Raw genomic sequence first — 41,875 nt, 5'->3', positions numbered from 1 at the left:
GGTTGTGGGGGGGGGGGGGGGGGGGAGGGGAGGGGAGGGGGGGGGGGGGGGGGGGGGGGGGGGGGGGCGGCCCCCCCCCCCCCCCCACGTCGTTGTCATCCGCCCGCCGGGCCGGGTAAGGTAAGGGTTACCTTATTGATCAACCCGGTAGGGCGGTGACCCGCGTGTACGTCTGCTCTTGCTTCGGCATCACCGAGCAGCAGGTGCGTGAGCACGCGGACAAGGGGGCGTGCACGCCCCGCCAGATAGCCTCCGCGAGCAAGGCCGGCACCGACTGCGGCAGCTGTGTCCGCCGCATCCAGTCCCTGCTCGGCCGGGGCGCGTGCCCGCGCCGCGAGCTGACCGACCAGGGGGAGCGCGACGTGCTGGGCGCCGAGGCGCCCCGGATATCACAGGTGCTGCCCCGCGTGACGGCCGAGGCCCGGGCGGCCTGACCGGGTCAGCCCCGGGTCACTCCGCCCCACCGTTCGACTGCTCGATGAACTGGGCGAGGTAGAGCGGCTCCCCGAGCTTCTCGATCAGGTCCAGCTGGGTGTCGAGGTAGTCGATGTGCTCCTCCTCGTCGGCGAGGATCGACTCGAAGATATTGGCCGAGGTGATGTCGCCCTTGGCCCGCATGACCTCCACGCCCCGCTTGAGCCGGTCGATCGCCTCGACCTCGACCTGCCGGTCGGCCTGGAACATCTCGACGATCGACTGCCCGATCCGCACATGGAAGAGCCGCTGGTAGTTGGGCAGCCCCTCCAGGAAGAGGATGCGGTCGGTCAGCACCTCCGCGTGGCGCATCTCGTCGAACGACTCGGCGCGGGTGTGCGCGGCGATCTTCGTCCAGCCGAGGTGCTCCTGCATTTTCGCGTGCAGGAAGTACTGATTGATGGCGGTCAGCTCGGCAGTCAGCTGTTCATTGAGAAATTCGATGACCTCGGGGTCGCCCTGCATTGCAGAGGCTCCTTCCAAGAGGGTGACTGGCAGGTTGCGCGCATCCTCGCACCGCCCCTCGGAAGCGTCCAGTAAGTGCACACTTAGTGGGAGTTGCCCCGGTAGTGGAACCCATGGTCATCAGCACTGTCCAGGGTCTGACACCATGGAGGCATGGGTCAGTCGGAAAGCCGCAAAGGGGCGCAACTCGAGTTGCCTCCGGGGCAGCGCCTCCAGCGCGGATGGCCGGTGACGCACTACGGTCCGGTCCCGAAGTTCAGGCCGGAGCGCTGGGAGTTCCGTGTCTTCGGGTCGACCGCCGACGGCGACAAGCACTGCTGGACGCACGAGGAGTTCTCCGCCCTGCCGTATTCGACGGTGGTGGCGGATCTGCACTGTGTCACGAAATACAGCATGCTGGACGCCGAATGGGGTGGTGTCCCCGCACGGACGATCCTCGGACTCGCCCCGCCCGCCCCCGAGGTCACGCATGTGATGGTGTGGGCGGAATACGGCTTCTGCTCAAATCTCCGGCTGGCCGATTTCGCGGCCGAGCAGAGCATCTTCGCGACCCATAAGGACGGCGAGCTCCTCACCGCCGAGCACGGTTTTCCCGTACGCCTGGTGGTCCCGCACCTCTATGCGTGGAAGGGGCCCAAATGGGTGCGCGGCGTGGAGTACATGACGGCCGACCGCCGGGGTTTCTGGGAAGAGCGCGGATACCACAACGTGGGTGACCCCTGGCAGGAGCAGCGCTATTCCTACCAGGAGAAACCGGGCGACGGGCCGGAGGTCTGAGCGCCTGGGCGAAAAGCCCGTCAGACCGCGAGGCCGTCCCGCAGCCCCTTCAGCCGCGCCACATCGGCCGCGTGTCCCTCCGGCCCGCCGGGGGTCTCGATGACCAGCGGCACACCCGCTGTCGCGGGATGGCCGAAAAGCTCCGCGAAGGGCTCGGCCCCGATATGGCCGGAACCGATGTTCTCGTGCCGGTCCCGGTGCGCGCCGACGCCCTCCTTGGAGTCGTTCGCGTGGATCAGCCGGAGCCGTCCCTCGCCCACCACGTCCACCAGCTCGTCGAGCGTCCGCTTCATCCCGCCCGGCTCGGCGAGGTCGTGGCCCGCCGCGAACACATGGCAGGTGTCCAGGCACACGCCGAGCTTCGGGTGGCGCTCCAGCGCGTCGAAGTACGGGCCGAGATCCTCGACCAGCGAGCAGAGCGACGCGCCCTGCCCGGCCGTCGGCTCCAGCAGCAGCCACGGGTCGTCGTCGTGGGTCAGCTCGTCCAGCAGCGGCAGCAGCCGCTCGTGGACCTGGGCCAGCGCCTCCGGCCGCGGGCGGCCACCGGTGGCCGAGCCCGTGTGGACGACGACACCGAGGGCGCCGATCGCCCGCCCCCGGCGCAGCGAGTGCCGCAGGGACTCCCCGGACAGCTCGACCGTCGCCCCGGTGTGGGAGCCGAAGTTGATCAGATAGGGGGCGTGCACCCAGACCGGGAGCGACTCCCGCTCACAGGCCGCCCGGAACTCCTCGTCCTGCCGCCGGTCACCGGTGGGCGTCGCCCAGCCGCGCGGGTTGGCGACGAAGACCTGCACCGTCTCGGCGCCCATCGTCCGCGCGTACGGCAGGCCGGTCTTCGCGAGGCCCCCGGCGACGGGGATGTGCCCGCCGACGGGGTTGCGGACGCGCGGGGCCGGGAGAAGGCCGGAGGGCCCGGAAAGCTCAGCCATCCCTACAGCCCGCCCTTCATCCGGATGGTGATGGTGTCGCCCTTGGCCGCCTGGTCGCCGCCCTTGACGGACTGGCTGTCGACCGAGTCGCGCGGGAAGAAGAACGGCTTGTCCACGCTGACCTTGAAGCCCGCGGCGGTGAGGGCCTGCCTGGCCTCGGCCTCGCTCTTGCCGGTGACGTCCGGGACCGTCACCATCTCCTTGCCCTTGGAGACGGTGAGCGTGACCGTGTCGCCCTTGGCCAGTTGCTCCCCGTCGCCGGGCGACTGCGCCGCCACCGAGCCCTTGGGGGCGTCGGAGTAGACCTGGGTGTCCGAGACCTCGGCCTTCAGCCCCTTGTCCGCCAGCGCCGAGGTGGCCGCCGCGACGGTCATGCCCTGCACCTTCGGCACGCTCAGGGCCGCGCCCTTGCTCACGGTCAGCGCGACGGGGGTGTCGGGCCTGCGCTCCGCCCCCGGCTTGGGGTCGGTGGCCAGCACCGAGCCCTGCGGGGTCTCGCCGCTGAACTGCTTGCCGACCTCGCCGACCGTCAGGCCCGCGCCCTCGATCTTCCGCTTCGCCTCGTCGAGGGTCATGCCGACGACATTGGGCACCTCGGCCCGCGCCGGGCCCTTCGACAGGGTGACCGTCACCTTGCCGGTGTTGCGCACGCGGCCGCCGGGGCCGGGGTCCGTCGAGATGACGTGCCCCCGCTCGACGGTGTCGCTGAAGTCCTGCTTCGTCCTCATCCCGAGCCCGGCCTTGTGGAGCGACTGCTCGGCCTTGTCCTGGGTCATGTCCAGGACGGCCGGGACGGTCGTGAACTGGCCGGAGTTGATGTACCAGACGCCCGTGCCCACCACCGCCAGCAGGACCGCCGCGAGCACCGCGAGCAGGGTGCGGCTCGGCCTGCGCCGGGGCCGGCCGGTCCGTGCCGCCGGGGCGGCCGGCGGGGCCGGGGGAGCGGGCGGCTGCTCCAGCCGCGTCGTGCGGTTGAGCCGCTCGTCCGCAGCGAGCGGCAGGGGCCGGGCCGCGACGGGCCGCGGGATCACGCTCGTACGGTCCTCCGAGCCGCTCGCCGCCCCCTGCTCCGGCGTCCGCGCGAGCGGAGGCATGGCGTCCAGCTGCTCGTCGGACAGCGCCTCGCGGGTGGCGCGGACCAGGGCCAGCAGGCCCACCGCGTCCGCCGGGCGTTGCTGCGGGTCGCGCGCGGTGGCCTGGGCCACCAGTTCGTCCAGCCGCGGGGCCAGCCCCGGTACGGCCGCCGACGGCGGCGGCACGTCCTCGTGAAGGTGCTGGTAGAGGACCTGCGCCGGGGTGCTGCCGGTGTGCGGCTTGGCGCCGGTGAGCATTTCGTAGAGGACGACACCGCAGGCGTAGACGTCCACCCGGGTGTCGGCCGTGCCGTGTTCCATCTGCTCGGGGGCCAGATACGACACCGTGCCGAGGACCGAGCCGGTGGACGCCGTGGAGTTGGTGTCCACGGCCCGGACGAGCCCGAAGTCGGCGACCTTCACCCGGCCGTCGTCCCCGATCAGCACGTTCTCCGGCTTCATGTCCCGGTGGACGAGACCCGCGAGGTGGGCCGCGCCGAGCGCCGCGAGCACCGGCTCGGCGATGTCGAGCGCGGCGCGCGGCTGGAGGGCCCCGCGCTCGCGCAGCACGTCACGCAGGGTGCATCCGGCCACGTACTCCATCGCGAGATAGACGTACGTGCCGTCCGTGCCCTGGTCGAAGACGCCCACCACGTTCGGGTGATCGAGCCGGGCCACGGACTTGGCCTCGCGGATGAAGCGTTCCACGAAGACCTCGTCGGCGGCGAGCCCCGGGTGCATCACCTTCAGGGCGAGCACCCGGTCGAGCCGCGTGTCGAGGGCGCGGTAGACCGTGGCCATGCCGCCGACGGCGATCCGGGCCTCGACCCGGTAGCGGCCGTCGAGCACGTGCCCGACAAGCGGGTCTCCTAGCGTCGTATCCACGCTAGGAGTCTATGAGCCGTTTAGGGGTGGCCCCTAGCGGCCTTCTTTCCGGGGGGTCCCGGGCCCTGGAGGGGTGCCCCCCGGCGGGTTGGTTTCGCGGATCCGTGATCTTGTCCCTGCGGGGCCATTGCCGCCTGCGGCGGGTGACGCCCTGCGGGCGTGTCCTCAATCTCCCCCAGCTACCGCTGGGAGGTGCCCCCAACGGGCTGGATTCGCGAACCGTAGGCTTCGAGCCCGCGGGCCGCACTGTTCAAGACCCGCTCCGGGCAACTACTCAGCCTGTCCGGCGTTTGAGGACGCGCCCGCAGGGCGCTCTCCGCCGCAGGCGGCGAACGAACCCGCAGGGTTGAGACCACGGATCCGTACAACTAGCCCGTTGGGGGCACCTCCCAGCGGTAGCTGGGGGCGTTTGAGGACACCGCCGCGCAGCGGTGGTGCGGACACAACCCCCCGCAGCCGACCCGCGAGATCAACCCGAGCTACCCGCCGTCGCCGAAAGCAGGCCGTTCCGGGTCGAAGTTCGCCCGGCCCTCCGTGGGGGAGGACGCCTGCGCGAAGTGGCGGCGCGGGATGCGGCCCGCTCGAAAGGCGAGGCGGCCGCCCTCGACCGCGTGGCGCATCGCCTCCGCCATCAGCGCCGGGTCCTGCGCGCGGGTGACCGCCGAGGCGAGCATCACCGCCGAGCAGCCGAGCTCCATCGCGATCGCCGCGTCCGACGCCGTGCCCGCGCCCGCGTCCAGGATCACCGGGACCCCGGCCCGCTCGGTGATCAGCTGGAAGTTGTGCGGGTTGCGGATGCCCAGGCCGGAGCCGATGGGCGAGCCCAGCGGCATGATCGCCGCGCATCCGGCGTCCTCCAGGCGGCGGGCGAGGACCGGGTCGTCGTTGGTGTACGGCAGCACCGTGAAGCCGTCGTCCACCAGGATCTCCGCCGCTTCCAGCAGCTCGACCGGGTCGGGCAGCAGCGTGCGCTCGTCGGCGATCACTTCCAGCTTGACCCAGTCCGTGCCGAGCGCCTCCCGGGCCAGCCGCGCGGTGAGCACGGCCTCGCCGGCGGTGTAGCAGCCCGCCGTGTTCGGCAGGACCCGGATGTCGTGCCGGGCCAGCAGCGACAGCACCGAGCCCCGTACGTTCGTGGCCAGCCGCCGCATCGCGACGGTGGTCAGCTCGGTGCCGGAGGCCAGCAGCGCGCGCTCCAGGACGTCCAGGCTGGGCGCGCCGCCCGTGCCCATGATCAGGCGGGACGTGAAGGTGGTGCCGGCGATGGTGAGCAGATCGTCTGCCATCTGGGCTGATCAGCCTCCCTGCACTGCGGTGAGGACCTCGACGCGGTCACCCTCGCCGAGCGTGGTGCCGGGCCACTGGCCGCGCGGTACGACGGCTTCGTTGAGGGCGGCAGCGACCCCGCTGTGGGCGGTGGTCAAGGAGGCCACCAGGCCGTCGAGGGTCAGGCCCCGGGGCACCGAGCGGCTCTCGCCGTTGACGCTGATGCCGACGTGGGCCTCGGGGCTGTCGGTGGGGTCCATGGGGTTCATACGGGCAGCTCCTGGAGCGCGTTCGAGAAGCGGAGAGGAGAGAACGGGCGGGCCTCGTCCGGCAGCCGTCCGGTGGTCAGCGCCTCGGCCATCACCTCGCCGGTCAGGGGGGCGAGGAGCACGCCGTTGCGGTAGTGGCCGGTGGCGGCGAGCAGGCCGGGCAGGGCGGTGGGGCCCAGCAGCGGGGCGTTGTCGGGCGAGCCGGGGCGCAGCCCGGCGCGGGTCTCCACCAGGGGCAGCTCGGTGATGCCGGGGACCAGCTCATGGGCGTCGCGCAGCAGTTCGTAGACGCCGCCCGCGGTGACGGTGGTGTCCCAGCCGAGCTCCTCGGTGGTCGCGCCGACGACCAGCTCGCCGTTCTCGCGCGGCACCAGATAGACGTGGCCGCCGCGCACGACCGCCCGCACGGTCCGGGACAGGAAGGGCGCGTACGCGCCGGGCACGCGCAGCCGCAGGATCTGGCCCTTGACGGGGCGCACCGGCGGCAGGACGTGCGGGGGGACGTCCGCGAGGGCGCCGCTGCGGCTGCCCGCCGCGAGCACGGTCCGGCCGGCCCGCACGCGGGTGCCGTCGGCGAGCTCGGCGCCGGTGGCCCGGTCGCCGGAGAGCAGCAGCCGTACGGCCTCCGTGCGGTGGAAGGCGACCCCCGCCCGCCCGCAGGCCGTCAGCAGGGCACCGGCGAGCCGCCGGGGGTCGGTCTGGTGGTCGCCGTCCACGCGCACGCCGCCGCGCACGCCCGGCGCGAGCATCGGCTCCAGCCGGCGGCACTCACGCCCCGACAGCCATTGGGCGTCCAGCCCGCACCGCTGCTGAAGGGCGTGCAGCTCCCGCAGATGGGCCCGGTCGTCGGCGTCGAGGGCGACGGCGAGGGTCCCGCAGGCGCGGTAGCCGGTGTCCTGGCCGCTCGCCTCCTCCAGCTCCGCCGTGAAATCCGGATAGCGCCGGGCGGACGCCAGATTGAGCGCGAGCAGTTCCTGCTCGCCGTAGTGCAGCTCGGTCACCGCGGCCAGCATCCCGGCCGCCACCTGGGCCGCGCCGCCGCCCGGCGCGGGATCCGCGACGGCGGTGCGCAGGCCCCGCTGCGCGGCCCGCCACGCCGTGACCAGACCGATGACACCGCCGCCGATCACGAGGACGTCGTACGTCCCCGGTGACGCTGTTGAAGACGCGTGCATGGGCGTCCAGCCCCTCCCTTCGCCGGCATGACCCGGATCAGGTTCGTACGGTCGGAGGCCGGCCAGCCTCCCTCTCAGCCCGGTCCGTCCGGGCTCCCGCGAGTGCTTGTACAGCGGCCACCCTAGTACGGGCCGCGAACCGTCCGGAAGGCCGGACGGGGGCGCCGGAGGGGGCATGCGCGGCAGTGGGGCGCGTCAAACATCGTGACGTTGTGTCAGAGGTCTCGCTACGCGGTGCTCCGGTCGGGACCGGCCGCCGCCCTAGAGTTGATCGGGTGAGCGAGCACCGGATGGAACCGCAGACCACGAGTGACCGGCGCGCTGTCATCGTCGGCGCCGGAATGGCCGGGGTGCAGACCGCCGTCGCCCTGCGCGAGCAGGGCTGGACCGGCACGATCACCCTGCTGGGCGCCGAGCCCCACCAGCCGTACGACAGGCCGCCGCTCTCCAAGGCGGTGCTGCTGGGCAAGGCCGAGGGGTCCGCCTTCGAGGTGGACTTCGCCTCCCTCGGCATAGACCTCGAACTCGGCCGGGAGGTCACCCGGCTGCGCGCCGGCGAGTACCTGCTGGAGACCTCCGCGGGCCCCGTGCCGTACGACGTGCTGGTCATCGCGACCGGCGCGCGGCCCGTCGAGCTGCCCGGCAGCGCGGGTATGCCGGGCGTGCACCTGCTGCGCACCCTGGACGACGCGGAGCGGCTGCGCCCGGTGCTCGCCGGGCAGCGCGACGTGGTGGCGGTCGGCGCCGGGTGGATCGGCGCCGAGTTCGCCACCGCCGCGCGCGAGGCGGGCTGCCGGGTGACGGTCGTCGAGGCCGCGGACCGGCCGCTGGCCGGCGCCCTGCCCGCCGAGGTCGCCGCCCACATGGTCGCCTGGTACGCCGACAGCGGCGCCCGCCTGCTCACCGGCGCGCGCGTGGCCGCCGTGGAGCCCGGCGCCGTGGTGCTGGCCGACGGCACCCGGCTGCCCGCGGACGCGGTGCTCGTGGGCATCGGCGCCCGCCCGGCGACGGAGTGGCTGGAGGGGTCGGGCGTCGAGCTGGCCGCCGACCGCTCGGTGCTCACCGACGACCGGCTGCGCACCTCCGTGCCCGATGTCTACGCGGTCGGCGACTGCGCGTCCTTCCCGTCCGCCCGCTACGGCGAGCGGCTGCTGGTCCACCACTGGGACAACGCCCTCCAGGGCCCGCGCACGGTCGCCGGGAACATCGTGCACGGCACGGCCGAGGGGCCGGTCTACGACCCGGTGCCGTATTTCTGGTCCGAGCAGTTCGGGAGGTTCGTGCAGTACGCGGGCCACCACGTCGAGGGTGACGAGCTCATCTGGCGCGGCGATCCGACGGGCGCGGCCTGGACGGTGTGCTGGGTGCGCGGTGAGGTCCTCGTCGCCCTGCTGGCCGTCGGCCGCCCGCGCGACCTGGCCCAGGGCCGCAAGCTCATCGAGCGCGGCGCGGTCCTCGACCGGGCGCGGGCGGCGGACGCCTCGGTCCAGCTGAAGGCCGCGGAGGTGTGAGGACCCCCTGACGGCGCGGGCCCGGGAGGGCCCGCCCGGGGGTCCGCACGACGCGCCGCCGACAAGGTCGGGTCAACCTGGCTACCGACTGTCAGTCCCAGATGGCAGGCTTGTCCCGTGACCGAGATTGACGCAAAGATCGATGCTCTCGTCCCCGCCTGGCTCAACCTCCCCGACATCGCGGAAATGCTCGATGTCGAGGTGACGCGCGTCCGGCAGCTGGTCAAGGAGGGCCAGCTGATCGCGGTGCGCCGTGGCGAGAACCGAGTGCTCCAGGTGCCCGCCGAGTTCATCGGCGAGGGCAAGGTGATCAAGGGCCTCGCAGGCACCTTGACGCTGCTGAAGGACGACGGCTTCAGCGACGAGGAAATGCTGGAGTGGCTCTTCACTCCGGACCCGACCCTGCCCGGCACCCCGGCGCAGGCCCTGCGCGAGAATCGTGGCACGGAGGTGAAGCGCCGCGCCCAGGCGCTCGCCGTCTGACCCGTCCGCAGGCGCTGTAGACGCCGAGAGAGAACCGTCCGGTGTGGGGGGGGGGGGGGGGGGTGCTCCCCCCCCCCCCCCCCCCCCCCCCCCCCCCCCCCCCACCGCCGACCCCGGGGGGATCCACCCGATGTCCGTCACCGCGCGCGAGCGGCTCGCCGACGCCCGGCTGTATCTGTGCACCGACGCCCGCAGGCGCCAGGGCGACCTGCCGGAATTCCTGGACGCGGTCCTCGCCGCCGGGGTGGATGTCGTGCAGCTGCGCGACAAGGGCATGGAGGCGGGGGAGGAGCTGGAGCACCTCGCCGTGTTCGCCGACGCCGCCCGCCGCCACGGCAAGCTCCTCGCGGTCAACGACCGCGCGGATGTCGCCCACGCCATCGGCTCCCAGGTGCTGCACCTGGGCCAGGGCGACCTCCCCGTGCCCGCCGCCCGCGCCATCCTCGGCGACGAGGTGCTGATCGGGCGCTCGACCCACGCCGAGGCGGAGGTGGACGCCGCCGTCGCCGAGCCCGGCGTGGACTACTTCTGCACCGGCCCCTGCTGGCCCACCCCGACCAAGCCGGGCCGGCACGCCCCGGGCCTGTCCCTGGTGCGCTACGCCGCCGCGCTGAAGCCCGCGCGGCCGTGGTTCGCCATCGGCGGCATCGACGCGGCCAATCTGGACGAGGTGCTGGAGGCGGGCGCCCGCCGGGTGGTCGTCGTCCGCGCGATCACCGAGGCCGACGACCCCGCCGAGGCCACCGCCCGGCTCGCGCAGCGCGTCCGCGCGTACGGAGCGTGATGCCCGGCGGTGCGACGCCGCCGGCGCGTCCCTCACGCGCGTTCCTCACGGACCGGTCAGGGAACGGTCAGCCCTATGTCAACGGGACATGAACGGACTGTCCAGAAAGTGGACGAGAGACCGGCTAATCGGTCATATCGCAAATGAGGGTTGGGGCTGCGCGGAACCGCTGGTTAACTTGCCGGTATGGCCCTTGGCACAGCCTCCACCAGGACAGACCACGCCCGTACGGTGCGTGAGCTGCTCGCCTCCGGTGAGCAGTCCTATTCGTTCGAGTTCGCCGCCCCGAAGTCCGAGAAGGGCGAGCGGACCCTGTGGAACGCCATCCGGCGGATCGAAGCCGTCGGACCCACCTTCGTCTCCGTGACCTACGGCGCGGGAGGCTCCTCCCGTGAGGGCACCGTGCGGGCGACCGAGCGGATCGCCACGGACACCACGCTGACGCCCGTCGCCCACCTGACCGCCGTCAACCACTCGCTGGCGGAACTGCGCAACATCATCGGCCAGTACGCCGACGCCGGCATCCGCAACATGCTGGCCGTGCGCGGCGACCCGCCCGGCGACCCCATGGGCGAGTGGGTGCGCCACCCCGAGGGCATCGGCTACGCCGCCGAACTCGTCCGGCTCATCAAGGAGTCCGGCGACTTCTGCGTCGGCGTCGCCGCGTTCCCCGAGATGCACCCGCGCTCCACCGACTGGGAAACCGACATCGGTCACTTCGTGGACAAATGCCGGGCGGGCGCGGACTTCGCGATCACCCAGATGTTCTTCTACCCCGAGGACTATCTGCGGCTGCGCGACCGGGTCGCGGCGGCGGGCTGCGAGACCCCGATCATCCCCGAGATCATGCCGGTCACCAACGTCCGGCAGATCGAGCGGTTCGCCCAGCTCAGCAACGCCGCCTTCCCGCCGGAGCTGGCCGGGCGGATCCTCGCGGTGAAGGACGATCCGGCCGCTGTACGCTCGATCGGGATCGAGTACGCCACCGAGCTGTGCTCACGGCTGATGGCCGAGGGGATCCCGGGTCTGCACTTCATTACCCTGAACCACTCCACGGCGACGCTGGAAATCTACGAGAATCTGGGACTGCACCAGCGGTCCTGACGGCTGTTCCCCTGGCGACAGCCGCACGAGAGGGGCGTAAATGGGCTGGACGGTCCTCTACATCGCGTTCGGCATCGTCGCGCTCTGGCTGCTGGGCGAGGTGCTGCTGCAGTACAAGGCGCGACTGCGCTGGCGGCTGCTCGCCTTCGTCGGCTTCCTCGGCGTCGTCGTGGGCGTGGTCCTCTCGTCCGTGCCGGTCATCGCGGTGGGCGCGATCGCCTTCGCGGTCGGCCAGACCTATGTGACGCTCTCCTTCCGGCGCGGGTTCTCCGAGGGCTGGGCGATCCGCCGCGACAAGGACGCCGAGCCCGGCGGGCGGCCCGCCGCCGAGGAGAAGGCCCGCGCCGGGCGGCGGCGCAAGGGCGACCGGAAGCCCCAGGCCGCGCCGCTCCCCGATCCCGCCGCCGAGACGGCCGCGATGCCGCGGATCCCGGAGTCCGACGACATCCCGGACCTGCTCCCCAGCGCGCCCCACCAGCCCGCCCCGCCGTACGACGGCTACGAGCAGACGGCATACCTCCCGCCCGTGCCCCAGGGGCTGGAGGCGGGCCAGGAGACGGGTCAGGAGGCGGGCGGTTTCACGCCGTACGACCACGCCTACGGCACCCAGGGCGCGCCGTCCGGCAATGGCCAGGGCGACGGTCAATTCGACTACGGGCAGGGGCAGTACGCCGCCTATTCCGACCCCTACATCGGCAGCCGCCCGGCGGCGCAGGAGCAGTACGACGCGTTCGGGCAGCCGCAGTACGAGCCCTATCCGCAAGCGCAGTACGGCACGGGCGCGTACTCCGCGGAGGCGTACGCACCGGCGCAGTACGACATGGACACCCCGCCGGGCGGCGTCTGGGTGCCTCAGCAGCGGGACACCGACGCACCGCCGCAGCCGCCCCTGCCGGGGCACGGGCAGGGCCACGACGGGCAGCAGTACCGCTACTGACGTCTCACGCGTGGGGCGGGCCGGTTCCTTCCGGTCCGCCCCCGCGCGCGTGAGGGCGGCGCTACTCCGAGCCGCGCCAGTCCGCCCCCGAGACGATCAGCCCGGCGACCATCGCGCCCGACATCCCCGCGTGGGCCAGCCCTCCGCCGGGGTGGGCGAAGCCGCCGGCGAGATACAGACCGGGCACCCGCGTGGCGTTCGCGGGCCGCAGGAACGCGCCGTCCGCACCCGCCAGTACGGGCGCGGGGACGCCGCCCCCCTCCGCTCCGGTCGCCGCCTCGACGTCGGCCGGAGTGCGGACCTCCCGCCACAGCACCCGCTCCCGCAGCCCCGGCAGCACCGCTTCCGCGGCGTCGGTCATCCGGTCCGCGAAGCTCGCGGCCGTCTCCTCGTCGCTCCAGTCGACCCGCCCGTGCGGGGCCACCGTGGCGGTCAGGGTGACCGCTTCGTGCCCTTCGCCGGGGCGGGTGGCCGGGTCGTCCGGCCGCAGCACGGTCACCGTGGGGCGGTAGCGCCACGGGCCGGGCTCGCGGACGCCGCCGCCCGCCGGGAAGACCTCCGCCAACTCCGCGCCGCGGTCGGGCGCGTGGACCACCGTGCGGTGGGCCGCCGCCGCGGGCCTGGCGCCCCGCAGCGCGAGGCAGACGGTGAACCTGCCGGGCGGCACCGGCCGTCCGGGGCCGTCGTCCCGCTCGGCCGCGTCCGGCACGATCGAGGCGAGCCGCATGGGGGACACCCCGGCGACCACCATGTCCGCCTCGGCCACCGCGCCACCGGTCAGCTCCACACCGGCGGCGCGACCGTCCTTCTCGAAGAGGCCCACGACCTCCTCGCCGAAGCGGAACTCGACCTTGCGGGCCAGGCACCGCTCGTACAGCGCGTCGGCGAGCGCCCGCAGGCCCCCGCGCACATACCAACTGCCGAAGGTCTGCTCCATATACGGCAGCACCGTCGCGCTCGCGGGCGCCTGCCGGGGATCCAGGCCGTACGCCAGGGCGTGGCTCTCCAGGAGCGCGGCCAGCCGGGGGTCCTTCAACTCCCGCTCCGCGACGGAGGCGAGCGTGACCGGGGCGCTCCGCCGGAACAACCCGCGCTTGCGGACGGCCGGATAGGGATCGCGCCCCAGCGGCTCGCGCGCCGCCGGGTCCGCGTGCAGCGGCTCCTCCAGCAGCGGCCGCCGCGTGGCGTCCCACACCTCGCGCGCCCGGTTGATCAGATCGCTCCAGCGCTCGCCCGCGCCCGCGCCGACCGCCTCGTCCAGCGCCTGGACGACACCGGCGCGCGAGGCGTTGGGCAGCGCGAGGACCGTGCCGTCGGCGAAGACGTGGCTGCTCGCCGGGTCGACCTGCACGAGGTCGACGCACCGCTCCAGCGGCTCCTTGCCCGTCTTCACGAACAAGTCGCGGTAGACGGCGGGCAGATGCAGCAGTCCCGGCCCCGTGTCGAAGGCGAAGCCGTCCCTCGTGAGCCGCCCGACGCCGCCGCCGTACGTCGCCGCGCGCTCGTACACCACCACCCGGTGGCCCGCGACGGCCAGCCGGGCAGCAGCCGCCATCGCGCCCATCCCGGCGCCGATCACCGCAATCCGTGCCATGGGAGCGACTTTATCCGGCGGCACTGACAGCCCAGGCCGACGGCTCGGACAGGCAGCCCAGGCCGACGGTTCAGGCTGACGGCTCAGGTGGTCCAGGCAACCGGCTCAGGCCGACGGCTCCCGGGCCCCGGCCGGCCAGGCCGCGCGCTTCTCGGCGCGCTTCCGCCGCCTGCGCTGCCAGAAGCGGCGGACCCGCCTCCAGAAGAACACCACCAGCGCGATGCCCAGCCCCAACAGCACCGCCGCGATGATCGCGGCGGCCAGCGGGTGGAACAGCGCGAAGACGACGATCCCGGCGACGCCCAGATCCTCGGCGGTGCTCAGGACGATATTGCTCGCGGGCTCCGGCGAGGTGTTGACCACCGCCCTGGTGCCCGCCTTGACCAGGTGGCTCACCAGCGCGGTCGCGCCGCCCACCGCGCCCGCGGCGAGGTCGGACAGCGAGCCGCTCTGCCCGGCCAGCAGCGCCCCGACGACGCCGCCGGCGATCGGCCGGATCACCGTGTGCGCGGCGTCCCAGGCCGAGTCCACGTACGGGATCTTGTCGGCGACGGCCTCGCAGAGGAAGAGCACGGCCGCCGCGATCAGGACGTCGGGGCGCTGCAGCGCGTCCGGCACCTGATCGCTGACACCGGTCGCGCCCAGCACGCCGAGCAGCAGGACCACGGCGTAGGCGTTGATACCGCTCGCCCAGCCACTCGTGAACACCAGAGGAAGCACCGACACGCCAGTGATCGTATCCGGGGCCCGCGACCAGGTCTGAACGCTCACGGGTGAGTACACGTACTCAGAGGAGGAGATGAGTAGCCGCACGGATGGGGCATGCCCCGGCGGAAAGGAAGAGTGGTGTCCACGGAAGGGGCGTCCGCGCCGCACCGCCGGCACGGGGCGGCGGAACGGTGCGGCGACCCTGACGTGACCGGGGGGTCTGGGGGCTCCCGGACGGAAGTACGGGGGCTCGGGGGAAGTACGGGGGAACACTGCTCCGGTGCGGGCCGAGGGGGATCGGCCGGCGCCGGAGCAGCGCCGTGCCACGGCCCGCGCGCTCAGCCGCCGCCCTGCGGCTGGCGGACGCCGCCGCCCACCCGCCCCCGCAACAGCTGGGAGAGTGCCGCGTGCACCTCCTCGACCGACCGCTCGGGCTGGAACGACTGCCAGTCCAGCGCGGTCACCAGCACCATCCCGAACAACGCGGCCGCGGTCAGCGGGACATCGAGCTCCGAGCTCAGCTCGCCCGCCTCCACCGCCTCCCTGAGGACCCCCTCGATCACCGCGAGTGCCTGCTCGCGCACCCGCGCCAGCGTCGGCTGCCAGGCCCGGTTGGTGCGCCACAGCTCGGCCGCGTACAGCTGGGCCAGCGCCGGATAGCGGGAGATGAAGTCCAGGCCCGCGCGGACCATCGCGTCCAGCGCCTCGACCCTGCCGCCCCCGCGCGCGGCGGTCGCGTCGGCGGCTCGTCTCAGGGCCTCGCTCAGCAGCTCCATGCCGTGCCGCAGCAGCTCTTCGAAGAAGGCGGTCTTGCTCGCGAAGTTGTAGTAGACCGTGCCCTTCGCGACTCCGGCACGTTCGGCGATCTCGTCCACGGTGGTGGAGGAGAAGCCCTGTTCGGCGATGAGGGTGACCGCGGCTTCGAAGAGCTTTCGCCGGGTGTTCTGACGGCGCGTACTACTGCTGTCGCTGCTGTCCATGCGCAGATTCTCCCTGCCCCCGCCCGGCCGCCGGAGAGCGCCGTCGGTCTTCCGCCCGCCCGTGTGCCCCGGGGACGGCCGGAACTGACGGGGCGGAGCGCCGTGTTCGCCCGGAGCCGTCGCTTCCGGGGCGCCGGGGCCCGTCCGGACGGCGAGGGTCGTGGCGGAGGGAACTCCTGGACAGGCCCTAGGCTGGAGGCACCCAGCACCACTGGGGCCTTCTTGTCCCGTCCTGTTCGTTCCGTTCTTCCTGTTCGTCGTCACCGCCGAGGAGCCACCCGCCGTGTCAGACCCGCTGCGCCCCCGGGCGTCCCTCCGTACCGCCGTGGTCTGGGAGGTCCTGCGGGACGCCCTCGACCGCCGGGTCAAGGCCGCCGGGCGGGAGGGCGCGGGCGTCCTGGAGGTCCTCGACACCGGTGGCGGCTCCGGCAACTTCGCCGTGCCCGTCGCCCGCCTGGGCCACCGGGTCACCGTCGTCGACCCCAGCCCCAACGCCCTGTTCGCGCTGGAGCGCCGGGCCGCCGAGGCCGGGGTCGCCGACCGGGTGCGCGGTGTCCAGGGTGACACCCACGGCCTGTTCGACGTGGTCGAGCGCGGGGCCTACGACGCTGTCCTGTGCCACGGCGTGCTGGAGTACGTCGAGGAGCCCGCGGAAGGCGTCCGCAACGTCGTCGAGGCGCTGCGCCCCTCCGGCACCCTCAGCCTGCTGGCCGCGGGCCTCGGCGGTGCCGTGCTGGGCCGGGCCCTCGCCGGCCACTTCGCCGAGGCCCGCCAGGTGCTCGCCGACCCCGCGGGGCAGTGGGGCGCCGGTGACCCGGTCCGCCGCCGGTTCACCGCCGAGCAGCTCTCCGAGCTGGTCACCGCGGCCGGCCTGGAGGTCGGGTCGGTGCACGGCGTGCGCGTTTTCGCCGACCTGGTGCCCGGCGTGCTGCTGGACGCCGAGCCCGGCGCCATGGACGCGCTGCTCCGGCTGGAGGCGGCCGCGGCCGAGCTCCCCGCCTTCCACTCGGTGGCCACTCAGCTGCATGTCCTGGCCGAGCGTGGCTGACCGCAAGCGGTAGGTGACCGGCCACCCGATCAGCCGCTTCGCCCCGTATGATCGGGGGACACCGTCCGGCATGGCGTATCGGCGGAGAGGGAATGTACGTCCCGACACCACCGATCGCCACACTGACATCGGTGGGCGAATTGGCGCAGAGGGGCGGGTTTCATGGGGGCGATTCCCTGCCTATCCTGAAAGGGTCGCACCCCGGTCGCCCCCCGCGACCGACGAGTAGGAGGACTCCGTGCCGCTCTCGGAGCACGAGCAGCGCATGCTCGAGCAGATGGAGCGAGCGCTGTACGCCGAAGATCCCAAGTTCGCGACAGCGCTCGAGGGCAGCGGCCTGCGCACGTACACCCGGCGACGGGTATACCAGGCGGTGGCCGGGTTTCTGGTGGGCATCGCGCTCCTGATGGCCGGCGTGATGATTCCGGGACAGTACTGGATCAGCGTGGTGGGTTTCCTCGTCATGCTGGGCTGCGCGGCACTGGCCGTCACCGGCTGGCGCAAGGCGCCCCGGCCCGGTGCGCAGCCTGGTGGTGTCGGCCCGGCGGGGGGTATGGGCGGCCGGGGTCAGGCCCGGCAGCGTCGCACCGTGATGGACCGCATCGAGCAGCGGTGGCAGCGCCGCCGCGATGAGCAGGGCCACTGAGAGACTCTTTCCGCCGGACGGCGTGATGTGGGGCCAGGACAAACGTCCTGGCCCTTTGTCGTCGCCCGGCCGCGAGCCGCCTCCTCGCTTGTCGTCGGCCTGGTCGCGGGCTGCGCCTTGTTGCTCGTCGCCCGGCTGTGAGTCGCCTCGTTCGTCGGCGGCCTGGCCGCGGGCCGTGCCTCGTTGCTCGTCGCCCAGTCGTGAGTCGCCTCGTTTGTCGGCGGCCCGGCCGCGGGCCGTGCCTCGTTGCTCGTCGCCTTGCCGCGAGCCGCCTCGCTTGTCGGTGCCTTGGCACGAGCCGCCTTGCTCGCCGCCGTCCGGCCACGAGCCGCCTCGTTCGCCGTCGTTCGGCCAAGAGCCGGCCTCGCTCGCCGTCGTCCGGCCACGGGCCGCGTCGCGGAGGGGCCTTGGGCGGATTCCGGGGGCGGCGGCTCCCTACGGGCCGCCGCCCCCGCATTTCTGACGCCTCGTCAAGTCCGGCCGAGGGTCGTACGGAGCGCTCCGCCCGCGCGACGCCAGGCCGTGCCCAGCCGTCCCGACCGCAACCGCTCCACAACCGCCGTGCGGCGCCGGGCGAGGCCCCACGCCAGGCGGGCCGCGGAACGCGGCGCGAGCACGGCCCGCAGCCGGGCGGGCCACCGCGCCGAGGAGCGCAGCCCCGCCCGTACGCGCTCGGCATCCTCCGCCAGGCCCGCGGTCGGCCGCGGCCGCGGCGCGTACAGCACCTGCTCCACCGCCGTGGCCACCCGGTGTGCCGACTCCTCGGCCGCGCCGGTCAGCCCGCCGAGCCGCACGATGCGCGCCGCCGCGCCGCGGGGCGTCCGCGACTCGTCGGGCAGGATGCCGAAATCCCAGGCGGAGTCGGTCAGTTCGGCCCAGACGGCGAGGGTGTGCTCCGCGGCCGGACTGGGTCCGGGCGCGCCCGGCGTGTGCCGTCCGGGGTCCGCGAGGCGCCGGGCCCGCAGCCTTCGCCGCCACAGCAGCGGCAGCGCGGGCAGCGCCAGCACGGCCACGATGCCTGCCGCGATGCCCGCCACCGCCCCCGGCGACAGCCCACCGCCGTGGCCGCCGCCCGCTGCGGCCTGCGGGGCGGCCGGCGGGCACTCGCCCAGCCGCCTCAACTGCGGGGTGCAGTCGTGCGCGGAGGGCGGCCGCGCCGACGGGGCGGTGCTCCGGTCGGGTAGCGGCGCGGGCGCCCCCGGGTCGGCGGCGGACGGCTCCTGCGCGGCGGTGTAGTCGGGAGCCGTGCCCCGGCTCGGAGTCGGCTCGAAGCGGGTCCAGCCGACTCCCTCGAAATACAGCTCCGGCCAGGCGTGCGCGTCCTTGGAGCCGACCGACATCGAGCCGTCCGGCAGCGGGGTGCCCGGGGTGAAGCCGACCGCCACCCGGGCCGGGATGCCCAGGGTCCGCGCCATGGCCGCCATGGAGAAGGAGAAATGGATGCAGAAGCCCCGCTTGGCCTCCAGGAACCTCGCGATGGCGTCGCTGCCGCCACCCGACGCGACCTCCGTGTCATAGCTGAAGCCGCCGTCGGCCGCGAACCAGTCCTGGAGCTTGACGGCCTGCTCGTACGCGTTCGCCGACCCGGCGGTCACCTTCCTGGCCGTCGCCCCCACGACCTCCGGCAGCGACCCCGGCACCTTGGTGTACTGCCGCAGCACCTCCTCGCGCGGCGCCGGCGCTCCCGCGAGCTGCGCGGCCGTGGGCTGCACCAGAAGGCTCGACACCTGATAGCGGACGCCCCGGGTGGTCTGCCCGCGCTCCCCGGCGACGGTGCGGCCCTCCGGCTCGTACCGCCAGCGGCCGTCCACGCGGACGCGCTCGGCGGGATAGGGGAGCGGCAGGTAGTTCTGCGCGTACGAACCGGCGGCGGCCACCGAGGTGTTCACCGCGTCCGTGCGCACCCCGGGGGCGAGCCCCGCGGGGGTGGGCAGCACCTCCGGGAGGTCCGTGACGCGGCGCTCGGACGGCTGCCACGACGCGCCGTCGAACCGGTCGAGCGCGACGATCCGCAGATACATCTCCCGGGTGCTCTCCGTGGACGTGCGGTAGCGCATCATCTCGCGGTTCTCCGGCTGGTTCAGGCTGTCCCGCAGCGTGACCAGGGGGCGGACGGCGTCGAAGCCCGGGCTGTCGTCCCGGTCGGGGCCGGCCGCCTGGCCGCGCGGCTCCAGCAGCCCGCCCTCCATCGCCGGCAGCACGGCGGGCACCGCCAGCGCGATGCCGAGCGCGAGCGCGCCGATCCTGCGGCCGGTGCGCACCGGCGCGAGCGCGGGGCCGGAGCCCGACGCCAGGAACCCGCGGGAGGGCGGCCGGGCGCCGCCGCCGAAGACCCGGCCCCACCGGGCGAGCCGGTCGCGGCCCTCGGCCAGGAGCAGCAGCAGATAGCCGGCCGCCGCCACCAGGAACCACAGCCAGTCCTGGCCGCTCCGGGCCAGCCCGGCCGCGACGGAGTAGAGCGCGAGGAGCGGCAGCCCGGCGGGCGCGGCGCTGCGCCAGGTCACCGCGACCGCGTCCACCGCCAGGCCGACCACCAGCAGGCCGCCGACCAGCATCAGCCGGATGCCGGTCGTCGCCGGGGCCGGGATGGCGTATTTCCCGACGTCGTCGGCGCCCTCCTGGAGCAGCTGCCCGAACTCCCGGAAGACGTCCGGCCCCGGCAGCAGCCCGCCGAGCGCCTGCGAGCGGGCGAAGACCAGGGTGAGCAGCACGAGCGTGACCAGCGCCTGCACGGTCACCGTCAGGGGCCTGGCGAGCGGCACCCGGCGGGCGAGCGCGCCCACCGCGCTCTGGACGGTGAGCAGGATCGCGGCCTGGACCATCCAGGTGGCGGTGTCGATCAGCGGCAGCAGCGCGCACGCGGACGCCAGCGTCGCCACCACCGCGCACATGGCGAGCCGCGCGCTGCCGCTCATGCGCGCTCTCCCGCCGACGGCGGCCCGGAGGGCCAGGGCGGCGCCGCGGGCACCGGCGGCACGGTCGGCCCGGAGTCCCCGGCGGCCGCCGGGACGCCGCCGCCCGGCTGCATGGTCATACCTCCGTGAGGCTGTCCGGCCGTACCGCCGCCCGGCTGCCCCGCCGCAGCGCCGTGAGACATGCGGGGCGCGCCGTGCGGGGTGTCCGCCGGGGCGCTCCCGGACCCGTGCCCGCCCGCCACGCGCCACAGCTCCGGCAGTGACGCGCCGGGGGCCACCGCCAGCGCCGTCCAGCCCGCCTCGCGCAGTGTGCGCAGCCGCTGCTCGGCGCTGTGCGCGGGCCGCGGGGAGTGGGCGTCCTGCGGCCAGGCGGAGCGGTCCAGCACGAAGGCGACCGCCGTGCCGCCGCCGCGGCGCATCTGCCCGGCCAGCGCCGCCTGACGCTCGTCCAGGTCGCCGAAGAACGCCACGAGCAGCCCTGCGCCGTCGCCCCGCAGCGCCTCATGCGCCGGGGCGAGGCTCTCGCCGTCGGAGTGATCCACCACGGCCAGGGTGTCGAGCAGCAGGCCCACCGCCTCCGCCGAGTCGTGGGAGGAGCCGGAGCGGCCGCCCATGCCGTCCGCCAGCGCGCTCCCGGCATCGGTGAGCAGCCGCACCGAGAACCCGCGCTCCATCAGGTGCACCGAGGCGGAGGCCGCCCCGGACACGGCCCACTCGAAGGGCGAGTCGGGCCCCGCGCCGTCGTAGGCGACGCCCCGGGTGTCCAGCAGCACCGTGCAGTGGGCCCGCTGGGGCTGCTCCTCGCGGCGCACCATCAGCTCGCCGTAGCGCGCGGTGGAGCGCCAGTGCACGCGGCGCAGGTCGTCGCCGTGGCGGTAGCCACGCGGGATGATGTCGTCCGCGCCGGCCAGGGCCGGGGAGCGGTGGCGGCCGTCGCCGTAGCCCGTGGCCTCGCCGCCGAGGCGCACCGGCGGCAGGGGGACGACGCGCGGCACGACCGTCAGGGTGTCGAAGGCGCCGAAGCCACGGGTCAGCTCGCACATCCCGAAGGGATCCGTCAGCCGCAGCTGCAACGGGCCGAGGGGATAGCGGCCGCGGAGGTCGGACCGTATGCGGTAGGACACCTCGCGGCGCCCGCCCGGCTCCACCCGGTCCAGCACGAAGCGGGGGCGCGGGCCCAGGACGTACGGCACGCGGTCCTGGAGCATCAGCAGGCCGGTGGGCAGCCGGGAGACGTTGTCGACGCGCAGGTGCACCCGCGCCTCGGACCCGGCGTGCACCCGGGACGGTGCCAGCCCCCGGCTGCCGGTGACGCGGTGGCGGGTGCCGTGCAGCACGATCACGCACACCAGCGGCAGCACCGTCAGCAGCAGCCCGACCCGCAGCAGGTCGGACTGGCCCAGGACGTACGAACAGGCCGCCGCCGCGATGCCCGCCGCCAGGAAGGAGCGGCCGCGGGTGGTCAGCCCGCCGAGGGACGCCCACAGCCCGCCCCCGCCGCCCGGCCGCGGACCCGCTTCCCCCGGGGCCATCACAGCCTCCGCGCGCCCGGCTGATGAAGGCCGTGCGGCTGCTGCCGCCACGCCTGCGCGGACAGGTCGGGCACCGGGGTGCGCTGGAGGATCTCGAGGACGACCTGCTCGGCCGTGCGCCGGTTCAGCTGGGCCTGGGCGGTGGGCAGCAGCCGGTGCGCGAGCACCGCCACGGCCAGGGCCTGCACATCGTCGGGCAGGACGAACTCCCGGCCGGCCATGGCCGCCGCCGCCTTCGCGGCCCGCACCAGGTGCAGCGTCGCTCTGGGGGAGGCGCCGAGTCTGAGGTCGGGGTGGTGCCGGGTCGCGGTGACCAGATCCACCGCGTACCGCCGGACGGGGTCGGCGACGTGCACCGTGCGGACGGCGTCGACGAGCTTGACGATGTCGTGGGCGTGCGCGACGGGCTGGAGGTCGTCGAGCGGGGGCAGCACGCCGTGGGTGTCCAGCATCCGCAGCTCGGCCTCCGGGCTCGGATAGCCCATCGAGACGCGGGCCATGAAGCGGTCGCGCTGCGCCTCGGGCAGCGGATAGGTGCCCTCCATCTCGACCGGATTCTGCGTGGCGACCACCATGAAGGGGGAAGGCAGCTCATAGGTGTGCCCGTCGACGGTGACCTGCCGCTCCTCCATCGACTCCAGCAGCGCCGACTGGGTCTTGGGGGAGGCGCGGTTGATCTCGTCGCCGATGACGATCTGGGCGAAGATCGCGCCCGGCTTGAACTCGAAGTCCCGCCGCTGCTGGTCGAAGACGCTCACGCCCGTGATGTCGGACGGGAGCAGGTCCGGCGTGAACTGGATGCGCCGGACCGAGCAGTCGATCGACCGGGCGAGCGCCTTGGCGAGCATGGTCTTGCCCACGCCCGGCACATCCTCGATCAGCAGGTGCCCCTCGGCGAGCAGCACGGTCAGCGAGAGCCGTACGACCTCGGGCTTGCCCTCGATCACACCCTCGACCGCCCGGTGCACCCGCTCGGCGGTGGTGGTCAGATCGCTGAGGCTCGCTCGCTCTTCATAGGTCGTCACCCGGCCCTCCTCGGCCCGTTCCGGGGGCCGCGCCCGACCCCGGACCCGGCCCACCCCGACATCCCCCGACATCGCGGTCACCGCGCCCGTGGTGCGGAGGCGGCTTCCATGTAGGCATTCTGGCCGTCCCGGCGGCGATCCGTCACCGCCTGTGGATAACTCAGTGCCGTGGGTCGATCTCCCGCAGCAGACCCGTCGTCACGTCGAAGACGAAGCCCCGCACGTCGTCGGTGTGCGGCAGGAACGGCGAGGTCCGCACGCGCTGCATGGACTGGCGGACGTCCTTGTCCAGGTCCTTGAACGCCTCCACCGCCCACGCCGGGCGCTGGCCGACCTCGGCCTCGATCTCGTGCCGGAAGTCCTCGGTGAGGGACAGCAGGCCGCAGTCGGTGTGGTGGATCAGCACCACCGAGCGGGTGCCGAGCGCGCGCTGGCTGATCGTCAGTGACCGGATGATGTCGTCCGTGACGACGCCGCCGGCGTTGCGGATGGTGTGGCAGTCGCCGAGCTCCAGGCCGAGCGCGGCGTGCAGGTCGATACGGGCGTCCATGCAGGCGACGACCGCGACCTTGAGGACCGGGCGGGCGTCCATCCCGGGATCGGTGAAGGCGGAGGCGTACTCGGCGTTGGCCTGAACGAGACGGTCGGTGACGGTGCCCGGTTCGTGGGCACGGACGCCGGCGGAGCTCCGGGGCGTCGGCTGGGACGCGGATATCGACATGGGAACGACGGTAGTCGGCCAACGGCCCGCAGGCCCGCCCCGCTTTGGTAAAAAGGCCGCTGACATGCCCTTCTGTGAGGTAACCCACAAGGTCACCGGCGGTGCCGCCATACGGGTGAGAGGGGCGACGGCCATGATCGGCCGGCCCCTTCGCGACACCCGCGGACCACCGCCGGGACGCGCTGGCCGGTTGATTGACCAGGGGGACGAGTGGACTAAAGTGACGCGAAGTGGGAGGCCCGATGCTCCCCTTGGAACCGAATACCCGCAACGGCGCGACGCGAACGTACCTCTCGGCCTCCTCCCGCTCCCCGGTCGTCCGGCGCCACTTCCCCGGTGCCGGATCCGGCCGCTTCCCCTTGGGGCGGGTGGGGACCCGGCGGTACGTACGCCCGTGCCCGGGCCCGCCGAATTCTCAGAAGGGCGCATGAGCAGCAACGCGCGACACGTCCCCGTCATGCTCCAGCGCTGCCTGGACATGCTCGCTCCCGCCCTCACCGAACCCGGTGCCGTCGTCGTCGACTGCACCCTCGGGGCCGGCGGGCACAGCGAGGCGCTGCTCGCGCGGTTCCCCGAGGCCCGCCTCGTCGCCCTCGACCGCGACCCCACCGCCCTCGCCCTCGCCGGCGAGCGGCTGGCCCCCTACGGCGACCGCGCCACCCTCGTCCGCGCCGTCTACCACGAGCTGCCCGACGTGCTGAAGCGACTCGGCATCCCGAAGGTCCAGGGCGTCCTCTTCGACCTCGGCGTCTCCTCCATGCAGCTCGACGAGGCCGACCGCGGCTTCGCCTACGCGCAGGACGCGCCGCTGGACATGCGCATGGACCAGACGGCGGGCATCAGCGCCGCCGAGGTCCTCAACACCTACGCGCCCGGTGAACTGGTGCGCATCCTGCGCGCCTACGGCGAGGAGAAGCAGGCCAAGCGGATCGTCTCGGCCATCGTCCGGGAGCGCGAGAAGGAGCCGTTCAGCAACAGCGCCCGGCTCGTCGAGCTGATCCGCGACTCGCTGCCGCAGGCCGCCAAGCGCACCGGCGGCAACCCCGCCAAGCGCACCTTCCAGGCCCTGCGGATCGAGGTCAACGCCGAGCTGGCCAGCGTCGAGGAGGCCATCCCGGCCGCCGTCGCGGCTCTCGCCGTCGGCGGGCGCATCGCCGTGCTGTCCTACCAGTCGCTGGAGGACCGGATCGTCAAGCAGGTCTTCGCGGCCGGCGCCGCCACCACCGCGCCCCCCGGGCTGCCCGTCGTGCCCGAGCGCTACCAGCCCCGCCTGAAGCTGCTCACCCGCGGCGCGGAGCTGCCGACGGAGGAGGAAGTGGCCGAGAACCGGCGCGCCGCCCCCGCCCGGCTGCGCGGCGCCGAACGCATCCGGGAGGACGCGCCGTGACGCCCGCCGCCCGCAGCCGGGGCACCCGGCTCGGCCGGCTGCGGGCAGCGGGCCCGGCCGGGGCGAAGCGCACCCCGTTCGTCTTCCTCGTGGTGGTGCTGCTCGGCTCCGGGCTGATCTCGCTGCTGGTGCTCAACTCCGCGCTCAACCAGGGCTCCTTCGAGCTCACCAAGCTCCAGCGCAAGACCACCGAGCTCACCGACGAGCAGCAGTCGCTCCAGCAGGAGGTCGACCGGCTCGCCGCCCCCGACGCCCTGGAGCGCCGCGCCCGGAAGCTCGGCATGATCCCCGGCGGTTCCCCCGCCTTCCTCAGCCCGGACGGCACCGTCCGCGGCTCGCCGGCCCCCGCCGGCCAGGAGGACCCCGCGAACCTCACCACCCAGCTGGCCCCCGGACCTCGCCCCGCGCCCGCCCCCGCACCGGTCGCGGCCACCGGCCCGAAGCCCGGCACCGGCGTCCCGTCCGCGCCCGCCCCCGCTCCGGCCCCCGCTCCGGCCCCCGGGCCGGGCACGCCGCCGCACGCCCCGTACCTCCCCGGCGCCGGGCCCCTGCCCGCGCCTCCCGCCCCCACGGCAGAGAAGACCGCTCCGACCACCGGCAGGTGACGCTGTGCCGCTTACTCCCGGGGGCCTGCCCCCGCGCATCCCGCAGCCGGCGCGGGCCGAAGCCGTGGCCGGTGCGTCATGACCGCCCCCAAGAACCCCAGACCGCCCCGGCAGTCCGGTGCCGCCCGCCGGAGCGTGCCCGGCCCCGCGCGGCCCGCCGCCCGGCCGCCCCGCCCCCGCGCCGGTACGCAGTCGCTGCGGCTCGGCAGCCCGCGCCCCCGGCTGCGACTGGTCGGCTTCGGACTCACCCTCGTCCTGCTCGCCTTCACCGTGCGGCTCCTGCAGGTGCAGGCCGTCGACGCGAGCGCGTACGCGGCCCGCGCCAACGTCAATCGCTACATCCCCGTCACCCTGGCGGCCGAGCGCGGTGCCATCACCGACCGCACCGGCGTGGACCTGGCCACCACCGTCGACGCGTACGACATCACCGCCGCGCCCGACCTGCTGACCCCCGAGCGGATCAAGGCCGACGGCGCCGCCCGGAAGGCCGCGGGCCTGCTCGCCCCGGTCCTCGACGAGCGCCCCGCGGTCCTGGAGCAGAAGCTCACCGCCAACCCCCGCTCGAAGTACGTCGTCCTCGCCCGCCAGCAGAGCCCCCAGGTCTGGAACCGGATCAAGGAGCTGAAGAAGACCTCCGCGCAGCAGGCGGCGAAGAAGAAGGGCGCCGACGTCCTCGCGGGCATCAACCGCGAACCCCACAGCAAGCGCGTCTATCCCAACGGCACCCTCGCCGCCGGGATACTGGGCTTCGTCAACGCCGGGGGCCGGGGCGGCGGCGGCATCGAGGCGCAGCTCGACAAGGAGCTCGCGGGCCGCGACGGCAAGCTCGTCTACGCCCAGTCCGGCGGCCGCCAGGTGCCCACCGGCGACGTCAAGGAACAGCCCGCCGTGCCCGGCTCCGACATCGAGCTGACCATCGACCGGGACATCCAGTGGGCGGCGCAGAACGCCATCACCCAGCAGGTGCAGGAGTCGCAGGCGGACCGCGGCTACGTCGTCGTCCAGGACACCCGCACCGGCGAGATCCTGGCGATGGCCAACGCCCCCGGCTACGACCCCAACGACCTCGCCCACGCCGACCGCGCCGCCCTCGGCAACGCCGCCCTCCAGGACGCCTACGAACCGGGCAGCGTCAGCAAGGTGATGACCATGGCGGCCGTCCTGGAGGAGGGCAAGGCCACCCCGGACACCCGGGTGGAGGTGCCCAACCGGCTGCTGCGCGCCGACCGGTCCTTCGCCGACGACATCGACCACGCCACCTGGCACCTCACGCTCAACGGCGTGCTCGCCAAGTCCAGCAACATCGGCACGATCCTCGCCTCCGAGCGGCTCGGCACCACCCAGGCGCAGGCCAATGAGGTGCTCGACTCCTACCTGCGGAAGTTCGGCATCGGGGCGCCCACGGGGCTCGGCTTCCCCGGCGAGACCCCGGGCATCCTGGCGAAGCCCGGCAAGTGGAGCGAGTCCCAGCAGTACACGATCCCGTTCGGCCAGGGCCTGTCCCTGAACGCCGTCCAGGCCGCCTCCGTCTACTCCACGATCGCGGCCGGCGGGCAGCGCGTGCAGCCCACCCTCGTCCGCGGCACCAAGGGCCCCGACGGCCGCTTCACCCCCGCCCCGGCGCCGGACCGGACCCGCGTCGTCAGCGCGAAGACCGCCCGGGAGCTGACGACCATGCTGGAGTCCGTCGTCGACGACCGGGAGGGCACCGGCACCAAGGCGAAGATCCCCGGCTACCGCGTCGCGGGCAAGACCGGCACGTCCAACCGGGTGGATCCGCGGACTGGCCGCTACCACGGCTACACCGCGTCCTTCGCCGGCTTCGCCCCCGCCGACCAGCCCCGGATCACCGTCTACTGCGCCATCCAGAACCCCACCAAGGGCAGTTACTTCGGCGGCCAGATCTGCGGTCCCGTCTACAAGCAGGTGATGGAGTTCGCGCTCAAGACCCTCCAGGTACCGCCGTCCGGCACCGAGCCCCCGCGGCTGCCGGTGAGCTACGACGGCCAGTGACCCGGAGCCAGGCGTGACGACGATCACCATGGATCACGGGAACCGCGGCGCGGTACGCCCCTCGCTTCGCGACGGGGCGGGTGCGCCCGGTACGCTCACCGCCGTGCCCCACGCTGATCAGTCCCACACCAGCCCCCAGGACGCCCCCGCCGTACAGCCCGTACAGCCGGGAGCGCCCCGCCCGACCCAGGTCCGCCCCGTGCCCCTCGCGGAGCTGGCCGGTCAGCTGGGCATTCCCGCTCCCGAGGCGCCCGGCGCGGCCGTCACCGGCATCACCCACGACTCGCGGGCCGTGCGCCAGGGCGACGTCTACGCCGCCCTGCCCGGCTCCCGCTTCCACGGCGCGGACTTCGCCGCCCAGGCCGCCGGCCTCGGCGCGGCGGCCGTGCTGACCGACCCGGCGGGCGCCGAGCGCGCCGCCGCCACCGGCCTGCCCGTCCTCACCGTCGACGACCCGCGCGGCCGGATGGGTGAGCTCGCGGCGACGATCTACGGGCAGCCGGGCCACGATCTGCTCCAGATCGGCATCACCGGCACCTCCGGCAAGACCACCACCGCGTACCTCATCGAGGGCGGCCTCAAGGCCCTCGGCGGTCTCACCGGCCTCATCGGCACGGTGGAGTCCCGCATCGGTGACGAGCGCATCAAGTCCGAGCGCACCACGCCCGAGGCCACCGACCTCCAGGCGCTCTTCGCGGTGATGCGCGAGCGCGGCGTCCGCTCGGTCGCCATGGAGGTCTCCAGCCACGCCCTGGTGCTCGGCCGGGTCGACGGCTGCGTCTTCGACGTCGCGGTCTTCAACAACCTCAGCCCGGAGCACATGGAGTTCCACTCCGGCATGGAGGACTACTTCCAGGCCAAGGCGGAGCTCTTCACCAAGGCCCGCAGCCGCGCCGGCGTCGTCAACCTCGACGACGAGTACGGCCGCCGCCTCGCCGAGGGCGCCTCCGAGGTGCCCGTGGTCACCTTCTCCGCCGAAGGCCACCCCGACGCCGACTGGCGCGCCGCGGACGTCGAGATCGGCGCCTTCGACTCGGCCTTCACCATCCTCGGGCCGAACGGCGAGTCCGTACGGGCCCGGTCCCCGCTGGCCGGCCCGTTCAACGTCGCCAACGCCCTCGCCGCCGTCACCGCCCTCGTCGTCGCCGGGGTCGACCCGCAGGCCGCCGCCGACGGCGTCGCCGCCGTGCCCGGCGTCCCCGGCCGCCTGGAGCGCGTCGACGCGGGCCAGCCCTATCTGGCCGTCGTCGACTACGCGCACAAGACGGACGCCGTCGAATCGGTTCTCCGCGCCCTGCGCAAGGTCGGCACCGGCCGGATCCACGCCGTGCTCGGCTGCGGCGGCGACCGCGACACCACCAAGCGCGCCCCCATGGGCGCCGCGCTGGCCCGGCTCGCCGACACCGCCGTGCTGACCTCGGACAACCCCCGCTCCGAGGATCCCCTCGCGATCCTCGCCACCATGCTCGCGGGCGCCGCCGAGGTGCCCGCCCACGAGCGCGGCACGGTCCTCCTCGCGGAGGAGCGCGCCGACGCCATCGCGGCCGCGGTCGCCCGCGCCGAACCCGGCGACACCGTCGTCGTCCTGGGCAAGGGTCACGAACAGGGCCAGGACATCGCCGGAGTCGTCCGGCCCTTCGACGACCGCCTGGTGCTGCGCGAGGCCATCGAGCGCCGCGACGCGGCCCCCACGCACCGGAACGACCAGGGATGACAGACCGCCATGCGCGCACAACCCTCCCCCCGGCAGCACTCCCGAACGGACGGAGGTAATTCCCAGTGATCGCTCTGTCCCTCGCCGAGATCGCCGCCATTGTCGGCGGGCAGCAGCACGACATACCGGACCCGGGCCGCACGGCCGACGGTCCGGTCGTGATCGACTCCCGTGAGGTACGCCCCGGCAGCCTCTTCGCCGCCCTGCCCGGCGACAACGTCGACGGCCACGACTACGCCGAGCGCGCGGTCGCCGCGGGCGCGGCGGCCGTCCTGGCCGCCCGCCCCGTCGGCGTCCCCGCCATCGTCGTCGACGACGTGGTGGCCGCCCTGGGCACGCTCGCGCGCGCCGTCGTGGAGCGGCTCGACGCCACCGTCGTCGCCCTCACCGGCTCCGCGGGCAAGACCAGCACCAAGGACCTCATCGCGCAGCTCCTGGAGCGCCTCGGCCCCACCGTCGGCCCGCCCGGCAACTTCAACAACGAGATCGGCCTGCCCCTCACCGCGCTGCGCGCGGACGCGGACACCCGCCACCTCGTGCTGGAGATGGGCGCCCGCGGCATCGGCCACATCCGCTACCTCGCCGAGCTCACCCCGCCGCGCATCGGCCTCGTCCTCAACGTCGGCACCGCCCACATCGGCGAGTTCGGCGGCCGGGAGCAGATCGCCCAGGCCAAGGGCGAGCTGGTCGAGGTGCTGCCGCCGGCCGCGGAGGGCGGCGTCGCCGTGCTCAACGCCGACGACCCGCTCGTGCGCGCCATGAGCAGCCGCACCAAGGCACGCACGGTCCTCTTCGGCGAGTCCGCCGACGCCGACGTGCGCGCCGAGAACGTCCGCCTCACAGCGACCGGACAGCCCGCCTTCACGCTTCACACACCCACCGGGTGCGGGGACGTGACCATGCGGCTGTACGGTGAGCACCACGTGTCGAACGCGCTCGCCGCCGCCGCCGTCGCCCATGAGCTGGGCATGCCCGCGCACCGGATCGCCACCGCGCTTTCCGAGGCCGGCCAGCTCTCCCGCTGGCGGATGGAGGTCACCGAGCGTGCGGACGGCGTGACGATCGTCAACGACGCCTACAACGCGAACCCCGAATCCATGCGAGCCGCGCTGCGCGCGCTGGCCGCCATGGGACAGGCCGCCACGGCGAAGGGGGGCCGCACGTGGGCCGTGCTCGGTCAGATGGCCGAGCTCGGTGACGACGCGCTCGCCGAGCACGACGCGGTCGGACGGCTCGCCGTCCGGCTCAACGTCAGCAAGCTCGTGGCAGTCGGGGGCAGGGAAGCGGCCTGGCTGCAGATGGGCGCCTATAACGAGGGTTCGTGGGGTGAGGAGTCGGTGCACGTGTCCGACGCGCAGGCGGCGGTCGACCTGTTGCGCAGCGAGCTGCGACCGGGTGACGTCGTGCTGTTGAAGGCGTCCAGGTCGGCGGGGCTGGAGCGGGTCGCCGCGGCGCTGCTCGCCGGCGAGGGCGAGGGTGCCCGCTGATGAACCAGATCCTCTTCGCGGGTGTCATCGGTCTCTTCCTGACCCTGGTCGGCACCCCGCTGCTGATCAAGTTCCTGGCGCGCAAGGGCTACGGCCAGTTCATCCGTGACGACGGCCCGCGCGGCCACGCCGGGAAGAAGGGCACGCCCACCATGGGTGGCATCGCCTTCATCCTGGCCACGCTCATCGCGTACGCCGTCACCAAGGTCATCACCAGCAAGGAGCCGACGACGTCGGGCCTGCTGGTGCTGTTCCTGACGGCGGGCATGGGCCTCGTCGGCTTCCTCGACGACTACATCAAGATCGTCAAGCAGCGGAGCCTGGGCCTGCGCGCCAAGGCGAAGATGGCCGGCCAGCTGATCGTCGGCATCGCCTTCGCCGTACTGGCGCTCCAGTTCGCCGACACCCGCGGGCAGACCCCGGCCTCCACCCGGCTCTCCTTCACCCAGGACTTCGGCTGGTCCATCGGCCCGGTCATCTTCGTGGTGTGGGCGCTGTTCATGATCCTCGCGATGTCGAACGGCGTGAACCTCACCGACGGCCTCGACGGCCTCGCCACCGGCGCCTCGGTGATGGTCTTCGGCGCGTACGTCTTCATCGGCACCTGGCAGCACGGCCAGTGGTGCGGCAACTCGGTGACCGCCGACGCGGCCTGTTACGAGGTGCGCGACCCGCTCGACCTGGCCGTCGTCGCCTCGGCCCTGATGGGCTCCTGCTTCGGCTTCCTGTGGTGGAACACCTCGCCGGCCAAGATCTTCATGGGTGACACCGGCTCGCTCGCCCTCGGCGGCGCGCTCGCGGGTCTGGCGATCTGCTCCCGCACCGAGCTGCTGCTCGCGCTCCTGGGCGGCCTGTTCGTCCTCATCACGATGTCCGTGGTCATCCAGGTCGGCTCCTTCCGGATGACCGGCAAGCGCGTCTTCCGCATGGCCCCGCTCCAGCACCACTTCGAACTCAAGGGGTGGAGCGAAGTCCTTGTGGTGGTCAGGTTCTGGATCATCCAGGGCCTGTGCGTCGCCGTCGGACTCGGAATCTTCTACGCCGGATGGTTGGCCATCAAGTGACCCCCGCCCCGAACAGCACGGACTGGACCGGCAAGCACATCACCGTCGCCGGCCTCGGCGTGAGCGGCGTCAGCGCCGCCCGCGCCCTGGCCGGCCTCGGCGCCCGGGTGACCGTCGTGGACGGCGGCGACAGCGAGGCGCTGCGCGAGCGCGCCGCCGAGCTGGAGGCGCGGGGCATCACCGTCCGCCTCGCGGACGCCGCCACCCTGCCCGAGGGCACCGCGCTGGTCGTCACCTCGCCCGGCTGGAAGCCCGACAGCCCGCTCTTCGCGGCAGCGGCCGAGGCGGGCGTCGACGTGGTCGGCGACGTCGAGATCGCCTGGCGGCTGCGCGGCGAGGGCGCCGCGCCGTGGCTCGCGGTCACCGGCACCAACGGCAAGACCACGACCGTCCAGATGCTCGCCTCCATCCTGGAGGCCGCCGGCCTGCGCACCGCCGCCGTGGGCAACATCGGCACCCCGATCATCGACGTGGTGCTCTCGGAGGAGCCCTACGACGTCCTCGCCGTCGAGCTCTCCAGCTACCAGCTGCACTGGGCGCCCTCGGTGCGCGCCCACTCCGCGGCCGTCCTCAACCTCGCGCCCGACCACCTCGACTGGCACGGCTCCATGCAGGCGTACGCCGCCGACAAGGGCCGCGTCTACGAGGGCAACCGGATCGCCTGCGTCTACAACGTGGCCGACCCCCGCACCGAGCAGCTGGTTCTCGAGGCGGACGTCGAGGAGGGCTGCCGCGCCATCGGCTTCACCCTCGGCCCGCCCGGCCTGTCCATGCTCGGCGTCGTCGACGGCATCCTCGTCGACCGGGCCTTCGTCGCGGACCGGCAGAAGAACGCCCAGGAGCTCGCCGAGGTCTCCGACATCAAGCCGGCGGCCCCGCACAACATCGCCAACGCCCTCGCGGCCGCCGCCCTCGCCCGCGCCTTCGGCGTCGAGCCCGCGGCCGTACGGGACGGGCTGCGCGCCTTCCGCCCGGACGCCCACCGCATCGCCCATGTCGCCGACGTCGACGGCGTCGCCTACGTGGACGACTCCAAGGCCACCAACACCCACGCCGCCCAGGCGTCCCTGGCGGCCTACGACTCGATCGTGTGGATCGCGGGCGGTCTCGCCAAGGGCGCCACCTTCGACGACCTCGTCGCCGGGTCCGCCGAGCGGCTGCGCGGCGTCGTCCTCATCGGCGCCGACCGGGCCCTGATCGCGCAAGCGCTGGCGCGACACGCCCCGGATGTCCCGGTGGTCGACCTCGACCGGACCGACACTGGGGCGATGGCCGCGGCGGTCCAGGAGGCCGCGCGGCTCGCCGGCCCGGGGGACACCGTACTCATGGCCCCGGCCTGCGCCTCGATGGATATGTTCGTCAACTACAACAAGCGCGGCGAGGCATTCGCCGAGGCGGTCCGGGCCCTGGGCCCGGAGCCGGGCCGCGGCACGGAGCGGTAGCCGCACGGTCCCCACGGCCCGGCACCGGCCCCTGGGCCGGTCCGGGCCCCGGCGGCGTGACCGGGCGGCGCCGGAGACCAGCGAAGGGGACACCCGGATGCACGCGGACGACATCGCGAGGCCGCCCGGCGCCTGGACGGCCCTGCGCGGCCCCGTCGCGCGCTCCCGCACCGCGGGGACGGCCCGCCCGCGCCCCGCCGCGGGCCGTGGGCGCACCGGCGGCCCCCGCGGGCCCCGCCCGCCCCGCGGCTCCCTGCTGGGCGGCCTGCGGACCCTCCACAGCCGCGCGAAGCGGGCCTGGGACCGCCCTCTGACGGCGTATTACCTCGTCCTCGGCGGCTCCCTGCTGATCATCGTCCTCGGCCTGGTGATGGTCTACTCCGCGTCCCAGATCAAGGCACTGCAGAACGGCCTGCCCCCCAGCTTCTTCTTCCGCAAGCAGTTGCTGGCCGCCGCCATCGGCGCCGTGCTGCTGCTCGCGGCCGCGCGGATGCCCGTGAAACTGCTGCGGGCCTTCGCCTACCCCGCGCTCGCCGGCTCGCTCTTCCTGCTCTGCCTGGTCCAGGTGCCCGGCATCGGCGAGACCATCAACGGCAACACCAACTGGATCGCCCTGGGGGGCCCCTTCCAGATACAGCCCAGTGAGTTCGCCAAGCTGGCGCTGGTGCTGTGGGGCGCCGACCTGCTCGCCCGCAAACAGGCCAAGAAGCTGCTCACCCAGTGGAAGCACCTGCTCGTGCCCCTGGTGCCCGTCACCTTCGTGCTGCTCGGGCTCATCATGCTGGGCGGTGACATGGGGACCACCGTCGTCCTCACCGCGGTGCTGCTGGGGCTGCTGTGGATCGCGGGCGCCCCCACCCGGCTCTTCTCCGGGGTGTTCGTCGTCACCGCCCTGCTCGCGGTGCTGTTCATCAAGACCAGTGCCAATCGCATGTCCCGCCTCGCCTGCATCGGCGCGACCGACCCCGGCACCAACGACCAGTGCTGGCAGGCCGTGCACGGAATCTACGCGCTGGCCAACGGCGGCTGGTTCGGTGCGGGCCTCGGTGCGAGCGTGGAGAAATGGGGCGAACTACCGGAACCTCACACCGACTTCATCTTCGCCATCACCGGCGAGGAGCTCGGTCTGGCGGGGACGCTGTCCGTGCTCGCCCTCTTCGCGGCTCTAGGCTATGCGGGTATCCGCGTGGCCGGACGCACGGAGGACCCCTTCGTGAGGTACGCCGCGGGAGGTGTGACCACCTGGATCATGGCTCAGGCCGTGGTCAACATCGGTGCGGTGCTCGGCCTGCTGCCGATCGCCGGTGTCCCCCTGCCGCTGTTCTCCTACGGAGGGTCCGCCCTGCTGCCGACCATGTTCGCCATCGGACTGCTGATCGCCTTCGCGCGCGACGAACCCGGTGCGCGGGCGGCACTGGCCATGCGGCAGCCTGGGGTGAGATGGAAGACGATGAGACGGCGCGTCAAGAAGCGACCGTCCGGAGAGCGGTGAATTTCGGTGCATGTCGTACTCGCCGGCGGGGGGACCGCCGGCCACATCGAGCCCGCGCTCGCCCTCGCGGACGCCCTGCGCAGGCAGGACCCGACCGTGGGGATCACGGCGCTCGGCACGGAGCGGGGTCTGGAGACCCGGCTCGTGCCCGAGCGGGGCTATGAGCTGGGCCTGATCCCCGCCGTACCTCTGCCGCGCAAGCCCACACCCGAGCTGATCACCGTCCCCGGGCGGCTGCGCGGCACGATCAAGGCCGCCGAGCAGATCCTGGAGCGCACCAAGGCGGACTGCGTGGTCGGCTTCGGCGGCTATGTGGCGCTGCCCGGCTATCTGGCCGCCAAGCGGCTCGGCGTGCCGATCATCGTGCACGAGGCCAACGCGCGCCCCGGCCTGGCCAACAAGATCGGCTCGCGCTACGCGGCCGGCGTCGCGGTCTCCACGCCGGACAGCAAGCTGCGCAACGCCCGCTACGTGGGCATCCCGCTGCGCCGCACCATCGCCACCCTCGACCGCGGCGCGGCCCGGCCGGAGGCGCGGGCGTATTTCGGGCTCGACCCCAACCTGCCCACGCTGCTGGTCTCCGGCGGTTCGCAGGGCGCCCGCAGGCTGAACGAGGTCATCCAGACCGTCGCCCCGGCGCTCCAGCGCTCCGGCATCCAGATCCTGCACGCGGTCGGCCCGAAGAACGACCTGCCGCGCGCGGACAACATGCCCGGTATGCCGCCCTACGTCCCGGTACCGTACGTGGACCGGATGGATCTCGCGTACGCCGCGGCCGACATGATGCTCTGCCGCGCGGGTGCGATGACCGTCGCCGAGCTGTCCGCCGTCGGGCTGCCGGCCGCCTACGTCCCGCTGCCCATCGGCAACGGCGAACAGCGGCTCAACGCCCAGCCGGTGGTCAAGGCGGGCGGCGGCCTGCTGGTCGACGACGCCGAGCTGAGCCCCGAGTGGGTGCAGAGCCAGGTGCTCCCGGTGCTCGCCGACCCGCACCGGCTGTACGCGATGTCCCGCGCCGCCTCCGAGTTCGGGCGCCGCGACGCCGACGAGCTGCTGGTCGGCATGGTCTACGAGGCGATTGCCGCACGCAGAGCGGGCTGAGGCCCGTAGGAGCAGGAGGCTAGGGGAGCGTGGCCGGACCGACGACCGCTCAGCGCGGTGGCTCGAAGAGCAAGAACGCGAAGAGCGGGAGGCCGGTGCGGTCCGGCCCCTCCCGGCCCGCCGCCGAGCGCCCCCCGCGCCGCCGCAGGATCCTCTTCTGGGTGATCGCGGCCACGTTCGTCGTCTCCGCCGCCGCCTGGGCGCTCTACGGCTCCAGCTGGCTGCGCGCGTCGCGGGTGGACGTCAGCGGCGCGCGCGTGCTGACCCCCGAAGAGGTACGCGCGGCCGCCGAGGTCCCGCTCGGCGAGCCCCTGATCTCCGTGGACACCGACGCCATCGCCGGCCGGCTGCGCGAGGCGCTGCCCAGGATCGACACCGTCACCGTCGAACGGTCCTGGCCGCGCACGATCGGCCTGAAAGTGGTCGAGCGGCAGCCCAGGGCGATCGTCGAAAAGGGCGGAAAGTTCATCGAGATCGACGGTACGGGCGTGCGCTTCGCCACAGTCGATCACGCCCCCCAGGGCGTCCCGCGGCTGTCCCTGGAGGCCGCGGACTCGCCCAGCCTGCGGCGGTTCGGCACCGGGCGCCTGGAGCGCGAGGGCGTGCGCGTGGCCGAGTCGCTGCCCGCCGCGGTGCGCGCGGACACCCGCGTCATCCACGTACGCTCGTACGACTCCATCACCCTCGATCTGACGGGCGGTCGGACGGTGGTCTGGGGGAGTGGTGAGCGGGGCGACGCGAAAGCCCGTACGCTCACGGCATTGCTGAAGGCGGCGCGGGGTGCCGACCACTTCGATGTCAGCGCCCCCAGCGCTCCGGCGGCATCCGGGAGTTGACGGGCCGAAGGGTCGGCCAGCACCCTGACTGGCTACGGCTATGGGTGATCACATAGGGTGAAAAGAAAAACGGGAGGTTCGGCGTGTTCGTTGAACACGCGCCACTTGTCGACTTAGTGTCCTGTTCGGAGAACCCCAGCGAACAGCGGCACCGGTAACCCTAAACTTCACGTTGAGGGTTCGGGTCGGCATTGAGAACCGTCCCCCAGGCATACGTAACTCGAGGCGAGAGGCCTTCGACGTGGCAGCACCGCAGAACTACCTCGCAGTCATCAAGGTCGTCGGCATCGGCGGCGGTGGCGTGAACGCCATCAACCGGATGATCGAGGTCGGTCTCAAGGGCGTCGAGTTCATCGCGATCAATACCGATGCGCAGGCCCTGCTGATGAGCGACGCCGACGTCAAGCTCGACGTCGGCCGGGAGCTCACCCGCGGCCTCGGCGCCGGCGCCAACCCCGATGTCGGCCGCAAGGCGGCCGAGGACCACCGCGAGGAGATCGAGGAGGTCCTCAAGGGGGCCGACATGGTCTTCGTGACCGCGGGCGAGGGCGGCGGCACCGGCACCGGTGGCGCCCCCGTCGTCGCCAACATCGCCCGCTCGCTGGGCGCCCTGACGATCGGTGTGGTCACCCGGCCGTTCACCTTCGAGGGCCGCCGCCGCGCGAACCAGGCGGAGGACGGCATCGCGGGTCTGCGCGACGAGGTCGACACCCTCATCGTGATCCCCAATGACCGGCTCCTGTCCATCTCGGACCGTCAGGTGAGCGTGCTCGACGCGTTCAAGTCGGCGGACCAGGTGCTGCTGTCGGGTGTCCAGGGCATCACCGACCTCATCACCACCCCCGGCCTGATCAACCTCGACTTCGCCGACGTCAAGTCCGTGATGTCCGAGGCCGGATCGGCGCTCATGGGCATCGGCTCGGCCCGCGGCGACGACCGCGCCGTGGCCGCCGCGGAGATGGCGATCTCCTCGCCGCTCCTGGAGGCGTCCATCGACGGCGCCCGCGGTGTGCTGCTCTCCATCTCCGGCGGCTCCGACCTCGGTCTCTTCGAGATCAACGAGGCGGCACAGCTGGTGAGCGAGGCCGCCCACCCCGAGGCCAACATCATCTTCGGCGCGGTCATCGACGACGCCCTCGGCGACGAGGTGCGGGTCACGGTCATCGCCGCCGGCTTCGACGGCGGGCAGCCGCCGGCCAAGGGCAGCCGCGACAAGGTGCTCGGCTCCTCCTACGGCAACGGCCGCGAGGAGAGCACCGCGTCGGCCGCGGCCCCGCGCCAGAGCACTCCGGCCGAGCCGGTCCGCTCCTCCTTCGGCGGTCTCGGCAATGTGACCCCGCGCACCGAGGAGCCCCCGGCCACCGACCCGTCGCCGGTGGGCGAGGTCCCCCCGCCGCCGGTCTCCTCCCCGCAGGTCCCGCCGGCCCGGCCGTACCAGGACTCGACCGCCGAGGAACTCGACGTCCCGGACTTCCTCAAGTAGGACCCGCGAGTGAGCGGCCCAAAGTGATAGGGCATCAACACGCAGTGACATCCGAACAGCACGCGAGCGGCGCGCACTTCGCCTTCACCGACAGGTGGGGCGGGGTGAGCGCCGCTCCGTATGACGAGCTCAACCTGGGCGGCGCGGTCGGTGACGACCCCGCCGCCGTGCGGACCAACCGGGAGCGGGCGGCCAAGTCGCTCGGCCTGGACCCGGCGGCGGTCGTCTGGATGAACCAGGTGCACGGCCGGGACGTGGCCGTGGTCGACGGGCCGTGGGGCGTGAGCGGCACCGCGGAGATCCCGGCCGTCGACGCGGTCGTGACGGCCCGTCGGGGCCTCGCCCTCGCCGTGCTGACCGCGGACTGCACCCCGGTGCTGCTGGCCGACCCGGTCGCCGGGGTCGCGGGCGCGGCCCACGCCGGCCGCCCGGGACTGGTCGCCGGGGTCGTCCCCGCCGTCGTCGAGGCGATGACCGGGCTGGGCGCCGACCCCGCCCGGATCATCGCCCACATCGGCCCCTCGGTCTGCGGCTTCTGCTATGAGGTGCCCGAGGCGATGCGCTCCGAGGTCGCCGCGGCCGTGCCGGAAGCCTGGGCCACCACCCGCAAGGGCACCCCGGCGGTGGACGTCGCCGCGGGGGTTTGTGCCCAGTTGCACCGAGTCGGCGTGAATGTCAGCGGACAATCTCACATTTGCACGCTGGAGTCGGCAGACCACTTCTCGTACCGACGCGAGCACACCACGGGGCGGCTCGCGAGCTATGTCTGGTTGGACGCTGAGCTGTGACGGACCGCAAGACGGAACTGGCCGCGAACCTGGCGCGCGTGGAGGAACGTATCTCCGCGGCGTGCGCCGCTGCCGGGCGCAAGCGTGAAGACGTGACCCTCGTCGTGGTCACCAAGACCTACCCCGCGAGCGATGTGCGCCTGCTCGCGGAGCTGGGGGTCCGGCACGTCGCGGAGAACCGCGACCAGGACGCCGCCCCCAAGGCCGCCGAGTGCGCGGATCTGCCACTGACCTGGCACTTCGTCGGACAATTGCAGACGAACAAGGTCCGTTCGGTGGTGAGTTATGCCGATGTGGTGCACTCTGTCGACCGAATCAGACTGGTCACCTCCCTCTCCGCGGCCGCCGTCCGCGCCGGCCGCGAGCTGGACTGCCTGATCCAGGTGGCTCTTGACGCCGAGTCGGGAGAGCGCGGGGACCGTGGCGGTGTCGCACCCGACGGGGTCGCCGAACTCGCCCACGCGATCGCGGCCGCCGAAGGGCTGCGCCCCGCCGGTCTGATGACGGTCGCTCCGCTCGCCGGCCCTTACGCGGGACGGCCCCGGGCGGCATTCGACCGGCTGATGGAAATCTCAACGGGCCTGCGCGCGGCCCATCCTGCTGCGAACATGGTGTCAGCAGGGATGAGCGCGGACCTGGATGACGCCGTGGCAGCCGGGGCGACACATGTACGTGTCGGATCGGCGGTACTCGGAGTCCGACCCGGGCTCGGGTAACGTCGCCAAGAAGTCGGACCACAGCAGAAAATATGGTCAATCCCACCAAAAGGCGGGCAGGCCAAGTGGATCCAAGGCGCCGTTGACGGAGCCGATCCACCACAGAGCGGAGGACGCAGAGAATGGCCGGCGCGATGCGCAAGATGGCGGTCTACCTCGGCCTCGTGGAGGACGATGGGTACGACGGCCCGGGGTTCGACCCCGATGACGAGTTCGAGCCCGAGCCGGAGCCCGACCGACGCAGGCAGCAGCATCAGTCCCAACAGACGCAACCGGACGAACCGGTTCGAGTCGCCCAGCCGCCGGCACAGCGCGAACCCGCTCCGCTCGTAGCGGAAACGGGACGACCCGCCCGAATCGCCCCCGTGGCGTCCATCACACCCGAACGCCACTCTCTGGAGAAGAACGCACCGGTGATCATGCCCAAGGTTGTGTCCGAGCGGGAGCCCTACCGCATCACCACATTGCACCCCCGGACCTACAACGAGGCCCGTACCATCGGGGAACACTTCCGCGAGGGCACCCCGGTGATCATGAATCTGACGGAGATGGACGACACGGACGCGAAGCGGCTGGTCGACTTCGCCGCCGGTCTCGTCTTCGGACTCCACGGCAGCATCGAGCGGGTGACGCAGAAGGTGTTCCTGCTGTCTCCTGCTAACGTCGATGTCACGGCGGAGGACAAGGCCCGCATCGCAGAGGGTGGGTTCTTCAATCAGAGCTGAGACGCAAAACCGGTCATTGCCGGATGAATGACGGCCCGACAGGCCGGGTACGAAGGGGAGAGGGAAGCGCGAGATGAGCATCGCACTACAGGTGATCTACATCGCGCTGTACTGCTTCCTGTTCGTACTCATCTTCCGGCTGGTGATGGATTACGTCTTCCAGTTCGCACGCTCATGGCAACCCGGTAAGGCGATGGTGGTCGTCCTTGAGGCCACCTACACTGTCACCGATCCGCCACTCAAGCTTCTGCGGCGGGTCATCCCGCCGCTGCGTCTCGGGGGCGTGGCGCTCGACCTGTCCTTCTTCGTACTGATGATCATCGTCTACATCCTGATCACCGTCGTGAGCCGGCTGTGAACGCGGCTGTGAACGATACGGTCTTGCCGATTGCCGACGACTACGTTGAGGTGAAGAAGAGATGCCGTTGACCCCCGAGGACGTGCGGAACAAGCAGTTCACGACCGTCCGTCTCCGAGAAGGCTATGACGAGGACGAGGTCGATGCCTTTCTGGACGAGGTCGAGGCCGAACTGACCCGACTGCTCCGGGAGAACGAGGACCTGCGCGCCAAGCTGGCCGCCGCCACGCGTGCCGCCGCGCAGAACCAGCAGCAGGGAATGCGCAAACCGGAGCCGCAGGACCAGCGACCCGGCGCGCCGGTGCCCGCTGCCATATCCGGACCGCAGCCGGTGCCGCAGCAACAGCAGATGGGCGGCCCGCCGCAGCTGCCGGGCGGTGCCCCGCAGCTTCCGGCAGGCCCCGGCGGTCACGGCCACGGTCCCCAGGGCCCGCACGGTCCCGGCCCGATGGGACAGAACGGTCCGATGGGTGGCCCGATGGGCGGCCCCATGGGACAGAACGGCCCGATGGGGCAGAACGGCATGGGCCAGAACGGCCCCATGGGTCAGAACCCCATGGGCCAGAACGGTCCGATGGGCGGCCCCGGCCCCCAGCTGCCCCAGCCGGGTCAGGGACCGGGCGGTGACAGCGCCGCGCGTGTGCTGTCGCTCGCTCAGCAGACCGCCGACCAGGCGATCGCGGAGGCCCGTTCCGAGGCCAACAAGATCGTCGGCGAGGCGCGCAGCCGGGCCGAGGGTCTGGAGCGGGACGCCCGCGCCAAGGCCGACGCCCTGGAGCGGGACGCGCAGGAGAAGCACCGTGTCGCGATGGGCTCCCTGGAGTCCGCCCGCGCCACGCTGGAGCGCAAGGTCGAGGACCTGCGCGGCTTCGAGCGCGAGTACCGCACGCGTCTGAAGTCCTACCTGGAGAGCCAGCTGCGTCAGCTGGAGAACCAGGCGGACGACTCGCTGGCCCCCCCGCGCAACCCCAACACCCCGTCGCTGCCCGCGGCCCCGTCGATGAGCGGGTCCATGGCCTCGGCAGGTGCGGGCATGGGTGGCCACAGCATGGGCGGCAACCCGTCCATGGGCGGTAACACCTCCATGGGTGGCAACACCTCGATGGGTGCCCCGTCCTACGGCGGTCAGCAGCAGATGTCCCCGGCGATGACCCAGCCGATGGCACCGGTGCGGCCGCAGGGTCAGCAGCCGATGCAGCAGGCGCCGTCGCCGATGCGCGGCTTCCTGATCGACGAGGACGACAACTAAGCCGCGGCGCCGCCGTCGGCAATCAGCGGGCCGGGGGGGGGGGGGGGGGGGGGGGGGGGGGGGGGGTGGATGATGGTTCTCTTCTTGCTCCCTCTTCCCTCTTGTTGCTCTCTG

At 73.1% G+C, this 41,875-nt stretch carries 38 protein-coding genes and 1 riboswitch; of the genes, 25 read left to right on the top strand and 13 right to left on the bottom strand.

Annotation, left to right across the window (positions count from 1 at the left end):
- Positions 1-164: 164 nt before the first annotated feature.
- Complete coding sequence (locus tag ACZ4A5_RS00960) at positions 165-434, top strand: (2Fe-2S)-binding protein (protein WP_467576712.1); 270 nt, start codon at positions 165-167, stop codon at positions 432-434.
- A gap of 16 nt (positions 435-450) precedes the next feature.
- On the opposite strand, the gene bfr is transcribed toward ACZ4A5_RS00960, so the two are convergent.
- Positions 451-939: a bacterioferritin gene (gene bfr / locus ACZ4A5_RS00955; protein WP_116211273.1), complete on the bottom strand. Its 489-nt coding sequence runs from the start codon at positions 937-939 to the stop codon at positions 451-453.
- A 153-nt stretch (positions 940-1,092) separates the two neighbouring features.
- On the opposite strand from bfr, the gene ACZ4A5_RS00950 reads away from it, so the two are divergent.
- Positions 1,093-1,716, top strand: coding sequence for a sulfite oxidase-like oxidoreductase (locus ACZ4A5_RS00950; protein WP_467576709.1), 624 nt, complete (start codon positions 1,093-1,095; stop codon positions 1,714-1,716).
- Between the two features lie 20 nt (positions 1,717-1,736).
- Here ACZ4A5_RS00950 and ACZ4A5_RS00945 read toward each other — a convergent pair whose 3' ends face one another.
- The 5 genes from ACZ4A5_RS00945 to thiO form a co-directional block, all read right to left on the bottom strand.
- Positions 1,737-2,645 (bottom strand): deoxyribonuclease IV, encoded by a 909-nt coding sequence (locus tag ACZ4A5_RS00945; RefSeq protein WP_467576706.1) that lies wholly within the window; start codon positions 2,643-2,645, stop codon positions 1,737-1,739.
- A 2-nt stretch (positions 2,646-2,647) separates the two neighbouring features.
- On the bottom strand, positions 2,648-4,603 hold the full coding sequence (gene pknB, locus ACZ4A5_RS00940; RefSeq protein WP_467576703.1) for a Stk1 family PASTA domain-containing Ser/Thr kinase: 1,956 nt from the start codon (positions 4,601-4,603) through the stop codon (positions 2,648-2,650).
- Positions 4,604-5,082: 479 nt separating this feature from the next.
- Positions 5,083-5,889 carry a thiazole synthase gene (locus ACZ4A5_RS00935; RefSeq protein ID WP_467576701.1) on the bottom strand — a complete coding sequence of 269 codons (807 nt, stop codon included), beginning with the start codon at positions 5,887-5,889 and terminating at the stop codon, positions 5,083-5,085.
- A gap of 9 nt (positions 5,890-5,898) precedes the next feature.
- Positions 5,899-6,138 (bottom strand): sulfur carrier protein ThiS, encoded by a 240-nt coding sequence (gene thiS, locus ACZ4A5_RS00930; RefSeq protein ID WP_398867262.1) that lies wholly within the window; start codon positions 6,136-6,138, stop codon positions 5,899-5,901.
- Complete coding sequence (thiO, locus tag ACZ4A5_RS00925) at positions 6,135-7,313, bottom strand: glycine oxidase ThiO (protein WP_467576697.1); 1,179 nt, start codon at positions 7,311-7,313, stop codon at positions 6,135-6,137. Before thiO ends, thiS begins: the two co-directional genes overlap by 4 nt.
- Positions 7,311-7,423: riboswitch (TPP riboswitch) on the bottom strand. It overlaps the preceding gene by 3 nt.
- 180 nt (positions 7,424-7,603) lie before the next feature.
- Here thiO and ACZ4A5_RS00920 point away from each other — a divergent pair.
- From ACZ4A5_RS00920 to ACZ4A5_RS00900, 5 genes are all read left to right on the top strand, one after another.
- Positions 7,604-8,824, top strand: a complete 1,221-nt coding sequence (locus ACZ4A5_RS00920; protein ID WP_467577239.1) for an NAD(P)/FAD-dependent oxidoreductase — start codon at positions 7,604-7,606, stop codon at positions 8,822-8,824.
- Positions 8,825-8,941: 117 nt separating this feature from the next.
- Positions 8,942-9,307 (top strand): Rv2175c family DNA-binding protein, encoded by a 366-nt coding sequence (locus tag ACZ4A5_RS00915; RefSeq protein WP_398867260.1) that lies wholly within the window; start codon positions 8,942-8,944, stop codon positions 9,305-9,307.
- 130 nt (positions 9,308-9,437) lie between these two features.
- Positions 9,438-10,091, top strand: a complete 654-nt coding sequence (gene thiE / locus ACZ4A5_RS00910) for a thiamine phosphate synthase (RefSeq protein WP_467576694.1) — start codon at positions 9,438-9,440, stop codon at positions 10,089-10,091.
- A 186-nt stretch (positions 10,092-10,277) separates the two neighbouring features.
- Positions 10,278-11,195, top strand: coding sequence for a methylenetetrahydrofolate reductase [NAD(P)H] (gene metF, locus ACZ4A5_RS00905; protein WP_467576691.1), 918 nt, complete (start codon positions 10,278-10,280; stop codon positions 11,193-11,195).
- A gap of 40 nt (positions 11,196-11,235) precedes the next feature.
- On the top strand, positions 11,236-12,132 hold the full coding sequence (locus tag ACZ4A5_RS00900; RefSeq protein WP_467576688.1) for a hypothetical protein: 897 nt from the start codon (positions 11,236-11,238) through the stop codon (positions 12,130-12,132).
- A gap of 61 nt (positions 12,133-12,193) precedes the next feature.
- Here ACZ4A5_RS00900 and ACZ4A5_RS00895 read toward each other — a convergent pair whose 3' ends face one another.
- The 3 genes from ACZ4A5_RS00895 to ACZ4A5_RS00885 form a co-directional block, all read right to left on the bottom strand.
- Positions 12,194-13,726 (bottom strand): phytoene desaturase family protein, encoded by a 1,533-nt coding sequence (locus tag ACZ4A5_RS00895; protein WP_467576686.1) that lies wholly within the window; start codon positions 13,724-13,726, stop codon positions 12,194-12,196.
- Between the two features lie 105 nt (positions 13,727-13,831).
- The gene (locus tag ACZ4A5_RS00890; RefSeq protein WP_467576683.1) at positions 13,832-14,452 is read right to left on the bottom strand and encodes a DUF4126 domain-containing protein; all 621 of its coding nucleotides are present in this window, start codon (positions 14,450-14,452) and stop codon (positions 13,832-13,834) included.
- A gap of 320 nt (positions 14,453-14,772) precedes the next feature.
- On the bottom strand, positions 14,773-15,414 hold the full coding sequence (locus tag ACZ4A5_RS00885; RefSeq protein ID WP_467576681.1) for a TetR/AcrR family transcriptional regulator: 642 nt from the start codon (positions 15,412-15,414) through the stop codon (positions 14,773-14,775).
- A gap of 283 nt (positions 15,415-15,697) precedes the next feature.
- On the opposite strand from ACZ4A5_RS00885, the gene ACZ4A5_RS00880 reads away from it, so the two are divergent.
- Together ACZ4A5_RS00880 and ACZ4A5_RS00875 are read left to right on the top strand one after the other, a co-directional pair.
- On the top strand, positions 15,698-16,462 hold the full coding sequence (locus ACZ4A5_RS00880) for a methyltransferase (protein ID WP_467576678.1): 765 nt from the start codon (positions 15,698-15,700) through the stop codon (positions 16,460-16,462).
- A gap of 238 nt (positions 16,463-16,700) precedes the next feature.
- Positions 16,701-17,108: a DUF3040 domain-containing protein gene (locus ACZ4A5_RS00875; protein WP_116211259.1), complete on the top strand. Its 408-nt coding sequence runs from the start codon at positions 16,701-16,703 to the stop codon at positions 17,106-17,108.
- 470 nt (positions 17,109-17,578) lie between these two features.
- Here the strand turns inward: ACZ4A5_RS00875 and ACZ4A5_RS00870 are convergent, their stop codons facing one another.
- From ACZ4A5_RS00870 to ACZ4A5_RS00855, 4 genes are all read right to left on the bottom strand, one after another.
- Positions 17,579-20,023 (bottom strand): transglutaminase TgpA family protein, encoded by a 2,445-nt coding sequence (locus ACZ4A5_RS00870; RefSeq protein ID WP_467576673.1) that lies wholly within the window; start codon positions 20,021-20,023, stop codon positions 17,579-17,581.
- Complete coding sequence (locus tag ACZ4A5_RS00865; RefSeq protein ID WP_467576670.1) at positions 20,020-21,555, bottom strand: DUF58 domain-containing protein; 1,536 nt, start codon at positions 21,553-21,555, stop codon at positions 20,020-20,022. Before ACZ4A5_RS00865 ends, ACZ4A5_RS00870 begins: the two co-directional genes overlap by 4 nt.
- Complete coding sequence (locus ACZ4A5_RS00860) at positions 21,555-22,580, bottom strand: AAA family ATPase (RefSeq protein ID WP_467576667.1); 1,026 nt, start codon at positions 22,578-22,580, stop codon at positions 21,555-21,557. The genes ACZ4A5_RS00865 and ACZ4A5_RS00860 overlap by 1 nt, the downstream gene beginning before the upstream one ends.
- A gap of 160 nt (positions 22,581-22,740) precedes the next feature.
- Positions 22,741-23,301: a beta-class carbonic anhydrase gene (locus tag ACZ4A5_RS00855; RefSeq protein WP_467576663.1), complete on the bottom strand. Its 561-nt coding sequence runs from the start codon at positions 23,299-23,301 to the stop codon at positions 22,741-22,743.
- A 427-nt stretch (positions 23,302-23,728) separates the two neighbouring features.
- Here ACZ4A5_RS00855 and rsmH point away from each other — a divergent pair, with 427 nt between their 5' ends.
- The 16 genes from rsmH to ACZ4A5_RS00775 all read left to right on the top strand — a co-directional run bounded on the left by rsmH (position 23,729) and on the right by ACZ4A5_RS00775 (position 41,761).
- Entirely contained in the window at positions 23,729-24,688 is a 960-nt protein-coding gene (gene rsmH, locus ACZ4A5_RS00850) for a 16S rRNA (cytosine(1402)-N(4))-methyltransferase RsmH (protein ID WP_398867247.1), read from the top strand.
- Positions 24,685-25,293 (top strand): cell division protein FtsL, encoded by a 609-nt coding sequence (gene ftsL / locus ACZ4A5_RS00845; protein ID WP_467576660.1) that lies wholly within the window; start codon positions 24,685-24,687, stop codon positions 25,291-25,293. Before rsmH ends, ftsL begins: the two co-directional genes overlap by 4 nt.
- A gap of 78 nt (positions 25,294-25,371) precedes the next feature.
- On the top strand, positions 25,372-27,306 hold the full coding sequence (locus tag ACZ4A5_RS00840) for a peptidoglycan D,D-transpeptidase FtsI family protein (protein WP_467576657.1): 1,935 nt from the start codon (positions 25,372-25,374) through the stop codon (positions 27,304-27,306).
- Positions 27,307-27,319: 13 nt separating this feature from the next.
- A complete protein-coding gene (locus tag ACZ4A5_RS00835) occupies positions 27,320-29,020 on the top strand; it encodes a UDP-N-acetylmuramoyl-L-alanyl-D-glutamate--2,6-diaminopimelate ligase (RefSeq protein ID WP_467576655.1) in 1,701 nt (566 codons plus the stop codon).
- Between the two features lie 65 nt (positions 29,021-29,085).
- A complete protein-coding gene (locus tag ACZ4A5_RS00830; protein ID WP_467576652.1) occupies positions 29,086-30,507 on the top strand; it encodes a UDP-N-acetylmuramoyl-tripeptide--D-alanyl-D-alanine ligase in 1,422 nt (473 codons plus the stop codon).
- Positions 30,507-31,571, top strand: coding sequence for a phospho-N-acetylmuramoyl-pentapeptide-transferase (gene mraY / locus ACZ4A5_RS00825; protein WP_361527074.1), 1,065 nt, complete (start codon positions 30,507-30,509; stop codon positions 31,569-31,571). Before ACZ4A5_RS00830 ends, mraY begins: the two co-directional genes overlap by 1 nt.
- On the top strand, positions 31,568-33,013 hold the full coding sequence (gene murD, locus ACZ4A5_RS00820; protein ID WP_467576648.1) for a UDP-N-acetylmuramoyl-L-alanine--D-glutamate ligase: 1,446 nt from the start codon (positions 31,568-31,570) through the stop codon (positions 33,011-33,013). Before mraY ends, murD begins: the two co-directional genes overlap by 4 nt.
- Before the next feature lie 97 nt (positions 33,014-33,110).
- Positions 33,111-34,505 carry a putative lipid II flippase FtsW gene (gene ftsW, locus ACZ4A5_RS00815; RefSeq protein ID WP_467576645.1) on the top strand — a complete coding sequence of 465 codons (1,395 nt, stop codon included), beginning with the start codon at positions 33,111-33,113 and terminating at the stop codon, positions 34,503-34,505.
- Positions 34,506-34,511: 6 nt separating this feature from the next.
- Positions 34,512-35,606 (top strand): undecaprenyldiphospho-muramoylpentapeptide beta-N-acetylglucosaminyltransferase, encoded by a 1,095-nt coding sequence (murG, locus tag ACZ4A5_RS00810; protein WP_398867240.1) that lies wholly within the window; start codon positions 34,512-34,514, stop codon positions 35,604-35,606.
- Positions 35,607-35,635: 29 nt separating this feature from the next.
- A complete protein-coding gene (locus ACZ4A5_RS00805) occupies positions 35,636-36,442 on the top strand; it encodes a cell division protein FtsQ/DivIB (RefSeq protein ID WP_467576642.1) in 807 nt (268 codons plus the stop codon).
- 241 nt (positions 36,443-36,683) lie between these two features.
- A complete protein-coding gene (ftsZ, locus tag ACZ4A5_RS00800) occupies positions 36,684-37,925 on the top strand; it encodes a cell division protein FtsZ (RefSeq protein ID WP_467576639.1) in 1,242 nt (413 codons plus the stop codon).
- Positions 37,926-37,948: 23 nt separating this feature from the next.
- Complete coding sequence (gene pgeF, locus ACZ4A5_RS00795; RefSeq protein ID WP_467576636.1) at positions 37,949-38,713, top strand: peptidoglycan editing factor PgeF; 765 nt, start codon at positions 37,949-37,951, stop codon at positions 38,711-38,713.
- Complete coding sequence (locus ACZ4A5_RS00790; RefSeq protein WP_467576632.1) at positions 38,710-39,429, top strand: YggS family pyridoxal phosphate-dependent enzyme; 720 nt, start codon at positions 38,710-38,712, stop codon at positions 39,427-39,429. The genes pgeF and ACZ4A5_RS00790 overlap by 4 nt, the downstream gene beginning before the upstream one ends.
- A 122-nt stretch (positions 39,430-39,551) precedes the next feature.
- The gene (locus ACZ4A5_RS00785) at positions 39,552-40,154 is read left to right on the top strand and encodes a cell division protein SepF (protein WP_087928499.1); all 603 of its coding nucleotides are present in this window, start codon (positions 39,552-39,554) and stop codon (positions 40,152-40,154) included.
- A 73-nt stretch (positions 40,155-40,227) separates the two neighbouring features.
- Positions 40,228-40,512, top strand: a complete 285-nt coding sequence (locus ACZ4A5_RS00780) for a YggT family protein (RefSeq protein ID WP_361533925.1) — start codon at positions 40,228-40,230, stop codon at positions 40,510-40,512.
- A 61-nt stretch (positions 40,513-40,573) separates the two neighbouring features.
- Complete coding sequence (locus tag ACZ4A5_RS00775; RefSeq protein ID WP_398867235.1) at positions 40,574-41,761, top strand: DivIVA domain-containing protein; 1,188 nt, start codon at positions 40,574-40,576, stop codon at positions 41,759-41,761.
- Positions 41,762-41,875 lie beyond the last annotated feature (114 nt).

The sequence above is a fragment of the Streptomyces sp. NPDC025618 genome, from assembly GCF_055558795.1.
The sequence above is the reverse complement of the archived record's forward strand: the minus strand, read 5'-3'. Positions and strand labels throughout refer to the sequence as shown.

Coding starts and splice junctions, on each gene's coding strand:
- bfr (WP_116211273.1), bottom strand. CDS start 939: ATGCAGGGCGACCCCGAGGTCATCGAATTTCTCAATGAACAGCTGACT.
- ACZ4A5_RS00950 (WP_467576709.1), top strand. CDS start 1,093: ATGGGTCAGTCGGAAAGCCGCAAAGGGGCGCAACTCGAGTTGCCTCCG.
- ACZ4A5_RS00945 (WP_467576706.1), bottom strand. CDS start 2,645: ATGGCTGAGCTTTCCGGGCCCTCCGGCCTTCTCCCGGCCCCGCGCGTC.
- ACZ4A5_RS00935 (WP_467576701.1), bottom strand. CDS start 5,889: ATGGCAGACGATCTGCTCACCATCGCCGGCACCACCTTCACGTCCCGC.
- thiS (WP_398867262.1), bottom strand. CDS start 6,138: ATGAACCCCATGGACCCCACCGACAGCCCCGAGGCCCACGTCGGCATC.
- thiO (WP_467576697.1), bottom strand. CDS start 7,313: ATGCACGCGTCTTCAACAGCGTCACCGGGGACGTACGACGTCCTCGTG.
- ACZ4A5_RS00920 (WP_467577239.1), top strand. CDS start 7,604: ATGGAACCGCAGACCACGAGTGACCGGCGCGCTGTCATCGTCGGCGCC.
- thiE (WP_467576694.1), top strand. CDS start 9,438: ATGTCCGTCACCGCGCGCGAGCGGCTCGCCGACGCCCGGCTGTATCTG.
- metF (WP_467576691.1), top strand. CDS start 10,278: ATGGCCCTTGGCACAGCCTCCACCAGGACAGACCACGCCCGTACGGTG.
- ACZ4A5_RS00900 (WP_467576688.1), top strand. CDS start 11,236: ATGGGCTGGACGGTCCTCTACATCGCGTTCGGCATCGTCGCGCTCTGG.
- ACZ4A5_RS00895 (WP_467576686.1), bottom strand. CDS start 13,726: ATGGCACGGATTGCGGTGATCGGCGCCGGGATGGGCGCGATGGCGGCT.
- ACZ4A5_RS00885 (WP_467576681.1), bottom strand. CDS start 15,414: ATGGACAGCAGCGACAGCAGTAGTACGCGCCGTCAGAACACCCGGCGA.
- ACZ4A5_RS00870 (WP_467576673.1), bottom strand. CDS start 20,023: ATGAGCGGCAGCGCGCGGCTCGCCATGTGCGCGGTGGTGGCGACGCTG.
- ACZ4A5_RS00865 (WP_467576670.1), bottom strand. CDS start 21,555: ATGGCCCCGGGGGAAGCGGGTCCGCGGCCGGGCGGCGGGGGCGGGCTG.
- ACZ4A5_RS00855 (WP_467576663.1), bottom strand. CDS start 23,301: ATGTCGATATCCGCGTCCCAGCCGACGCCCCGGAGCTCCGCCGGCGTC.
- rsmH (WP_398867247.1), top strand. CDS start 23,729: ATGAGCAGCAACGCGCGACACGTCCCCGTCATGCTCCAGCGCTGCCTG.
- ACZ4A5_RS00840 (WP_467576657.1), top strand. CDS start 25,372: ATGACCGCCCCCAAGAACCCCAGACCGCCCCGGCAGTCCGGTGCCGCC.
- mraY (WP_361527074.1), top strand. CDS start 30,507: ATGAACCAGATCCTCTTCGCGGGTGTCATCGGTCTCTTCCTGACCCTG.
- ftsW (WP_467576645.1), top strand. CDS start 33,111: ATGCACGCGGACGACATCGCGAGGCCGCCCGGCGCCTGGACGGCCCTG.
- ACZ4A5_RS00785 (WP_087928499.1), top strand. CDS start 39,552: ATGGCCGGCGCGATGCGCAAGATGGCGGTCTACCTCGGCCTCGTGGAG.
- ACZ4A5_RS00780 (WP_361533925.1), top strand. CDS start 40,228: ATGAGCATCGCACTACAGGTGATCTACATCGCGCTGTACTGCTTCCTG.
- ACZ4A5_RS00775 (WP_398867235.1), top strand. CDS start 40,574: ATGCCGTTGACCCCCGAGGACGTGCGGAACAAGCAGTTCACGACCGTC.